We start from the raw sequence: 46,149 nt of genomic DNA, 5'->3' as shown, positions 1-46,149 counted from the left end.
TGGTGGGCAGCGTCAGGTGTGTAAAAGAGACGGCCCCCACCCACGGCGCCCGCAACCGCGCCAGCGCCAAGGCGGGCGGCGGCCGCGCCGCCGACCAGCGCGCCGCCGGCCGCGAGCACGGTTCCGGCCGCCGCGCCCGCCCCGAGCGCGGGACCGCCAGAAACGATGCCGTTGGCGATGCCGGGACCGAAAATCGAAAGGCCGAGCAGCGACAGTGCGGCCAGCGCGATCGCCATGACCTGGTTGATGTCGGGCGCGACGCCGAGGCTGGCGTTGGTGAACTGGCTGAAGAGCGTCGTGCCGATGCCGGTGATGACGGCCAGGACCAGCACCTTGATGCCGGTCGAGACGACATGGCCCAAGACCTTCTCGGCCATGAACGCGGTCTTGTTGAAGAAGGCGAAGGGCAGCAGCACGAAGCCGGCGAGCGTCACCAGCTTGAACTCGATCAGCGTGATGAAGACCTGCACCGCGATGATGAAGAAGGCGAGCACGACGATGACCCAGGCGAGCAGCAACACGAGGATCAGCGCGAGGTTCGAGAAGACCGCCCAGAGGTTGGAAAATTGACCTGCGGCGTCGAGTAGCGGCCTGCCGGCTTCGAGGCCCTTCGCGGCGATCATGCCGGGTTTCATGAAATCGGAGATCGACATCGCCCCGCCGCTCGCCTTGAGGCCGAGCCCGGCGAACGACTGGAACACGATATTGGCGAGCGAGGAGAAGTTGCCGATGATGAAGGCGAAGGTGCCGATATAGAGCGTCTTCTTGATGAGGCGCTGAAGCACGTCCTCGTCCGCGCCCCAGGCCCAGAACAGCCCGGCGAGCGTCACGTCGATGGCGATCAAGGTCGTCGAGAGGAAGCTGACCTCGCCGCCGAGCAGGCCGAACCCGCTATCTATGTAGCCGGTGAAGACGCTGAGGAAGGTGTCGATGACCGATGTGTCGTTCATGGCGCGTCGCCTTTGGCGGGCGACGACGGGCCGCCGTCGCGCTCGGTGTCGGGGGCAGGCTCATCCTGTCGGAAGAAGCGGCGGCGGTTCTCGGCCCAGGCCGCCTCGCAGCCCGCGTCCGGCATGGTGAGCGTCGCGCATCGATCCAGCTCACGCGCGAGCCGGGCGCGGCCTTCGTCCGCCGCTACGGCGGCGCGCGGTGATGGAGGTGGTGCGCTCGGCCGGGTGGCGGCGACGATCGCCACCGTCATCATCAGCCCGGCCAGCGCCGACACCCCCGCGATCTTCGCCGTGCGCGACATGGGCGATCAGTTGCCCATGAAGCGGCGGAACCGCTCGCGGCCCTCCGCCTCCTCGGCGGCCTGGCGCGCGGATTGCAGCGCCTGTGCGCGGCCCTGCGCGGCGACCGCAGCGGTAAGGTCCGCGAGCTGCTGCGATTGCAGGGCGAGAAGCTGGTTGCCCGCCTGCGTCGCCTGAAGCGCGCCGGTCGCCGACTGGCTGGCCGAGACCAGACCGTCCATCGCCGTGCGCGCGCCGTCGATATTGCCGACGACGCCTGCCTGCACCTTCAGCGAGTCCTCGAACGCGCCGACGCTATCCTCCCACCGCGCATTCGCATTGGCGACCATCTGCGCCTGCGTGCCCGTCAGCGTCGCACCCTTGTAGCGGCTGCCGAACACCTGCTGGACGTTCTGCACGTCATAGGCGATGCGTTGCGCTTGCCCAAGAAGCTGCTGGGTGCGCTGCACCTGCTGCTGCAACTGCTGGAGCGAGCTGAACGGCAGCGAGGTCAGGTTGCGCGCCTCGTTGATGAGCGAGGTCGCCTGGTTCTGGATTTGCTGGATCTGGTTGTTGATCTGCTGGAGCGACCGGGCCGCCGTCAGCACGTTCTGCGCATAGTTGGTCGGGTCATAGACGATCCCGCCGAACTGCGCGTGCGCCGGTGTCGCGGCAGTGATGCCGATGGCGCTCGACGTCGCGATGGCGCCGGCCAGGATGGCACGGCGCAGGATAGTCGTCTTCATAGTGGTAACTCCTGCTGAGGTTGATGCGAGGGATCGGGAGGAAGAAGCTCGACGGCCCAGGCGCAGCCGCGATGGCGCAGCCATTCGGCCGCGAAGGCGGATTGCCCGTGGGCGTCGATCAATTCGGCGATGCGGAGCTGGTCGGTCTTTGACGACGCGGCGGCAAACGCCAGCGCCACCTCGCCCAGCCCCAGCTCGAAGAGCCGATTGCCGCGGCGTGACTGGCAGTAATAGTCGCGCTTGGGCGTCGCCCGGCTGAGGATTTCGATCTGCCGCGCGTTGAGCCCGAACCGCTCATAGATCGCCGCGATCTGCGGCTCGGCCGCGCGCTCGTTCGGCAGGAAGATGCGTGTCGGGCAGCTCTCGATGATGGCCGGCGCGATGCTCGACGTCTCGATGTCGGCGAGGCTCTGCGTGGCGAACACCACGCTGGCGTTCTTCTTCCGCAAGGTCTTGAGCCATTCGCGGAGCTGCGCGGCGAAATCCGGGCTGTCGAGGACCAGCCAACCCTCGTCGATGATGATGAGCGTCGGCGAGCCGTCCAAGCGGCCTTCGATCCGGTGGAACAGGTAGGACAGGACCGCCGCGGCCGAGCCGGCGCCGACCAGGCCCTCGGTCTCGAACGCCTGAACCGACGCCTCGCCGAGCCGTTCGGTCTCGGCGTCGAGCAGCCGGCCCCACGGCCCGCCGATACAATAGGAAGCGAGCGCCTGCTTGAGCTGCTGGCTCTGGAGCAGCACGGCCAACCCGGTCAGCGTGCGCTCGGGCGCCGGGGCGGACGCCAGCGATCCGAGCGCGGACCAGAGATGCTCCTTGGCCTGCGGATCGACCGCGACGCCTTCGGAGGCGAGGATCGCCGCCAGCCATTCAGCCGCCCAGGCGCGCTCGGCGGGATCGTCGATCGCTCCAAGCGGCTGAAGCTGGACGCCTGTCTCCGCTTCGTCGGCGAGCATCCCGCCGAGATCCTGCCAGTCGCCGCCCATGCCGAGCGCGGCGGCGCGGATGCTGCCGCCGAAATCGAAGGCGAAGACCTGAGCACTCTCGTAGCGGCGGAACTGCATCGCCATGAGCGCGAGCAGCACCGACTTACCGGCGCCGGTCGGGCCGACGATCAGCGTATGGCCGACATCGCCGACGTGAAGGGAAAACCGGAACGGGGTCGAGCCTTCGGTCCTGCCATAAAGCAAGGGGGGTTGTCCGAAGTGCTCGTCCCGTTCCGGCCCCGCCCATACCGCTGACAGGGGGATCAGGTGGGCGAGATTGAGCGTGGAAACCGGGGGCTGACGAACATTTGCGTAGGTGTGGCCGGGAAGGCTCCCCAACCATGCCTCGATCGCGTTCATGCCCTCGGGGATGACCGTGAAGTCGCGGCCCTGGATGACCTTCTCGACCAGCCGCAGCTTCTCGGCGGCTATGGCCGGATCGCGGTCCCACACCGTCACGGTCGCGGTGACATAGGCCATGCCTGCATAGTCGGCGCCCAGCTCCTGCAGGGCGGTGTCGGCGTCGGCGGCCTTGTTCGAGGCGTCGCTGTCGAGCAGCGTTGATGCCTCGTTGGTCATCACCTCTTTCAGGATCGCGGCGACGCTCTTGCGCTTGGCGAACCACTGGCGACGGATCCGGGTGAGCAGCTTGGTCGCGTCGGTCTTGTCGAGCATGATCGCGCGGGTGGACCAGCGATACTCGAAGGCGAGCCGGTTCAGCTCGTCGAGCAGTCCGGGGAACGTGACGGACGGGAAGCCGACGATGGTCAGCGTGCGGAGATGATGGTCGCCCAGCTTCGGTTCGAGACCGCCGGTCAGCGGCTCGTCAGCCAGCAGCGCGTCGAGATGCATGGGCGTCTCAGGAACGCGGACGCGCTGACGGCGGGTCGAGATCGTGCTGTGCAGATAGGTCAGCGTCTCTTGCGTCTGGAGCCAGCGGACTTCGGGCACGAAACCTTCGACCAGGTTCAGCACGCGGTCGCTGCGATCGGTGAAACCCTTGAGCAGCTCCCAAGGGTCGACACCGGATGTTGAACGGCCCTCGTAGAGCCAGCCTTCGGCGCGCGCGGCTTCCTCGGCCGGCGGCATCCACAGCAGCGTCAGATAATAGGCACTCTCGAAGTGTGCCCCTTCCTCGCGGAACTGTTCGCGGCGCTCCATATCGACCAGCGCCGAGACCGGATCGGGGAACGTGGATTCGGGATAGTCGAGCGCGGGCGTGCGCTGCGCCTCGACGAAGATCGCCCAGCCCGAACCGAGCCGGCGCAGCGAATTGTTGAGCCGCGCCGTCGTCGCGACCAGCTCGGCCGGCGTGGCGCTATCGAGATCGGGGCCGCGGAAACGCGCCGTGCGTTGAAAGCTGCCGTCCTTGTTGAGCACGACGCCTTCGCCGACCAGCGCGGCCCAGGGCAGGAAGTCGGCAAGGTGCGCCGCGTGCCCGCGGTATTCGCGAAGGCTCATCATGACCGCATCCAGCTCGGGTAACGGAGGTGGCGGCGGGCCACGTCCACGAATTGCGGGTCACGGCGCGCGGCCCAGACGGAGAGCGCATGGCCGATGGCCCAGATGACGAGGCCGGCGATCCAGAGGCGCAGGCCAAGGCCGATCGCGCCCGCCAACGTCCCGTTGACGATGGCGAGCGACCGGGGGGCGCCGCCGAGCAGGATCGGCTCAGTCAGCGCCCGGTGGACGGGGGCGTAGAAGCCCGCGATCGGTTCGCCATATTCGGCTGCGCCCGTCATGCGATCAGCGCCCCGCCGCCGAAGCTGAAGAAGGACAGGAAGAAGCTCGACGCAGCGAATGCGATGCTCAGCCCGAACACGATCTGGATCAGCCGGCGGAAGCCGCCCGACGTGTCGCCGAAGGCCAGCGTCAGGCCGGTCACGATGATGATGATGACCGCGACGATCTTGGCCACCGGCCCCTCGATGCTTTCGAGGATCGACTGGAGCGGCGCTTCCCATGGCATCGACGATCCACCCGCATGGGCCGGGACGGCGAAGGTCAGCGCGATCACGCTGGCGGTGGCGGCAAGCATGGCGCGACGTGCGCCATGCCGGATGGCATGGATCATGGCAGGTCTCCCGGTTGGGTGTTGGAAAGCGGTGTGAGCCGGTAATCGCCGGTCGCAGGGTCGAGCCCTTCGACACGGGCCAGCTCGGCGAGGCGGCGGCCGTGCCCGTCGCGGACCAGCACGGCGATCAGGTCGATGGTCTCGGCGAGCAGCGCGCGCGGGACCGTGATGACGGCCTCCTGGATGAGCTGCTCCATGCGGCGCAGCGCGCCGAGCGCCGTCCCGGCGTGGATCGTGCCGATGCCGCCGGGATGGCCGGTGCCCCAGGCTTTGAGGAGGTCGAGCGCTTCGGCGCCGCGCACCTCGCCGATCGGGATACGGTCGGGGCGCAGGCGCAGCGAGGACCGCACAAGATCGGACAGCGAGATGACGCCATCCTTGGTCCGCATGGCGACCAGATTGGGCGCGGCGCATTGCAGCTCGCGCGTGTCTTCTATGAGGACGATGCGGTCGGTGGTCTTGGCGACTTCGGCCAGGAGCGCGTTGACCAGCGTGGTCTTGCCGCTGCCGGTGCCGCCTGCGACGAGGATGTTGGCGCGGGTCTCGACGCCGTGCCGTAGCGCCTCGGCCTGGCGCCCTGACATGATCCCCGCCGCCGCATAGTCGTCGAGCGTGAACACAGCGACGGCGGGCTTGCGGATCGCAAAGGCCGGCGCGGCGACCACGGGCGGCAACAGCCCCTCGAACCGCTCGCCGCCTTCGGGCAGCTCCGCCGAGACGCGCGGAGACTTCGCGTGAACCTCGACGCCGACATGGTGTGCGACGAGACGAACGATGCGCTCGCCGTCCGCTGCCACCAGCGTCATGCCGGTGTCGCTGATGCCCTCACCGAGCCGATCGACCCACAGCCGGCCGTCCGGGTTCAGCATAACCTCGATGACGGCGGGGTCTTCGAGCCAGGCCGCGATCGAGGCCCCGAGCGCGGTGCGCAGCATCCGCGCGCCGCGGGATTTCGCTTCGGATCGGATCGGGTGGACGGTCAAGACTTGGCCCCTGCAATGGACCGGGCGAACCGCCGCCCGGCGTCAGGAGCACATCAAGAGAGCCAGAAATTTATCCGCCGCAACAGCTAGTTGAAGGCGTAGTAGAGGCGGCGGCATATACTTGCAGGATGCGGATCGGCCGACCGGCATCCCGCCCGCCGAGACCATGATTATTCCGAATCGGGCGACTGCTTCGGCCAGACGTCCTCGGGGATCTCATCCATCAGGCTCTTGCCGCTCGCGTAGCGGCGGCCGAGTGTTTCTACGAACCCCTCATAGCGCTTGCGCCCCTTGACCTGGGCCGCGGCCTGCTCGTCGTCGGGAAGCGGCGGCGTTACGGCCAGCCAGAAGCGGACGAATAGCGTCAGCGCCTCGGTCGTCAGGCCCGTATTGCGCTCAAGCCGTTGAACCTGTCGCGACAGGCGGTCAAGCCGCCGCGCGAACGCGGCCTCCATCCGATCGGCGCCGTCCGGCGACAGATAGGAGGCGACCGCCGCCTCCACGATCGCCGAACGAGAGATGCGCCGACGGATGGCCAGCTCGTCGACCTGTTTGGCGAGCGCCGGCGGGAAATAGACATTGAGGCGGGTGCGCATCACGGACTCCTACAGATCGATCCCGTCGCCGGGGTCGAGCGACGCCTGCCGCGCGAGCCCCTGCATCCGGCGCCTCACGGCGGCCTGCCGCGCCGCGTCCTCGGGTTCGTCGTCGACGATCGCGAACTCCTGTGCGGGCGGCGCCGTCGTCTCCGGCGCGATGGCGACATGCTCGGGCAGCTCGGGCTCCCGGCGCAGCCCGCCATTGGCGGCGTCCTCCTGCGCACGAACGATCCGCGCCACATCGGCGGGATCGGCGGCGGCCGCGCGGCCGGTCCAGTCGTCAGGCCGGGCCGCGACCGCGGCCGGCTCGGGCGCGGCCATGATCCGCTCGGCGAAACGCGGATCGCGGAAGTAGCGCGCCTTCTTCGCGCGGATCGGATGAACGCCCGCCACCATCACGATCTCGTCGTCGGGCGGGAGCTGCATCACCTCGCCCGGCGTGAGGAGCTGCCGGGCGGTCTCGGACCGCGACACCATCAAATGTCCGAGCCAAGGCGAGAGACGGTGCCCGGCATAGTTCTTCATCGCGCGCATCTCGGTCGCGGTGCCGAGCGCGTCCGACACGCGCTTGGCGGTCCGCTCGTCGTTGGTGGCGAAGCTCACGCGCACATGGCAGTTGTCGAGGATCGCGTTGTTGGGGCCGTAAGCCTTTTCGATCTGATTGAGCGACTGTGCGATGAGGAACGCCTTCAGCCCGTAGCCCGCCATGAACGCCAGCGCGGACTCGAAGAAGTCGAGCCGGCCGAGCGCCGGAAACTCGTCGAGCATCAGCAGCACGCGATGCCGGTCGCCCTTCGGCGTCAGCTCCTCGGTCAGCCTCCGTCCGATCTGGTTGAGGATGAGGCGGATCAGCGGCTTGGTCCGCGAGATGTCGCTGGGCGGCACGACGAGGTAGAGCGTCGCCGGCCGGTCGCCCTCGACCAGATCCGATATGCGCCACTGACAGGCCCGCGTGACCTGCGCGACGACCGGATCGCGGTAAAGGCCGAGGAACGACATGGCGGTGCTGAGCACGCCCGATCGCTCGTTATCGGATTTGTTCAGCAGCTCGCGCGCGGCCGAGGCGACCACGGGATGCACGCCGGCCTTGCCCAGGTGCGGCGTCGCCATCATCGCGGCCAGTGTCTGCTCGATCGTGCGCGACGGATCGGACAGGAATCCCGCAACGCCGGCCAGCGTCTTGTCGGGCTCGGCGTAGAGGACGTGGAGGATCGCGCCGACCAGCAGCGAGTGAGAGGTTTTCTCCCAATGATTGCGACGCTCGAGACTGCCTTCGGGATCGACCAGCACGTCGGCGACATTCTGCACGTCGCGCACTTCCCACTGGCCGCGCCGCACCTCCAGCAGCGGGTTGTAGGCGGCCGACGCGGCGTTGGTCGGATCGAACAGCAGCACCCGGCCATGCCGCGCGCGGAAGCCCGCGGTGAGCTGCCAGTTCTCGCCCTTGATGTCGTGGACGATCGCCGATGCCGGCCAGGCCAGCAGCGACGGCACGACCAGGCCCACGCCCTTGCCGCTCCTCGTCGGCGCGAAGCACAGCACATGCTCGGGGCCGTCGTGGCGAAGATAGTCGCGCGCGAGCTTGCCGAGCACCACGCCGTTTGGTCCGAGCAGGCCGGCGGCGCGAACCTCCCGCTCGGTCGCCCAACGCGCCGACCCGTAGGTCTCGGCGTTCTTCAGCTCGCGGGCACGCCATACCGACATGCCGATGGCGACGGCGATCGACACGAACCCGCCCGACGCCGCGATATAGGCGCCCGTCAGGAAGATGCCGGGCGCATAGGCGTCGAACGAAAACCACCACCAGAAGAAGGCAGGCGGCGGATAGATGCGCCACTCGCCAAGCATGAACCACGGCGGACCAAGCTCGGGCTGATAGGCGAGCGCGGCGGCGGTCCACTGCGTCGCGCCCCAGACCGCGGAAAGCACGATCAGGAACACGATGATGATCTGGCCCCACAAAATCTTGGTCGCGGACATGAGTTCACTCCTGAATTAGAGGCCGAGGCCGCGCTTGCGGCCCAGCGCCCAGTCGATGCCGCCGCCTGCGCGGACGACGCCGGACACCTGCCGGCCGAGTTGCTGTTCGAGGGTGCTGGCCCAAGGCACGAGCTGGAAACCGAGGCCGTCGTCGATCATGGCGAAGCGGCCGGACGTGAGCGCGAGGCGCTGGCGCACGACGCCTGCGATCTTCTCGCCGGTGGCAGCCGGGCGATAGGCAAGCCCGGTCTCGCCCGCGATCTTCGCGCCGACGGAATCCAGCTCGCGCTTGCGGAGCCTGTCGAGCATCCCGCGCTCGAACACCGTGCGTTCGCCGAAGCGGCGCGCCAGCCCCTCGCGAACGAGATGATCAGTGCGCGCGTCCATCGCCCGGCGCACCTCGGCGCCGAACCCGCCGTCCGCGACGCCGGCGCCGCGCTCGATCAGGCGATGGTCGAGCCAGGTCGCGCCGGGCGCCTTGATCTGCGCGGGCAAGTCGAGATCTGATCGCGTGGCGAGGATGAGCGCCGGCTTCTCGTCGCCGGGCCTGCCGACGCCGCGCAGCTCGACGATGCCGCCGAGCGCCGGGCTATGCTCCAGCGCTTCGAGACCCGGCAGGCGGACGTGATGGGTGCGGCCGTCCGTGCCGTCGATGACGGCATAGGCCGTCCCGGTCAGTTCGTCGTGCAGTCCTTTGTCGATCAGCCGGCCAGCGATCGGCTTCTCGGGAGCGCCGCTGACGACGGCATAGCTGTCGAGCGGCCGATCCTGTCCGCGCTCTTTGAGCGCCGCGCCGATCGTGCGGATGATGTCGCCGCGTGACCCCAACTCGCGCAGCTTCGCCTGCGCGCCTGTCGCAACCGCCCATTGACCCGGCTCACCCTCGGCCGCCAGCCCCATCGTCTCCAGATGCTGCAACCGCCCGATCATCAGCCGGCGGAGTCGCGGATCGTCCGGGCCGGGCCGCTCGGGGCGCAGGTCGATCACGCCCAGCTCGTCGGCGGCGCGCCCGATCTCCCCGTCGAGCCGGGTCCAGCGCTCGGCCGTCACCTCGCGGTCGAGCGCGCGCTGGACTTCGTGCTCGGGTTTCGGCCCTAGCTCCGCGAACGCCAACTCCTCGGCGCGCGAGCGCAGGCCGTGGCCGATATAGTCGCGCGCCATCACGAGATCGGCGCCGGTGTCGGTGACACCGCGCACGAGCAGATGGACGTGCGGATTGTCGGTGTTCCAGTGATCGACCGCGATCCATTCCAGGCGTGTGCCGAGGTCGGCTTCCATCTGGCGGACGAGATCGCGGGTGTATTCGCGCAGGTCGGAAAGATCGGCGGCATCCTCGGGCGAAACGATGATGCGGAAATGATGCCGGTCGTCCTTGCATCGCTCCGCGAAACCGCGATCGTCGGCACGATCCCCGTCGGCGTCGAACATGCGCGCGGGCGAGCCGTCGCGGGTGACGCCCTCGCGCTTCAGATAGGCGATGTGCGCGGACAGCGGCGCCATGCGCCGGCCGCCGACGCGGTGGCGGACGGGCAGCGCCTTGACCAGCACGCGCCGGCCCGATCCGAACAGGCGGCTCCGCGCGAACGATGTGCGCCCGCGCCCGAAGCTCGATTGCCCCCGCGAGCGCGATCCGCCCCACCCGGCGCGCTTGCCGCCGCCGCTGCGGGCGGCGACGCGCAGCACCTCGGCCACCAGGCCGCGCGCATTGCGGCCCTGCGCCTTGCTGCGCTTGGCCTTGCCTGGCCGGATGCGGAAATCGCTGTCCTCGCTCATGGCCGGGCCGTTTTCCGCCGAAAACGGCCTGTGGTGCCGTTCGAGGCGCTGTTTTTGCTCGCTTTTTTCTTCCGCGCGGCACGCGCGCCGACCGACGCCCCCACGTTAGCCATAAGAAAAGCCTCGGCTTTTCGGCAAAACGGGGTGCGGCTTGTATCTTGCCCTCGTCTGTCCCGGCCGTTTTCTCCCTCCCCAGCCTCACTTCTGCTTCGGATGGTCGAGGGTTGCGCGATGCCGATCATTGCGATCGGCCCGCGCGAGCGCGGGAGACGAACAGCGTGTCGGCCTGCCTCTCCGTTGGCGATGCAATGGCGTTATCCTCGCCGGGTGCTGGTCGGCCCGGCGGTGCTGGCGCTGCACCAGTCGCGCTCCCCGGTTGCACAGGAACCGCATCCGAATCCGCGCTCGCCGTGCGCACGAACAGCGCGGCGCGGCGCCAGGCGAATGGATCGGGCGAAGCGCTCACCGCCGTTTCAACTGCGTCCGACGTGCCGACAATCGACGTCAGTTTTGCGAGATAGGCGCGCGTCTCGGCGGGCAGCGGACGGCCGCGCGACAGGTAATCTTCGTAGCGTCCCGGCCCCGCGTTGTATGCCGCCAGCATCGCCGTCGCGCTGCCATAGCGGTCGAACATCGCGCGCAGATAGGCCGCGCCCGCCATGATGTTGTCGCGCACGTCATAGGGATCGCTCCCGAGACCGTGGCGGGCGCGAAGATTGGCCCAGGTCGCGGGCATGATCTGCATCAGGCCCATCGCCCCGGCCGACGAAACGGCGCGGGCATCGCCGTTGCTCTCGACGCGCATCACCGCCCAAATCCACGCCTCGGGGATGCCGAACCGGCGCGCCGCGTCGGCGACATGCTCGGCATAGGGATGACGCGCCACGGCTCGATCCGTCGCCGCGTCCTGCGCCGACGCCGCCATTGGGACAGCCCCGGCCGAAAGCAGACCGAGGGCGAGCGCCACCGCCGATCCGGCTCCGCACCGCCGCCAGCCTGCCAGCGTGCTCGCTGCGGTAAAGGGTACGCGCGGCGCGCCGGCCTTCGGCCGCCCTTGACCTTCGCTGCGCGCCCCGGCCGGCCTACGCCCGAGCGGGACGAAGGGATGAGACGGCTTTCCCGCGAACAAAGGGATGATGGAGAAGCGCACGATCTCAGTCCTGCTCGCGCGGCTTCTGGGGCCGGTTCCAGCGCAGCGACCATGCCGATTTGTCATTGGTGTTCTGGAACAGCGCGGCGCGGATCGGCTGCGCGAAGGTGGGATCGTCGATGCGCAGCGAGACGTAATCCCCGGCGCGTTCGCCGCTCTCGTTCCAGCCCGCGCCGATCTCCGGTCCGTCGCCGTCATCGCCGCGATGGACGCGCCAGTCCGGCGCCTTCTCGGCATCGCTCGGCTCGGCCGGAACGATGGAGATGCGGATGTCGAGCATCGCGCTTTCGAGGATGCCTTCAAAGCCATTGGCGGTGCGGATGAAGCTGCCGATCTGCATGGGAATCTCCTTTGGGTTGGCAGGGAAAAATCGGGTCAGCGCCAGGTGAGCGGCGCGTCGGGGGTCTGGCGGGTGAGGATCGGGATCGCGCGGCCGAGCACGGCGGACGCGCGGAGCGGCCCGAAATAGCGGCCGTCCAGGCTGTCGGGATGATCGGGATTGAGCAGCAGCAGCTCGCCCGCCGCGAGCGTGCGGCAGCCCTGCCAGACCGGCAGCGGACGGCCGATCCGGTCGCGCATCAGCGCGACAGCGACGGGCCGTCCCTCGACGCTCACCGCGACACCGATCCGGCACACATGCTGCCCGGCCTTGGCGGCGACGTGCTTCAACAGCGGCACGTTCCTGCCGAGATAGCCGCGCTCGGCCATCCAGCGGCCAAGCCGCTCGGGCGGCTCGACCGCGACCAACGCGCCGCGCGGCGGATCGCGGTCCGGCTCGATCCGATAGAGGCCGAGCGGCGCGCTCGCGCTGGCGTTCCAGACGACGCGCGGCAGCGGATCGGTGATCGCGATGACCGCGAACGCGCCAGCGAAAGCCGACGCGGTGATCGCTGTCGCGCGGACGTAGAAGCGGCGGGTCATCCTTCGATCTCCCGGCGCTTGAGCCAGGCGCGATGTCGCTCCAACGTGTAGAGTCGCGGCTGATGTCCGGCGGCGATGCGGTTGTGGACGTGGCGCCAATGATCGGGTGCGGCGTCGCACGGATCGACACCGGCCGCTTCGGTCGCGTCGATCGCGGCCAGCACCTGTTGGACCTTGGGCCAGCCCTCGATCTTGAGCAGGATGTCGCCGCCCGGCCGCACGAACGGCAGCGTCGTGAACGGCTCACCGGCTGCGACCGCGCGCACCACGTCGATGCGCGAGATGATCGTGCCGTAGTCGTTCGACGCCCAGCGGACGAACGCGAACACGGCGCCCGGCCGGAAGCTGACGATGCGGCGGCGGCGATCGACGATCTCGTCCTTGGCGATGCGGCCGAACCTGATCCAGTGCTCGACCCGCTTCTCGATCCAGGTCAGTTCGACGCGGGTTAGGCCGTCGCCGGTGGCGGTCGGCAGGCGCATAGGTGACGGCGGCATGATCATCGCCGGCTCCGGGCGATGGCCGAGTCGGCGCGCGGCATGAGGTCGTCCTGCCCCGGATCGGAGGTCGAATGCTTGATGCCGATGTCGGCCCAGGCGCGCAGGTCATCGACCGAATAGACGACGCGGCCGCCGATCCGGCGGTAGGCCGGGCCGGTCCCGAAATAGCGGTGCTTCTCCAGCGTTCGGCCCGAGAGGCCGAGAAAGCGCGCGGCTTCCGGCGTGCGCAGGAAGCGGGGCGGCAGGTTGGTGGGCGTATCGGACAAGTGACGGCTCCTGCGGGCAGTGGCGGCAGGAGGCGTAAATGACAGGCCGGACGCGGCCGGGTGGGGTATGAAGATGTGCGGCTGCACGGATCTGACCACCCCCTGCGAGGGCGCCACCGGGGCGGACGGATCAGCGAATGCGGAGCAGTTTGCGGTAGTCGCCGTTCATCATCGCGATGCCGTCGCGGACCAGGCGCACGACGAACGACCGCGAAGCGGACATCTTCCAATCGCTGGCGGACAATCTGGTCGCGTCATCACGTCCGAGCTCGACCGCGATCTGGCGATAGGTCGCCCCGCCATCGCGCAGGTCGAGCGCGCGGAGCATCAGGTCGAGCCGCGCCAGCCGGTAGGCGGTGAGCGGCCAGCCGCGCGGCAACGGCCCCGCCGCACGCCCGAACAGGCGGCGGTGGAAGCGCAGCAGGCTCGCGATGCGCGTGATGAAATCCTTGTCGAGCGGGATGACGGCGGCGAGCGGGCGACCGGGCTCCGGATCGCGCAGCCAAAGCCGATGCTCGCCGGCAGCGTCAGAGACGATGACATGGCGCCCTTCGATACCGGCCACGTCGGCGAACAGCGCGCCGAGCGCGCGCGGATCGACCGGCGCGGCACGCTCGAATCCATCCGGGGCGGCGTCGAGAATGACCGTGACGGCGGTCAGTTCCGGCCGCCAGACGACCGGCTCTGAAAGATCATCCGGCGCCGTGGCGAAAGGACAACCCCCAGCGCCGCGCGAATGCCGCCTCGGCGGCATCCTTCGCGACGGCGCCGCTGGCGATGCGCTTCTGCATCTGCGCATGTTCGGCGCGATAAGTGGGGTTTCGCCGTAGAAACTCGGCGGCGATTTCAGCGCGCCCGCTTGCATCGGACAAGCCGCCGATGCGTTGCTGGCGCCGTCCCGGCGGCATCGGCATTGCATCCTCCCAGCCGCGCATTGCGCGAATTTCGGGAGGGACAACATTGCCGCGCAGGAAGCGTCGCAATAGCGCGAAGGTTGCGCTCAACCATGCTCGGAAGGCTGCGGCGCGAACCACGAGGAAGCGCCAAAATGGATGAAATCTTAACGCTTTAGGGACGCTCGCAACCGAGCAGATGGGCGTAGCCAACTTCGGTCATCCACCGCGCTCGCGCGAGATGGCTGGCGTGCATGGTCTTCGCCCTATGCGGTTCGGCGGCGGCGTCGATGCCGAGAATAAGGGCGGCGACCTCGCGCCAGTCGGCGCCCTCCTCGGCCGCGTCGAGCAAGCGCAGATAGTCCGCCAAATGGCTTTCGTCATAGGCGGTGAGCTGCGATACATCCGGCGCGCGATCTGCGAAATGGCTGGTGCTCATGGCGCCCCCGACATGATCCTCATTAACGAACCTAGACCAAATACATGCGCCGGCTATGTGCAAGTCTCGCATCGTTCGTTGCACCTGTTGCAGCGACAAGCGCCGCCAGACCGGCGATACACCTTATAGGAGATAAACCGGATAGTGTGTATCGTCCAGTTTGCCGCGCATGGATATGCGCCGCCTCGTGGGATTGAACTTCGCCAGATTGAGGAAGGAGAAGGGCTTTACCCAGGAGCGCTTTGCCGAGACATCGGGCTTTACTCAACAATATGTAAGCGATCTGGAGCGCGGGCGACGCAATCCCACGGTCGTCACCCTGTTTCATCTGGCATCGGCGCTTGGCGTTACACCGGCCGAACTTGTCGCCGAAACCGACTTGCCTGGGGGCGACTAACCTCTCCTGAGAAGCGAGCTGGGCGCCAGCCCGGCGAGCGCGCCATTGCGGCCGCGCGGACCTTGGGACGCGCGGCCGCCGCCGATCCGGTGCAGCGGATCGGCGCGAAACGGGAAAGGCCGCAGGGCCGGAAACTCGGCCCTGCGGTGGCGAATGCTCAAGCGGCTTTGAGGCGCTGCATCCCCTCGGCCAGCGTCCACAGCGCACGGTTGAGCGTCACATTCTGGTCGATGCCGTTGATCGCGCGGGTCTGACTGCGCCGGATGCGGCCCTCGGCATTGCGCTTGCGGCCATGCAGCCCGCCGCGAACGACATTCTCCTGAATGACGTTGAACGTGGTCCAGAGACTCCGGTCCACATCCTCGCGGCGGCGCGGCTCGATGATCTGGTCGGGCCGCACCGGACTTTCATCGTCGCCGTAGCGGGCGACAAGGCTCACCTCGCCAAGCAAGCGCTGTTCGTCGGGGGAAAGCTGAATCCCCTTCATGGTTTCGCTGGCGTCGATCAGCCGGGGAAAGTCCTCGGCGACGGTGTAAACGCCCTCGATAATGTCATGCTCGATATTCCCCTTGTGCGGAACGCGGACCTCCTCGAACCGCTCGCCTGCAATCATGCTGTTGGTGCAGACGAACCGCAGCATCCCGGCGAACATCTGGTAAGCGCTGGTCCCGTCATGGCTGTTGACGATGATGACTTCGGCGGCCTCGGGCTTACCGATCCCGTCATCGCGGCGCAGGCGCAGCATGTGCTTGGCGTGGCCGTGGCGGCTGCCGTCGCGAGGAACGGACTGCACGGCGAAGAACGGAAACCATCCTTCCCGGCGCAACCCCTCCACGATGTCGATGGTGGGAACATAGACGTAGCGATCAGAACGGCTGTCGTGCGCCTCGCGGGCAAAGATGGACGGGACATGGCGATAGAGCGCCTCGTTATCGAGCGCCTCATGGCCGCTGATCTGGTGGGCGTTGCGGCCGAACCGGGTGGCGAGTTGATGGTACATGGCTGAACTCCTTGGGCTTGGGTTTCCGCGCAGCGGAGCGCCGCGCTGAAACCCTGCCCGTCGGCGAGACCGGGGGTGCAACCGGAGTGGGCGGCTTCGCGGGGAACCGGCTGCACGGAATGGCGAAGCCGTGGAGGAAGCTGGGCGGAAGCCGCTCCGAAGGGCGCTGGGGGCAGCGCCCCAAGCACTGCGGCGCCAAGTGGCGCCGCACGACAAATGCGCCTAAGCGGGATCAGTCCGCGTAGAAGCTGCTGAGCGACACGAACGAACAGGGCTACACCTGCTCACCTCGAGCCACCGGGCAGATCGGGCGGAAGGCGTTCACATAGCCCGTCTAGATGAACGCGCTCAAGCAGAGCGGCAGCGCGCGCCTGTCGATGCACATGCGTGGCCGAGGAAAAGGAATAGTCGTGGGGAATGGTGAACGGGAGTGCGAGGACGAGTTGCTCGCGCTGGAGCGAGCACGCGATGAAAGACGCTGACGCGGCAGTCCGCAACCCTATCCCGGCCTTCTCTGCTGGCGGCGTGATTGGCACGCTCGGCGGGCTCATCGGTCTCGGTGGGGCTGAGTTCCGGCTGCCCCTGCTGGTGGGGCTGTTCGGCTTTCCGGCGCTCGAAGCGGTCATCCTGAACAAGGCGATGAGCCTGATAGTTGTGGCGACGGCGCTTCCGTTCCGCACCGGCACCGTGCCGTTCGCCGAAATCGCCACGCACTGGCCGGTCATCGTCAACCTGCTCGCTGGCAGCATCGCAGGCGCCTGGTTCGGGGCGGGTTGGGCGATCGGGCTCAAGCCCGAAACGCTGCACCGGATCATCGGTGTTCTGCTGGTCCTGATCGCGTTGGCGCTGGCATTCGGTCACGGCCTCACCGGCGGCCATGCGCTGGTGGCGAACGACTTAGTGCGGATCGCAGCCGGCATCCTGGCCGGGTTCGCGATCGGCATCGTCGCTGCTTTGCTCGGGGTCGCTGGCGGCGAGTTGCTGATTCCGACTCTGATCCTGTTGTTCGGGCTCGATGTGAAGCTCGCCGGCAGCCTGTCGCTCGCGATCAGCCTGCCCACGATGATCGCCGGGTTCGCGCGCTATAGCCGCGACCGTAGCTTCGCCGTGATCGGCCGGTATCGCATGTTCGTCATCGTCATGGCGCTCGGCTCGATTCTCGGCGCTTTCATCGGGGGGCGGCTTCTCGGGATCGTGCCTGAAGCCGTGCTGATGCCACTGCTGGCGACGATCCTCATCTTGTCCGCCGCCAAGATGCTTCTCCACCGTCGGCACTGATCCGTCCCTCTCTGGCGGCGAGCCGCCGAGAGGGAAACGCCCCGCCGGAGGGCGGGGCGTCGCGTCGCTCAGCGCGACCAGATGAGTGCATATTCGCCGGCGGTGTCGGTCTCGCTCAGGGTGGCGTAGATCGGCGCCGGGAAGCTCGGATCGTCCAGCTTGATCGAGATGTAATCGCGGTTCTCGCGGCTGGTCTTCTTCCATCCCGCGCCGCATTCGACCGAGCCGACCGCGAGGCGGTAATCGGGCGCCTTGTCGCTTTCCTTGTCGATCGGCCGGAGGGTCGCCTTGGCGTTGAGGGTCAAGGTCTTGACGGTTCCGGTGAAGGAGCCGTTGCTTGCCTGGGTGAAGGTGCCGATGGTGGCCATGTCGTAGTTCCTTTCGCTTTCGGGCCACGACCGCCGCGGCCTCGATGGCGATCGGTGAAGCGGGGATGATCGGACGCGCACCGCTTGCGGCCAGAGCGCAGCGGAGGATGGCGACGCGCGGCTTTTTTGCTTCGCGATGCAAAGCCGAAGGCGGCGGAAAAAAGTCGCGCGTCGCCGTTGCGCCAGGCCGAGCAAGGCGAAGCCGGCCCCGATTAGATCAAGCCAATCGAGAGGCCGCGTGGTCTTGCCGATGAGGGACCCGGACATGCGCGCGCATATCGGCGCAGAGCGACAGCGGGCTACGGATCACGGCACTGTAGGCACGAAAGACTGGCCGCGCATCGACTTGGACCACCCGATCGAAAGTGACACGGCCTAGACCAGAGCAGGAACTGTATGCGGGGATCGGCATCGATCGGATGCAAGGGGGTGGCTTTTGCCAGAATATCCATTATTCTCGATATATGGATTCCGAATCAACCATTCTCGCCATGAGCGCCCTAGCGCAACCGACGCGGCTCGACACGTTCCGCCTGTTGGTGCGCCACGAACCTGACGGCTTACCGGCCGGCGAGATCGCCCGCCTGCTCGACGTTCCGCAGAACACCATGTCGTCGCATCTGGCGATCCTGACGCGGGCGAAGCTGGTGACATCGGAGCGGCACAGCCGTTCCATCATCTATCGCGCGGACCTCGGCACGCTCCGCGCGCTCACCCTCTATCTCGTCAAGGATTGCTGTGCGGGTCGGCCCGAACTTTGTGCGCCGCTTGTCGAGGAACTGATGCCTTGCTGCGAAGGACCGCGCCCATGACTGACATCATCATCTACCACAATCCCGACTGCGGGACGTCGCGCAACACGCTGGGTCTGATCCGCAATGCGGGGATCGAGCCGCATGTCATCGAATATCTCAAGACGCCGCCCGCCCGCGCGCTGCTCGTCCAGCTTATCGAACGGGCGGATATGACGCCGCGCGATCTGCTCCGCGAAAAGGGCACGCCTTATGCGGAATCGGGTTTGGGCGACGAACGCCTGAGCGATGACGCTCTGCTCGACGCGATGATGGCGCATCCGATTCTCATCAATCGGCCGCTGGTCGTCTCGCCGCTCGGCGTAAAGCTCTGCCGGCCATCGGAGGCCGTACTAGATCTCCTGCCGTCGCCCCAGCGCGGCGCGTTCACGAAGGAGGACGGCGAGCGTGTCGTGGATGAGCATGGCGCCCGGATCGTCTGAGGTTTCCATGTCCACGCCCCCCCTTGCGGCGACCGCGCCGCCACGCCCCGGTATCAGCTTTTTCGAGCGCTATCTGACCCTGTGGGTGGCGCTCTGCATCGTGGCGGGCATCGCGCTCGGTCATCTGCTACCGGGCCTGTTCACCGCTATCGCCGCGGCCGAGATCGCCCGCGTCAACCTCGTCGTGGCGGTGCTGATCTGGCTGATGATCGTCCCGATGCTGCTCAAGATCGACTTCGGCGCGCTGGGTTCAGTGCGGCGGCACTGGCGCGGCGTCGGCGTCACCCTGTTCATCAATTGGGCCGTCAAACCCTTCTCAATGGCGCTGCTCGGCACATTGTTCATCGGCTGGCTGTTCGCGCCGCTGCTGCCAGCCGGACAGGGATCGTCCTACATCGCCGGGCTCATCCTGCTCGCCGCCGCACCTTGCACGGCGATGGTGTTCGTGTGGTCGAACCTGTGCGACGGCGATCCGACGTACACCTTGAGCCAGGTCGCGTTGAACGACGTCCTCATGGTGTTCCTGTTCGCGCCGCTGGTCGGACTGCTGCTCGGCGTCGCCTCGGTGACGGTGCCCTGGGATACGCTAGTGATCTCGGTCGGTCTCTACATCGTCGTGCCGGTGATCGTGGCGCAGCTTGTGCGGAGCCGTGTGCTGGCGACGGGCGGACAGGCCGCGCTCGATCGACTGCTGGCCCGGCTCGGCCCCGTATCGCTGGTTGCGCTGCTGGCGACGCTGGTGCTGCTGTTCGGCTTTCAGGGCGAGGCCATTGTGGCGCAGCCGCTGGTGATCGCACTGTTGGCCGTCCCCATTCTAATCCAGGTCTATTTCAACGCGGGGCTGGCCTATTGGCTGAGCCGCCGCCTCGGCGTCGCGTGGTGCGTGGCGGCGCCGGCCGCGCTGATCGGCGCGTCGAATTTCTTCGAGCTGGCCGTGGCTGCGGCCATCAGCCTGTTCGGTCTCAAGTCGGGCGCGGCGCTCGCCACCGTGGTCGGTGTGCTGGTCGAGGTGCCGGTGATGTTGTCTGTCGTGACGATCGTGAAGCGCTCGCGCGGTTGGTATGAGAAGGGAGTGAGTGCGTGAGGCGCCTGCGAGACGTTTCCGAGCTGGACCATATGCCGGCGCTCGACCACCGCTATGTTCATGAGCGGCCTGCGCTCGGGCTTGGCGCGGTTAGCCCGCCGCCGCGTATTCTGTTGCTCTACGGCTCGCTGCGCGACCGTTCCTTCTCGCGCCTCGCGGTCGAAGAAGCGGCGCGGCTGCTCCAGTTCTTCGGAGCCGAGACGCGCATTTTCGATCCGTCCGATCTGCCGCTACCCGATCAGGTCGAGGGTGATGACCATCCCGCGATTCACGAATTGCGCGAACACGCTCTGTGGTCCGAAGGGATGGTCTGGTGCAGCCCGGAACGTCACGGCCAGATCACCGGCATCATGAAGGCGCAGATCGACCATCTGCCTCTGGAGATGAAGGGGATGCGTCCGACCCAGGGCCGCACGCTCGCGGTGATGCAGGTATCGGGGGGATCGCAATCGTTTAACGCAGTCAACTCGCTGCGCCTGCTTGGTCGCTGGATGCGCATGTTCACCATCCCCAATCAGTCGAGCGTGGCGATGGCCTACAAGGAGTTCGACGATGCCGGTCGTATGAAGCCGTCCAGCTATTATGACCGCATCGTCGATGTCATGGAGGAGCTGGTGCGGTTCACGGTGCTGCTACGCCCGCACGCTGCGCAGCTTGTCGACCGCTATTCCGAGCGAAAGGCCGCCGGCGTGGCGGTCGACCCGGCCAACGACCTGTCGGCGATCGCCATCGCGTCGCAAACATCACAATGAATCCTATTCGCGAGCCGGGCCATGCCCGGCGAGCGACGACTATCTCTGCATGACCATAGCGGCCGCGCCCCAACCGGGCGCGGCCGCTATTTTTTGGGATAGCTACAAAAGGAAAGCCGGGACCGCTTGCGCGGCCCCGGCCCAATGCCGCTATTCGGCGGCGACAGCATAGGACGCTTCATCGTCCTGCGCTTGTGCTTCGGAGGTCTCCGCTTCGGACGGCTGCTCCACGGCTTCGGCTTCCTCGGCCTCTACGGGCGCGAACTGCTCCGTCTCCGGCTCGGGGGTCCGCAGGGTAACGGGCAACCATCCCGTCCCGGCCAGAAGCTGCTCGGCGGCGTGCGCCATGTCGGGCTTCTTCATGTCCGCGATGCGGCGGGCAGCATCCTCGGACACGCCTTCGGACACGGCCTCCACGATATGCGCCTTGGTGACGCGGCCAAGGTAACTGTCCACCGTTGGCGTCCAGTCCTTCGCCACGTCCAGCGCCAGCGCGGTCGCCAGCCTGTCCGCCGTTTGCAGCGAGCGGGGCTTGCGATCCCACGGCAGACGCAGGGCGTTGACCGTGCGAGCCGCGCAATGCGCCAGCAGCAGGGTCCGCTTCTCGTCGTCCAGCGCGACGATGAAGCCCCACAGGTCCGCCACGTCGCGCGGCATCCGCTCGGCCCATGCCTCGTGCTGCTCGTTCGCCCGTGCCGCCAAGGGGGTGTCCTCGATCCCGTCCGCATGGCTCCCCAACGGGGTCACGGTCGGACGAACTTCAAGGCAACCGGCCTCCGCATAGCTGTAGAACAGTTGCGCGGTCAGCGTGTGGGTCAGCGCGATCAAGGCCGTATCGGGCCGCTCGGCCAGCGCCACGCGCAGCGCCAGCGTCCGATGCGCGGACAGGTCTCGGGTGAGGCTGTCGGAAATGGGCTTGCCCGGTTCCTCGTCCTCCTCGATCTCCTGCGCTTCCTCGTCGCCGTCCTCGGGCTGCCCGTCGTCCCCATTCTCCGGGACCGCCGCGTCGCCTTCTTCCGGCTCGGGCTGCGGATCGGCCAGCGCCTCATCCTCGAGCCGCACGAAACCGCGCTCGACCCGAACGCTGCCGTCATGGTGCAACACGACGAACGCCCCGCCATGCGCGACCACATTGCCGTCGTAGGCGGAACGCTTGGCCGAAATCACGTCGATCTCGTCGGACACGGCCTCCAGCTTCGCCGCCACATCCTCGGGCATCTCGTCATAGGACGAATAGCCCTCGGCAAGCGCGTCATGCTCGGTGGACAGCGCCTCCAGCCGGGCCTCGTCCTCGTCGGATAGCGGAACCGACTGTGCATAAAAACGCCGCATCCCGTGAGCGTGGGGATAGTCGATATGCGCCTCGGTCCATTTCCAGCCCTCGGCCTGAACCCCGCCCGCGATCTCGCGCAACTTCTCGGCGGCAAGCATGTCGAGCAAGCCCGCGTCCTCGAAGAACCCGCCCCGATCCTCGCTGAACAGGTCGCGGATGATGGTGCCGCCCGCCTCGATATAGGCGTCGGCCCCGACGAACACCGCGCGGCGATCATCGGCAGGCACGTTGGCGGCGGTCATGTCGCGGCGGATGATCCACGGTTCGCGGTTGTGATGCAGCCCCTCGAAAACCTGCTCCTGCCGGGCATGGTCCTCGGTGATGGCGAAGGCCATAAGCTGGTCCAGCGTAAGCCCGTCTTCCCGATAGACCTGCAACAACTTGGGAGACACAGCGCCAAGGCGAAGCCGCTGCTTCACCACGCCCGCCGACACGCCGAACCGCGCGCCGATCTCTTCCGCGCCCCAGCCCTTGCCGTCCGAAAGCTCACGGAACCGTTCGAACTGATCGGCGGGGTGCATCGGGGTCCGGGTCACGTTCTCGTCCAGACTGATCTCGGACGGATCGTTGGCCGTATCCAGCCAGCACCGGACGGGTTCGGACTTCTTGATCTGCTTGCGCTTGGCGCGCAGCAGCATCGCCAGCCTGCGGCCTTCGCCAGCGGTGACGAGATAGTTGCCGGTCGGCGTCCCGTCCTCCTTGGTTTCCGGCTCGACGACAAGGTTCTGGATCAGCCCCTTGTGCTGGATCGACGCGGCCAGCGCCGCGATGGCGGCCTCCCCATGCGGCACCTTGCGGGCGTTCTTCGGGGACTTCTTGAGCTTGGCCAGCGGCACGAAGATTTCGACGCCCGACACAGGCTCGGCGGCTACGGTTTCGGTAGCAGCGTTCATCACACTTCTCCTTCAAACCACACGCACCCCGGAATGGGGTGGGCGGCGAAAGAGCGACCGGCAGGCCCGCCGGCGGAGCCGGGCAGCATCCGTGAGGACCGGAACGCAGAGGAGGTAAGCGCGGGCGAGCCCGCGCGTTGCGGCCCGGCGCGGCGGGCCTATAGGGAAGCGACGCCCACCCCATCGCGGGAGTGCAACGACACAGCGACGCGATCGGGACGGCGCAGCCCTGGCCCGATCTCCGCAGTCGGAAACAGCTACAATCCGCGGCGCGGATTGGCCCATCGGCGCGCCAGCGCCAACCCGCCATGCTGATCGTCACCGGCACGGACGAGACCTGTCAGGGGCTCGGTCGGAGCGCAGCGGAGATAGAGCGGCGGTCCCGCAGGGAGGCGCCAAACCGCCTTTCAAATGCTGAACGCCATCAGTGAAGCAACGATGATGAATCGGCATCGCTTCATGCAGCCCTTGCTCTTTCCGGAGTAAATGAGGCTGCTATTTTGGGCCGATGTCTTTCAAGCGATTCACCGCCGAACTGCCGACCCAACTTGCTGCGAGGGTCGATGCAATCGCCGCCTGCAACGGCATGACACGCGATGAAGCCGTGCAGCAGGCATTGCAAACATGGCTGCTGCACGATGAAGAGGAGAGGCACCGCATGACATGGGAAGGACTGGACGACGTCGATGCGGGCCGCGTGGTCTCCCACGACGCCATCCAAGAGCATGTCGGCGCTTTGCTACATGGACGATCCTCGGGCCGAGGGCCGGTGTAATGAAGCGCCGGGCCAAGCGCCGGTTGCCGCGCGGGTGGGCGAAGGGGCTGACGTTCCCGCCGGATGAGCCGAAAAATCCGCCGCTGCGTCGCCGGAAGGATGATGGTCCGATCGTCGTGACCGACGACTGGCCCGAAGAGATTCCGATCGGTGACGACGAACTGCGGGTCATCGAACGCTACATGCGAAGCGAGCTGGACGATCTGTTCGGGCCGCTGCCCTAAGGTGCACAACCTTGCAGTTTTGCGCGTCATCGACTGACATGCAGTCATTGACTTATGGAGGTCAGCATGGCGGTGATAACGATCCGAAACATCGACGACGCGATCGAGAAGCGGCTGCGCGTGCGCGCCGCGATCAACGGCCACTCTATGGAGGACGAAGCGCGCGACATCTTGCGCTCAGCGCTTTCGACCGATGATCCGCGCCCCCGCAATCTCGCGCAAGCGATCCATCGGCGCTTCGGTCCGCTCGGCGGTGTCGAGCTTCCCGAGACGCCCCGCGAGGCCATCCAGCGGCCGGTGAACTTTGGCGAATGATCGTCCCCGGCATCAACGTCATCTCCGAGCTGATGCGGCGCGAGCCCGACGCAGCGGTGATCGCGTGGATCGGGCAGCGACCGACGGAGGGCGCTTCACCACGACATTGACGCAGGCGGAAATCTTCTATGGCTTGGCGCTGCCGCCCGAAGACCGCCGTCGGGACGCGCCGATGGTGGCCGCGCTGCCGATGTTCGAGGTCGATCTGGCCGGGGGGCTATCGTTCGATAGCGGTGCCACCTTGGCCTATCCTGACATCGCGGCGCCAGCGCGGCGCACGGTTAGCGATTCGCAATGTCATCGACTTGACCGATTGCGGCATCGCGGTGGTAAACCCTTGGACAGAGACATGGACTGCGCCGCCGTCCGTTCTTATCTGCGCTGCCCGGCACTAGGCGAATCCGCCGAGACCGCCCCGTTCAATTTGGCCTATTGTGCCATTCGCCGTCCTACACGCCGCCGACGGCGGATGCGCTCATCCCCGTCGTCGGCGAGTATATCGACTTTCAGGCCATGCCTCCGGTTAAGCCAGTAGTTCAAGCTCTTCATCGCCTGGCCATTCTGGATCAAAGAATTTCTGGTCGTCTCCATGTTCGACGAAAATGCCGTTAAACCCGCTCGTTGCGGTGCGGAAACTGTCGCAGATGGCATCGGCGAGTCCGCGTCGATCCATGCCGAGCGTAACCGTGACGCTGTAGATGGCGGAGGCTTTGGAATCGCACCAGATTGTGGAGACACGTAGCCGCACGTCATCAGGCATTGCGTCCACGACGGCCTTCATCGTCTGCAATTCATGTGCGACCGAGTAGCGGCTCTGGAGGAGAACCCCTCGATGCTCCAGTTCATCGTAGGGGACCTTGGGGCCAGCATCGCGCCATTCGATCCCCTCTTGATGGGCGAGCGCGGCGGCCAGATCGTCGTCCATCTGCTCATAGTCGACCGGCGGTGTCTGCGGCGCTCCCCATTGCGACGCCCGGCGCAGAATCTCTGTGTGCAGTTCCGAGTCATCCGCGATCTGGACCGTCGTCATGTTCTTCTCGACCACCAAGATGCCGGCATCGACCAGCGAGTGCAGGGCGACATCGAAATTCGGATCGCGCGCGAGGTTGGGCAGTATCGATACAGGCGTTCCCTCGAAGGTCAGCCATAGCCGTTTGGGATCAAGCTTAGGCGTGAAGCCGGAACCGCCTTCGACATTCAGCAGCATTCCCGAGATGATCGCAAGGCGCAGACGCTGCCCCGGACCCGAACCAGGCCGCAGCAACGATGCGTTCGCCCGAAGGACGATCTCAAGACTGAGCGCATAGGGAAGGACATCGCGCACCCACAGGTCTGAGGGTGTCAGCGCTCCCTTACTCTTCTGATCGAGAGAAGCCGATACCGGACGATGGCAAGCCTGCGGCAGCGCCTTGATCAGATTCCCCCAATAATCATACGGACTGGCCGCGCCCTGCCGCTGACCGATCCGGGCGTTGAGATCGTGCCAACTGCGATAGCCACCCGCCACAGCGACGGCATTCTGGCATTCGGACAGCGGAAAAATCATCGCGCTGGCCTGGAGGAGGCGCTTGAGCTGCTTGGCGCACTTCTTGGCGCCATCGAGAGTGGAGTACATCGTCGCATCCTTCATTCCGGCCTTGAAGATGCGCTGCTCATCTCTCTAGCGGCCGAATAAAGTTGCGGTCACAACAGAGCAAAATTCGTTGGATCAACGATCCTTCGCCAAGGCAGCGGCCGCGCCGACGATAGCGGCGCACGCCAGAAACTACGCCGGTCCATTCAAATTGCAATACCGGACCCGCGACGATGAGCGCGGTGCGGGCTGAGGATCGTCGAATAGGACCAAGTTCGGCACGACCGGGCCATCCTCCATCGATCAGGGGGCTGCCGAGCGCGCGCCTACTTCAATCGCTTTGAGCTCACTTCGGGCCGCATCGACGAACGCGCATTTCGCCGCGAAGTGATCGCCGTCCTCCCCGCTGCTTTCTCTGCCGTTGGCTGAAAGCGCCAAATCGCAAACTCGCTTCGCGCACTGCTGCACGGCATCGGTGGAGAGAAGGGATATCTCCGCGTAGAGCGCAAGCAACGGCGTGACGTTGTCGATCGACTTCGAACCGGCCCCTGCGACGAGCAGCACATTGCGGTCCGCTTCCGCGATGAACTTCGCGTAGAGCCGTTGCCGTTCCAACAGGCGCTCGCGGACAAGCCCAAGCTTCCACTCATGCGAGCGCATCCCGCGCCCTGCGACATAGCTCGCGATACCGGCGATCAGGGCGGCGCCGAGCGACGCGATGATAGGGATAAGAAACTGTGCGGAAGACGCTGTCATAATGCGGCCCCCATCAGTCGCGAACCCCGGATTGTGGTAACGCCTTCTCTATGAGCTCAACCTTTGCGATCTTCTTCCGCGATCTAGCGGACCGCTGGCTGGAGACGGAATAGCCGAATTCCAGAAAGAAATGTGCGACCCTGATCGTCCCATGGATCGGTGCGAGATGCGCGTCCCGGTCATGTTCGGTGTCGAAATCAGCGGCGGGAAACATCGTCGAAGGGGCCTCAAAAGCGCCGCCCGTCGGTGACGGTCTCAGCCGAAGAGTTGTCGATCGGGCCGCGTTGGACAACTCTTCGCACAGCGGCGTCAGCACATCGTGCTTGGGATCGGTCAGCATAGCGACCATCGCGGCGACAGCTTCCCCGCGCGCGTAGATGCCGGTCACGAAGCGGCCCAGACCCTTGTCGCCAAGATAATGATCCCGGTCGGCCTTGAAGCGGCTCATCTTCTTGAACTCGAATACCAACGCAACGGATTGAGTGGTGGTGTTGAAGCTGTAGACGATATCAGTCCGTCGCTCCTCTTGAACCTCCGCCGTTTCGAGATCCATTTCCAGAATGACATTCTCGGCGGACCAGTGGCCGAGCAGACCACGGCGCCGGCCCGTCACCAACTCAGCATGGGTCTTCAGCGCCTTTGTGAGCACGGGTTCATGAAGTTTCGGATGGAAGCCTGGCTTTTGGTGAGCGGCAAGCGTGGACCAACTCTCCATTAGCGCGTCAACCGCCTCGGTCGCGCTTTGGAGAGGAAATGCCGTTAGCCAGTCGGATGTGCCAGTCACGCAGGCACTCGCTTCGATGGAGAAGGGTCGGCCGCCACGCGCTGCACTGTGCGGACCATCTGCTCGGCGTCGCGTAGCGCATGGCGAACGGTCCAACTTCGGCGGGCGAGCGGGCGTACGAGATAGAGATCGCCGCCGTTCCATATCTGCGTGTCAGGAACTAGTTGCATAGCATCGCCCGACGGGATGACCGTCAGCCCAGCCTCACGAAGCTGCGCAACGGTGGCAAGCACCAGCGCGTCATCTATCTGGCTGCGGTCCAGAACAGGTTTATCAGTCACGTCCGGGCGATACCGCACGCGCACGATGCCGAGCGGTCCCGCCCGGCTTGGTTCGCTCGCCATCACGCCGACCTCGAACTGCCCCTGACCCCCCATCCGTTCTCGCCACTCGGTCAATGCGCGACCGAGCGTGCGGGCGTAGGCATCGAGGTCGCCATGAGCGAGCCGAAGTTGCGCCAGCTCGCGCATCCGCTTGAAGCCGCGCGGACGGATCGCCGGCATCAGCTTGTCGACCGTCTCGCGCACCAATTCCTTCTCGGTCGCGCCGAGATCGAAGAAATTGAAGACATGCTCGTCGAGCGTCGCCTGGTCGGCTTCGTAGCGTGCCGCTTGCTGCAATTCGGGTACGCTCTCCAGCGCGATCAACCAGTCGCTGATGGCCTGCATCGCGACGAGCGCCTTGGAGGGATCAGGAGCCATCTCGGGGCGGAAGAAGGGGAAGGTCTCGACATCCTTGAGATGGACGCCGTTCCGTTCCGCGAGCATCTTCCATGCGCGCATCATCAGGAAATAGCGGGCGAGGCTTGAGCGCAGATAGATGGTTGCAAAGCGGAGCAAGGGGGCATCGACAGACGCCCCGGAGATCACGCCGACGCTGTGGGTGAAGCTCGCAGGTTTATCGAAGAAAACGGCGCGAATCGATAACTCCGCGCGCGAGAAGCCGTCCGGGAACAGCACACGGGGCCCGTCGAACACCGACATCAGGCTGTCGTTCAGCCCGACGACGGTCGTGCGCGAAGGGGGCCAGGCACTAAGGCGATCGGGATGGAGCACTGGTGCGCCGGTGCGCAGCGCCTCAATCGGAACATGCTTCATGTTCTTGAGCCGGTCAGCGCTTTCCGGTGTGCGGCTCTTGTCTTCGAGATGCACGCCTTTCCGGTTGACCCATTGCCGGAATTCCTGCGGGCCTTTCCAGAGGTCGCCAAACGAGCCAAGCGCACTGAGCCGCGACCAAAGAGACAGATCGTTTGCGTCGCCCCACATATAGGTGATGAGACGTTGAGGGTCCTGCGCGATCGACCTCGTATCGAGGAAATGGCGATCAGCGGTCTGCATGGTGAGACGACCGAACGCCAGGCTGAGATCGGCTTTGGGCACGCAATAGTCGAAGCTTTCGCCGTGCGGGATGCGTGTTGCCCGGATTCGTTCTACGCCGTCGTCGCGGGATTCGGCTGCGGGCCGCGCTGTCCCGACAAACAAATGGCATGTGTTCGCCGCGGTCGGGAACAGGAGCTGCTGAAGATCGCCGAAATTGATCAACCGGAGCGGCTTAACACGTTCGAGAAATTCGCTGACAAAGACCGCGCTGGACGCGCCGAGGAATTGCCCGATCGGGAGGATGAGGCAGATCTTGCCGCCGCCCTCGACGAAGTCGAGCGCACGCATGGCGAACGCCCCGGCGATCTGCCGTCGCACGAAGGGAATATCGGTCGATTCGGCCCAGACGTCCGCACTGGTCTTCACATCGCCGGGGGGCTCAGTCCAAGGCGGGTTCGACAGGATCAGCGTGAAGCGCTTCCCCGTGAAACCGTGCTTCGGACTGAACAGGTCGCCAGTTGCGCCATAGAAGAGATTGGTCTGCTTGAGCGACGGAAGCTTGACCTGCTCGCGCTCCTGGGCGGTGAGGATGTCCGCGGGATCGAGACCTTCAAGCACCGAGAGATAGAGGCTGAACGCCGTCACTCGGCATGCCATCTCGTTGATGTCGGCACCGAAGATCTGGCGCTGCAGCAGTTCGCCGCGTTCCTTGAAACCGAGCTGGCGGCCGGAAATCGCCTCCGCATGGGCGAGCAGCCGGCGAAAAGCGGTGGTGAGCAGAATACCCGACCCGCACGCGCCATCGAAAATCCGTTCTGCCAGCGGGTTGTCCGAAAGCGCCAGGACCTGTTCGACCGCCAGCATCGCAAGGTGCCGGGGCGTATAATATGCGCCGTCACGCTCCTGCTGCTCGTCGGAGAGCAACTCCTCGTAGAGGCCCGACAGCAACTCGACCGGAATGTAGCTAAAGTCGTAATTCCAGAATGATCCCTGGCCGGTGCGCATGTTGGTGCGTCGCAGGAACGAATCGAGCGTTAGGAAACCTTTGCTGTCGAGTTCCGACCAGGGATCGTGGCGATCGTCCCCCAGGAAGTCGCCGTTGAAGTCCTGTCGCAGGCAATCGATCAGCTTGATGATGCCGTCCCGGTCGCTGGCCGTGACAAGTTCATGGAGGGAGGTCACGCCGCGCCGCTTCCGATAGTGTGCGCCGACGATCTGACGATGTTCGAGATAGGAGATGAAAAGTATTTGCCCCATCAGCAGTTCGGCGAGACGGCGCCAGAGCCGCTCGCGTTGTTCGGGGTCTAGATCGTCCCGCTGCTTGAAGCCTTCTTCCGCCAGGATTTCCACGGCAGCCGAGAGATTTTCCAAGAGTTTGCGATCGACGCGGGCGCGCAACTCGAACCATTTGGGTAGGCGCTCAGAGAGATTCGCCGATGCGACCTCCAGTGCCGAAAAGGGGCCATCGGGGGCCGCCTCGGCGAGCGTCAGACGCTCCTGTGCATTCTTGAGGCGCCGGACCGGTAAGGCGACGGCGGTGTCGCCGCGCACATCGATCACGACGGTGGCGAGGTTCTGGTTCCAGATGCGCTGGCGGATAGTGTCGAGCTGGTCGCGCGACAGCGGCTGATCCTCGCGGGAGACGAACACGACCGCAGGCACGCCTTCGACATCGAAGACTGCGCGCGCGCCGATCGCCCCGTCGTCGCTCAGCATCGCGCGTAGTTCGAGCGCGTAAGGGTGCGTGTCCGGGACGTCGTCGGTCCGCAGATGCAGTTGCGCCGGCTCGGCCGAATAGCCGAGGCGGTCGAGCCAACCCTGCAGCATCTCGCTCATCGCCCGGCTGCCTTAGCTCTTGCAGGCATGGCCGGCGAAGCGGCCGTGTCACGCACCGCGCGGACCGGAAACAATTCAAGCTGGCCTTCGCGGCGCACAGGTGATGGCAGGGCAAAGCCCTCGCGGAGGATATCGAGATGTTGATCGAGACCGAGGATGAGGGCGTCTTCGCCAGACGCCGGGGTATCGCCGGCGCCCAGCAACTCCCAACGATCATTGCCATAAAAGGCGATACGTCGCCCCCACAGCGCAATGAACGAAGTGCCCTTCAGTGTCTGGCGCAGGCTGTCGAACAGGTCCTTGTGCCCCTGCAGCTCAATGCGGAACTGGCGATGCAGCGTCGTTGCCAAGCGGAGGACAAGGATCGTCTGCCAGCTATATTGCGCCGGCGCACCCTTGCGACCAGGCCGTTCGTCTGCCGGAATGAGCGCGCGCCGAACCGTCCATTCCCGTAGCAGGTCAATGGAAAGGCCGGTCAGGCGGCTGGCAACTGGCGTAGCGACATAATTCATCAAACGGCCTAAATCGGGTATCGTGCCCGATCTCCCCCGAGAACGGGTACTCTACCCGATGTCCCGGGTAAAGCGGCTTCGTGCGGCCTCGGCCGATGAACCTCTCCGAACGCCGCCAATTTGAGGACATACTCGGCCATTCTCGCAAGCCGACACGGGTTGATCCATACGGTGTTCCGCTCCATTGACGAAGCGGTGCTTGGCTCGGCGACTGCCTAGCGGAGCTACCTTCGATGGGGCTTTTGTGAAGCGTCTCCGGCAACGCTAGGATGAAGGGCTGCCTAGGGCCCGCTACCACGCAGTTGCGATGGAAATGGTGATTACCGGGTGATTGCAACGATGAAAATCCCCACGGGATTCTCCGGAAATTCCGTTTTGATATCAATGCAATGTTACGATTTTGTCTCTGAGGTCTGGTACTTCCGGTATAGGCGGAAGTAGACCGACGCGCGCATGATTGCGGCGGGTAACTAAGAACGGAACCCTCAACCATCGTTTGACTGCACCTTGGGTTTGGACACCTCCCATCAGCAGCATATTGGCCCGCGTAAGAGCCTGAGCATACTACGAAAATGGGAAAAATGGCTTTCCCATTACACCGTATGATGACAGGAGACTGTTAAGCCGGATGCGATTTAATAGACGCATCCGGCTCTCAAATATCTACAAAAAATATTTTCATATGGTCTGTGTGAACTAGACGCGCAGTGAGTTGGTCGTATCACTCAAGCCAATCAGAAGGTCTTTTCGATGGAAAGACCAACTGTGCGAGGCTGGGTATAGTTAAGCCAGTATCTGTTAAAGTTGGTCTGGTTATTATACCCGCCCCCGGTTACCCCCGCTTTATTGGTTAGGTTCTGAACATATACATTCAGCTTCCAGCCCTCTGTCATGACAGAGGCGTTTAAATTGACCTGCACGTAAGAGGGGTATTTCTCGCGGAGGGCGGCTTCGGCCTGCGTTGGGACAAATTCGCCCTCACGGTTTCCAACATAGGTGGCTGCGGCACCGATCAATCCGGTTACATCGTCCGTGATGGGCGCCTCATAACTCGCCGAAAAACGACCGGAATAACGGCTTGAAAAGGGTAGCCTGTCGCCCGCGGCGGCATAGACGGCCGTCACCGGAAAACTATCACGCAGTTGCGCGTCATTATAAGCGCCCCAGAGTGCAAGGGTCAGTCCGCTGGTGGGTCTCGATTCCAGCGCAAACTCTACGCCGCGGCTTCTGGCTTTGCCGACATTGGAATTGAAGGTGAACGTTCCACTGCTGGAAACTTGGGTCTGCTGAAGGTCCTTCTAATCGATACTATATATTGACACGTCGTAGGAGAGCGCAGGGCCAAGCAGATCCCCCTTTGCGCCAAGCTCATAGTTGACGACCTTATCCGGGCGGAACTGGCATGGAACGAACTCGGTGCCATTATCACAGTTGGGATTAGGACCGCCGGGTCGATAGCCTGTCGCTAGCCGTCCATAGATCATATGATCGGGCGACGGCTTGAACCGAGGCGTGACCTGATAGGTGAAGGAGTGCCCCTTCGCCTTGCCGCTGACATACCGATCGGGGGCTATGCCAAAAGTGGCGGGATCCAACTGAATCCGCGAAACCTGATTCATGTTCTGGCGGTTTTCGCTGTATCGCGCGCCAAATTGCACGTCGAACTGCTCGGAAACGCGCGCTGTTATATTACCAAAGGCTGCATATTCTTCAAAGGTCAGATTGTTTCGCCATCTTCCAACAACGCCATAGATATCGCCATTCGTGGGATCCGTCGCAGTGCCAATGCTTCGATAATTGTTCTGCTCATGCGTATAAAATCCCCCTGCAATCCAGTCGATTGCTTGACCAACGGAGCCCGAGAGCCGGAGCTCTTGAGACAGCTTTTTCGACGTATGGGTGTTGTAAAAGACATTCCCGAAATCTGTGTATGCGGGAAACGCGAGGTTATACACAAAGGGGGTAATAGGCGAAGCCGTGAAGTCGGCATAATGGAAGTTGTCGGAAACGGAATATCCGCTTACCGAAGTTAATGTCATCCCTCCGAGATCGGCGGTCAGCGTTGCGTCATAGAACTGTATTTTGTAGTTCCCGCGACCGGTCCCGAATTGATCGTTCTGCAGATATGGCGAGCCAAGCCTGGTATCTGCGGTGTTCCGTCCGAAAACATCGGTATTCTGATACAGCGCTCCGAGCTTTACCGAGAAGGTTTCGGAAGGCTTCCACAAGGCCGACAAACGCCCGCTCGTCACTCTGCTCGAGTTAACGTTTTTCTTTCCGGTGAGGACATTGTTAATATAACCGGGGTCCTTCCGCGTAAGCGCGCTCGCGCGAACGGCAAATGTGTCGCCAAGGGGCACGTTGATGGCACCGTGGATGTTATAGCCAAGTTCGTGCCCCCCGCTGTAGACCGTGTTGGCGCCTGCGCCGATGGAGCCGCTGATCCCATCGGTATTAGGCGATTTGGTGATGTATTTTACCAGACCACCGATGCTGCTGGCGCCGTAGAGTGTGCCTTGTGGGCCGCGCAGGACCTCGATCCGCTCCAGTTCGGCAGGGTCAAGATCAGGCGCCGCACCAAAGAGACCTCCTTGACCGATGGAGGAGCCGTAAGGAACATCGTCAATCGTGAAACCGACAACCGGGTTGCCGCTGGCCGGACTTGTCGTGATACCGCGAATAGCCAACTGCGCGCGATTGTTCTGAAATTGGAGATTTACGCCTGGAACATTCGAGAAAAAGTCCTGCGCTCTGGTCTGGTTTTGATCGGTCAGGGTGCTGGCACTGACAGCAGTAACGGGCACTGGTACATCCCGTAAACGCTCTTCGCGTTTCTGGGCGGTAACGATGATATCCCCGCTCTCTAAAGCACCGCGGGCAGACTGGCCTGCCGTCTGCTGAGCGGACGCATATGCTGGCACAAGCGCCAGTCCAAGCGCGCACAATCCGCTGGTGTGCGTGCGCGCAATGGTGGCGAGCCGTGCACTCTTGGTCTGCGTAGCCGCCTTTCCCCGCATGTAAGCGTTCATGATGTATCTCCCCAATATGACCACCCCTGGCCGGCTTGGTGATGAGGCAGCTTCGGTTGCGCCGTATCGTGCGGCTTCAGGATTTTTTTAGCTGTCCGAAGGCGTGCGACCACCAATATTGAGAATAAATCACATTAATTGCGTGTCATCAACCAGTAATATTCCACTATAACCACATATATGAGAATTAATGACACTATTTTAGCATATTTTGGTGTTTGTAAATGCACTTACCCCTCAATCCAGCGGTGCGATTGCCCGGCAGCCAGATGACGATCGGGGCTTGGAAGCAGGCGCTTCCAACTAGACAGGGGTAGCGACGTTGCGTGCACGTGCAGGCACGCGAGGACTGCGCGCCTTGCGCTTGCGCCACCATATGAGAACACCGGTGATCGTGATGGTGCAGACCATCATACCGAAAACACTCACGGCTATTTGCCACACAACACCAAACACCGACGTCGTATGAAGGGCGATCATCCAGTTCGTAATGGTATTGCTGGCATGCTGCCCTGTGGGAAGTTGCATGCCCACAACACGTCCATCTCGTCCATCGATTGCCACCATGGCGGCGGTTAACGGCCACTCATTTTCGGTGGGCGTGTATCCATCGCGAAGATCCAGAGACGTATGCGACAGATAGGTATAGAGTCCGTGCTCGCGACTATAGATCAGACCGGCTGGAGCTCCCAGCTCAAACCCCTGTGCATGCGCTTGTTTGGCTAGGTAGCTCTGCCCAAGTTGTGCCGCCTTATACCAGTCGACTGGCGGCTTCACCAAAGGCCGGTCGAGAGGCAATTGGGGCGGTTTTTCATGATAGGACAAGTAGTCCGTAAAGCTGTTCAAAACGCTAGAGTAGGTACTGCCTTGATTGAGCGCAAATCCGCTTATCCCGAATATGAAAATCAGCGGCCACAACCATAAGCCCGAAGCACGGTGCATGTCGTAGATGACGCGGTTGGTTGCTGCCCCGCGCTTGATCTGCCATGCAGGCTTCCAGCGATGGAAGAAACTCTTGCCTTTTCCATTCGCAGCCTTTCGCTTCTCTCCCATAGGCAGAGTAAGATAAATGCCGACGCAACTGTCTACGGCAAATATCAGTCCCAAGATGCCAATGAAAAACACCCCAGCCGATTCAGGGAGCACAAAGGCATAATGCAGGAAGCGGATTTGCGAGATCAGATCCTGACGTTCCAGCGAAAATTTCCCTACAAAACGCTCGCCAAGCCTTTGGCCCGTGTAAGGGTTTGCGAATATCTCGTTGTATTGGAGTTGATAGGACTGGCCAGTCACGGGATCCAGGGAGCCCCTTACGCGCAATAGCATGGAGTCATCGGCGCGTTGCGGGAATTTCAAGTACATCACATGCACCCGCGGATCTTCGGCTTCGATCTTCTCGCGAATGCCGACCAAGTCAGGCACTGTCCAGCGACGCTCCCGCGGCTCCACAACGCGAAGGCGCGGGTTCACCACCCTATCGAGTTCATCATAAAAGGCGATGATGCAGCCGGTCCCAGCAATGATCACGAGAAACAAGGCAAGCGTCAGGCCAACATAACGATGCACCTTGACCATGGCCTTCCGCACGGCGGTCGGACTACTCATAATCGCCCCTTAATGTAGAGTGATAAGCCGACTATTCATTATCTTCCGCTGTTTTCATCGATATAGTACCATCTTTGTTTACTTTAGTTAAAGGATCTACTCCTTCACAATAATATTCAGAGATTCTATATTCATCGCTTCTTTTATACCCGAAGCTAAACTTGTATGGCTCTAGCAACATTTTGGGATCTTCAATAGTGATCTGGTCCTCAAGCAAGTCGGGTCCAGTAAGCTTGATGCGCTCGGTGATCGTCATTTCGTCGCTGTGCGGGATGTCGAAGAAGGTAACGTCCTCACGTACGCCCTTGGTAGTGACCACTAGCGTATCGCCTTCCCAGCGTCCGGCCGAAAAGCCGTAATAGGAAGGCGCATTGTCATCCGGGGCCAGCATTGGCACGTCGAGGAAGATGCGCCGCGTCTGCGTCACAAATTCGGCCAGCACGGTGACCTGCCCGGGCGTCTGAAGAATTTGCAACGGATAGATCGCCCACATAACCGTAGGCATTCCTTCCGGAAGGCACAATGTGCTTGCGTCCACGAGGGGCGTACCCGCCTGAAGTTTCGCTTCGCGCTCCGCTCGGAATGCCTTCCACTGGGTCGCATATGGCTCCCTGAGGTTGGGCCCACCATTGGGCACCCGCGACCGTCTGGGTGGCGGCGGATCGGGGAAAATTTCCCACACCCCGGTAATATTGGGCGCCTGCGCTTTGGTTTCGTCCATGGCGAAAGACATGGACGACACACCGAAGCTTAGCGCTCCCAGAAGAGCAAATTTCGCGATCTTCATCTTCATACTCTCTCTTTGTCTCTCACCGCGCTCCAAGCGCTTCCCAATTACGCATGACCATCGTCTAGCTCCGACACGGCAGTGGCGCGTTGCAGAGCAATGCAGGCATACCGAACACAGGGGCCGTCTATTTTCGGGACTGGACCATCCGTGCTTCGTTTAAAGAGTTCGTAGAGTGCCCCTAGAAACCAGACCATCCGCCTTTAGAGATGGACCTCCTCTGCGAATAAAACATCTACAACCCTTATTTGCAAGTCAAACATATGACGTATAATCGATATAAGAGACTCATGTCTATTTTTGCCCAGGGGATATGATCCATTAACGATGCGCAGCTTTGCAATCATTGGACCGGTGCGTTCCAATCGTTGATTGACGTAATTTCGAAAGCTCCGATCTTATCGTTTGCGGCATAGCCCACGCTCAATTCCACCATGCCCTGCGCGTAGCGTGCGCGATATCGATATACGCGGTCGTCCCCGAGATCTTGGCGCGCAAACAGAGCGACTTCGCGCAACTGCCCCAAAGAGGTAAGCTGCTTCCGATACCGGCCCATCATTGCGGTGAAATCGCGCTTTGCGAAATAGGCGAAGTCCTCGGGAGAGACCTGGTCCTGAGCAATCTGCTGCAGCAGACTTTTCACCTCGTCGGTGACGGCCGCCTCCCTATCCTTGATCGGAACGCCTTGCAGTTGTGCATATTTCGGGTCCAGCATGGCGGCAACATGCCCCGTTATCCTGGCGGGATCGCCACCCTCGCTATTCGCGACGGCGACGAGTGTCAGATCGTCGCGGAGATAGTGGATGATGAAGGATTGAAAGCCTTGCCAACTGCCTGAATGCCACCAGACCTCCTGATCGGCACTCCGCCCCTGGAACCAGCCAAATCCATAGGGATAGATGCGGCCGCTCGCGAGGCGGGCAGGCTGGCTAATTGCCGCCCAGGACTCCGCCTTTACAGCCTTTCGGCCAAGCAAAGCGGCACCCCAGGCTGCATAATCGAGCGCTGACAGATATAGCGAACCATCAGCTGTGGAATTGGCAGTGACTGATATCCACTGCGCATTGCGTGGCTTGCCTTCACGGATGTCGTAGCCTGCAGCGCGATTGGGAATTATCGCCATATCATCAATCGGTTGGGCGGTTTGCATACCTAGCGGCCTGAAGAGCCGTTCAGTGACAAAATCGGCATAATATTCGCCGGTAATTTTTTCGATTAGAAAGCCCAGGACGATGTAATTGCAATAGCTGAACCTCCATCGAGACCCGGCATCGAAATTCAGATCCAGCTTGTAGATGATGCCGAGTAGTTCATCGTCAGTATATTCCGTGCGGAAGTTCCCATTAGGCGTAGTCGGCAGGCCCGAGGTGTGATTGAGCAAATTTCTGATGGTGATCGGCCCCCAACTCACTGGCGAATCAGGAAAATATTTGCGTATGGGATCATCAAGGCCGATCTTTCCGTCCTCGACAAGCTGCATCACTGCAACAGCGGTGAACTGCATTCCCACAGCGCCAGTCTTGAAGAGCGTGTCCGGGTGCACCGGCACATGGTGCTCCAGATTGGCAAGCCCATACCCGTTAGCGCGCATGAGCTGGCCGTTGCGTATGACTGCCAGCGAGAGCCCTGGCACATTCTGGCGCGTGATTTCAGCATTTACATAGTCGTCGATCGGATCCGCGCGCACGGCTTGTGGAACACCTAGGCACAGAAGGACTGCCACAAAAGTCAGTCCACCTGATTTTATCTTTCGCATATTGCCTCCAGGATGTTGCTACGAGGCGGCAGGCCGCCAGGCGGACAGAGCCCGCTCGATCGAATGAAACGGACAGGCGCCGTATGCATCAGAACTGTTTCTCGATCGAAAGCCCGACTGTGCGAGGCTGGATGTAGTAGAACCAGTTCGGATTCTGCGAGGTCTGGTTGAGATATCCGCCACCGGCAACGCCCCGCCTATTCGTCAAATTCTGGACAAAGAAATTAACTTTCCAATCGTCCCACTTCACGCCAGCCGTCATGCCCACCTCCATGTACGACGGGTAGGTTTGCCGCAGCGGCGCCGTCTGCTCGGTATCGACGAATTCCCCTTTGCGATTGCCGATATAAGCAACTGAGGCTCCAATCGACCCCGTCGCCTCACCCGTCAGTGGCGCTTCGTAATTAAAGGAAAAGCGTCCCGAATACCGGCTAGAAAAGGGCAGCCTGTCGCCCTTGGCGGTGTAGAGGAGCGATGTGACGAAGCTCTCTCTGAGTATCGCGTCATTATATGCTCCCCAAACGGCGAGAGTCAGTCCATCCACGGGCCGTGATTCAAGTGCAATCTCGACCCCACGACTTCGGGCCTTGCCACCATTCGTGCCGAAGCTGAACGCACCGATCCGCTGGGTTATCTGAATATCTTTCCAGTCGATATTGTATAACGACAAGTCGTAGGAAAGCGCTTGCCCCAGCAGTTCGCCTTTCGCACCGAGTTCATAGTTGATCACTTTGTCCGGGTCGAACTGGCAGGGCAAGACACCGGGGTCACATACGGCATTGGGGCCGCCTGGCCGATAGCCAGTCGCCAGCCGTGCATAGATCATGTGATCGACCGAAAGCTTAAGCCGAGGCGTCACCTGAAAGGTAAAGGAGTTTCCTTTGGATCGTGGGCTTACGATACTGTAGGCGTATTCGCTGTCCGGCGCGAACGTTATCCACTCACGATGCGTCAGAATCTGGCGATTTTTGCTGTATCTCGCGCCGAACTGCACATCGAAGATATCCGAAAGCCGCGCCGTCATGTTGCCGAAGACGGCGTATTCCTTAAAGGTCAGATCATCCACCCATATCAAAGGAATGCCATAGACTGCTCCCGTGTTGGGGTTGGTCGCATTCGGGTGCAGCGTATAGTCAATTTTCTCGTGTGTGTAGAACCCGCCCACGATCCAATCGAATGCTCCGCCGACGGAACCGGCCAGTCGCATTTCCTGCGAGAACTTCTTCAGTCCATAACCTTTACGTAGAACGTTGCCGAATTCGCCGTTCGCCTGCGGATACACCAAAGGAAACAGAAAACCCGTCAGACCCGAAGCGGTGTTGTCGACCAAATCGTAATTCGTACTGCGAGAATAAGCGGTAACAGAGGTCAAATCCACACCGCCAAAGCCAGCGTTGATAACTGCGCTATACTGTTGCTGCTTCCCGTTGCCATGCCCGGCACCGATCTCGTCAGCCTGCAAAAAGCCGGAGCCAAATCCGAGGCGCGGATCCACGTTCGATGAACCGAACACATCCCGGTTTTGATATAATGCGCCAAGCTTCACCGAGAAGGTTTCAGAAGGCTTCCACAAGGCCGACAGTCGCCCGCCCGTTGCCGTACCCGAATTGACGTTCTTTTCCCCGGAAACGACGTTGTCTATGTAACCAGGATCGTGCCGCGTAAACGCACTGGCACGAATTGCGAAAGTTTCTCCGAGAGGGAGGTTGATCGCTCCGCGGACATTATATCCCAGCGCCTGACCGGCACCACGAATTGTATTTGTCCCGACCGCCACCGTGCCTCTGACTTCCTTTAGATCAGGATCGGTGGTGATGTATTTTACGAGACCGCCGATGCTGCTCGCGCCATAGAGTGTACCTTGCGGACCGCGCAGGACCTCGATCCGCTCCAAGTCGCTTGGGTCCAGATCTGGTGCTGAGCCGAAAAGACCACTCTGCCCTGTGGATGAACCGTAAGGAGCATCATCAACCGTGTAGCCGATGACGGGATTTCCGGTGACAGGACTTGTTGTTATGCCACGGATTGTCAATCGTGCCCGATTGTTCTGAAATTGAACGTTTACGCCAGGAACATTCGAGAAAAAGTCCTGCGCTCTGGTCTGGTTCTGATCGGTCAGGGTGCTGGCACTGACGGCAGTAACGGGCACTGGTACATCCCGTAAACGCTCTTCGCGTTTCTGGGCGGTAACGATGATATCCCCACTCTCTAAAGCACCGCGGGCAGACTGGCCTGCCGTCTGCTGAGCGGACGCATATGCTGGCACAAGCGCCAGTCCAAGCGCGCACAATCCGCTGGTGTGCGTGCGCGCAATGGTGGCGAGCCGTGCACTCTTGGTCTGCGTAGCCGTCTTTCCCCGCATGTAAGCGTTCATGATGTATCTCCCCAATATGACCACCCCTGGCCGGCTTGGTGATGAGGCAGCTTCGGTTGCGCCGTATTGTGCGGCTTCAGGATTTTTTAGCTGTCCGAAGGCGTGCGACCACCAATATTGAGAATAAATCACATTAATTGCGTGTCATCAACCAGTAATATTCCGCTATAACCACATATATGAGAATTAATGACATTTTCTTCTGCGTGGCAGGTCTAGTAAACGCACTCGTGAAACAGACGGTTGCGCCCAAGCAGCGCTAGCTTGCGTTCCTGATAGTCTGTTTCGGGTCGATGCCTCGCAGCTCGTAGGCACGCCGGACCGCCCATTGATATCAGCCACTTAGAGCGAATAAAAAGGCGTATAAATTCGAAATTATTCACATTATACGAGAATATGGCGGGAGCAGATTGCTTACATCAGAAGGATTTCTCTTAACGCCAGGGTCGATGACAAGCGTTTGTCTGGGCCAAAACCGAATTTTGAATATTCGTCGGTACGTTTAAATTTTTGCCGCTGCACACAACCGAATAAATCAACAGAATCTGAAACTTATCGGAGAACCATGCCCCCGTTTTAAAAAATAAGACAAGTTAGAAACCGAAAATCGGCGCCCATCTCAGGAGACGTCATAAAGGTCTGCAGGAAAATGAGTACACTAAGCAAGATATTGGAAATCCTGGATTTCTTCGGCCCGGATTCTCTTCAGGTAAGCGCTGAAACTATTTTAGAACGGACAGGTCTGTCGAAAGCTACGGTCTACCGGCACGTGAGAGATCTTTGCGACGCTGGCCTCATAACCCGGGTGGGCAGTGGCAATTATAGCCTTGGGCCACGTATCATCGAACTGGACTGGATGATGCGGCAATACGACCCTATTCTCATCGCAGGACGGGAGGCGATGCACCAACTCGCTGAGGAAACGCGTCTCGCAGTGGTTTCCAGTGTGTTTTACGACGACCGGATCATCAACACTTACATCGTTGAACCGACGGAGAGCTTTGCATTCCATTTCGGACGAGGCCAGCCCATACCTCTATTCTCCGGCGCGCAATCAAAAGTCCTCCTTTCCTATCAAAAAGGTCGGCGACTCCATAAACTGTTCGAGGAGAAAATTGTCGGCAACGCCAATCATCCATATCATGACTGGTCATGGCAGGAATTTTCCCGGGCCACCAAGAAGATACGCAAGGACGGATATTGTGTTACCAGTAACGAACTGACAGGCGGCCTGAAGGGCATTGCCGCCCCCATCCTTCGGCCTGGAACCAAGGAAGCGGTAGGGAGCATCTGCGCGGTGGGGACTGAAGAAATGTTTGCCCTGTTGCGCGATGAGTCTGTCATCGGAAGAGTCACCGAAACGGCTGATCGCATTGCCATAAATCTGGCGACTACAGCGTTCTAAGTCCTGACCGCTGACTGCTCCGTTAGATAAGCACCCCGACCTGTCCTTGGGCGCACATAGATTCGAGACCGCATAAATAACCTGAATTTTGAACATAATCTCATAAAATGCACATAGGTCATTTTATATGCTTTATCGTAGGATTTTTTTGTGATTAAATCGCATTATACAAGATTACTCGAAGCCCGCCAGCGATTGGCGGGCTAGCGTGGTGCGCGGGATTTGAAGTGGGGGTGACATAGTGCGCTCTCGGGGAGCAGAGCATGACGAACACCCTGACGGAACCATCGACGACCACGAACGCCTATCGGTGGTACGTCGTCCTGCTCCTTACTCTAGCCTATGTTTTTTCGTTCATCGACCGCCAGATATTATCGCTGCTTATCGAAGAAATCAAAGCAGACCTCGCCATTTCGGACACACAATTCAGCCTGCTCAGCGGGCTGGCATTTTCTCTATTCTATGCGATCATGGGTTTGCCGATCGCCTACTTCGCCGATCGCTTCTCGCGCGTACGTATCATTGCCGCTGGCATTGCTTTCTGGAGCTTGGCCACTGTCGCATGCGGGTTAGCCAGAAACTTCGCGCACATGTTTGTCGCTCGTGTTGGAGTCGGAGTCGGTGAGGCCGCACTGACACCTGCAACCTATTCGATGCTCAGTGACATGTTCCCACGAGAGAAGTTGGGTCGTGCACTGGGGACATACTCGATGGGCGCTTTTTTGGGCGGAGGGCTGGCCTTTCTCGTCGGCGGCTATGTCATCGCCCTCCTCAAGAGCACGCCTCTGGTGGACGTCGGCCTGCTTGGCACTATTCGCTCCTGGCAGTTCACGTTTTTTATCGTCGGCATCCCTGGCCTCCTGATCGCGCTCGCTGTGCTGATGACCATTCGCGATCCGCGGAGCCAAGCAGTGGTATCGACGGCACACTCCCCTGCGATCGGAGACGGGCTTCGGTTCGTCCGGGCACATGCCGGAACTTTCTTTTTCTTGTTCATCGGCTTTTCGTTCTTTGCGATGTGCCAATATGCGCTGATGAACTGGACGCCAGCGCTGTACATCCGCAAATTTGGGCTTAGCGCAACCCAAACCGGCTATCTTCTCGGCAGCATTCTGCTGGTATGTAGCACTTCAGGCGCATTCTGCGGCGGCTGGCTGATAGATTTCCTGCAAAAGCGTGGTCGCACCGATGCAGCGATGCTCAGCGGAATTATTGGAGCGGCGTTCATGCTACCGTCGGCGGTCGGTGCGGCTCTGGCGAACAATTTGCAACTATCTGTCGCGCTCCTCGTGCCGGCGATGTTTTTCTCATCGTTCCCGCTATCCACCTCAGCCGCGTCGATTCAAGTGTTAGCCCCGAAGCACCTCCGCGCGCAGATCGCCTCCTTCTTCCTCTTGGTCTCCAACATCATCGGCATGGGTATCGGAACGACACTGGTCGCACTGGTCACCGATCGCTATTTTCAGGACGATCGCGCTGTCGATTCTTCGCTGGCGATCGTGATCGGCTTAGCGGCAACCGCCTGCCTGCTGTTGCTCGGATTTGGCCGCAGATATTATCGCGCCAGCTTGGCAGCGTCGGTAAGCCGTGGGAGCTAGGAAACGCGCCTTTACTGGCTTCACTCAGCGCCATCCAGAAACGGGCGCGGAAGAACCTGTTCCCCGTCCCATGATGTCCCCAAAAGATCCGTACCACGCTGAATTTTGAATGAGATACCATCAGCCATCTGTGAGGATAAAGTCCATGCACTCTACATCGGATCGCACATGCAAAGTCGATTTTGAGTCGGATCGACGCAATATTCTAAAGCAGATTTTATCCTTGGGCGTAGGCGCAGGCTATGCGGCACACGCGTCGGGCAGCCTTGCAGGCACCCTTGCCTCTGGCTTCCACGCTTCAGACGTCAAGGCTGCTATTCGGCGCGATGAAACCACTGCCCGGCTAGGCGGCATGGGCCATGGGTATCAGATGTCCTGGGGTGCCCAAGATCGCCAGTATGTAGCGGTGAATGGTGGCACCGGCTGGGCCGAAAAGCCGAAGAGTTTATATTACTCGCGACTTTGGACCATTGACGGCAACGTGCAGAACGCCACGTTTTCCGATGTAAGCAACTATCCGGATTTGAACGAAATTTCACGTTCGGGGCAACTTCCCCGTTATGTCGGTGGCGGGCTGCTTGCGGTGCGTGGGCGCATCTACCATTTTTTAAGCACGCTCGACCGCGCCAAAGATCGCCCTCGGCATTGGACCGGATGCAAGCTCATTTACTCTGATGATGGGGGACGCACTTGGCACAACCAGGATGGTACCTCCCCCGTTCACTGGGAAGACTGGGAGGAGCAGTCACGCGATCGCTTGGCATTCTTTAATGAACCGGACGGCTGCTTTTCGCTGCTCTCGATCTTGCAGATGGGCCGGGATTACAGTGCCAACCGCGATGGCTACATATACGCCTATGGGGTCAACGGGAATATTGACGGGCGGATGAACGAGCTCGTGATGTTCAGAGTGAAAGTCGAGAAAATCCTCGATCGACACGCCTATGAATTTTTCGCCGGCTCTGCAGGCGATGGCACGCCGCGTTGGATCAAGGACATCGCTGCACGGGCAGTCGTTCACAGTTTCCCTCGCGGCTGGATCAACCGCACGAACCTCATGCCGGGCGATCTCGTCGTGGAAGCGTGGCTTCCAAGCTTTGTCTTCAATGAGCCACTTGGTCTTTATATGATGGCCAGCGCAGGCATCGGTTGCGCACCGGACGGCACCGAGTTCGGCAAACCCAGCTATCTGGGGTTCTGGGTCTCGACAACGCCTTGGGGGCCTTGGCGCCAGATACATGAGGACACGGCATGGATGCCCGGCGGCGATCGGGAAGCGCGCGCTTACCTGCCAAGAATTTCCCCCAAATGGATTTCTGCGGATGGGAAGTCGTTCGCATTCGTCTGGTCTGACATCAAGGGCATCAGGGAGTTTGCCCGCGATGAATCCCTGTTCACCGCTGCACTCGAGAAAGCCGCTACTGCAGAAGAACGCAATATGGTGTCGTTGGATTTTCTCCGGCGATATATGCCGGGGCTTTCCTTCAATGTTCAGCGTGTCGATTTAGTTGTAAGCTGACTGCGAACCTGCATATATTGCCGTTGCGGTGCGGCCTTCCTCGATAGCGCAGAGATCGTGGAAATGCCCGCACCCCATCGGTTCACTCTTCGCCCTGATCCAATTTCATGGTTACAGTGCCATCCTTGTTCACCGTGGTGAGCGAATTTTCACGATCGCAAAAATACTCGGTCATCCGATAGTCATCGTTTCGTTTATATCCAAAAGCAAACTGGTACGGCTCCAACAACCTCTTGGGATCGTCAATGGTGATCTGATCCTCGAGCAAGTCGGGTCCGTTAAGCTTGATGCGTTCGGTAATCGTCATTTCATCGCTGTGTGGGATGTCAAAGAAGGTAACGTCCTCACGCACACCCTTGGTGGTAACCACAAGCGTATCCCCTTCCCAATGTCCGGTAGAAAAACCATAATAGGAAGGCGCATTGTCATCCGGGGCCGGCATCGGCACGTCGAGGTAGATTCGCCGCGTCTGAGTCAGGAATTCGGCGAGCACAGTGACCTGACCCGGTGTCTGCAGAATTTGCAGCGGAAATGGAGCATACATGACCGCAGGCATCCCTTCCGGGAGGCATAATGTGCTTGAGTCCACGAGAGGTGTACCCGCCTTGAGTTTCGCCTCACGTTCGGCTCGAAATGCCTTCCACTGAGTTGAATATGGCTCCTTCAACTTGGGGCCACCGTTCGGCACTACGTACTCACCAAAAAAGTCATCGTTTGTGAATTTCTTCGTGTAGTTACGCCACACCCCGTTGATATTTGGGGTTTGTGCGTTGCTTTCAGCCATGGCGGGAGAGATAGACGGTGCACCGAAGCTCAAGGCAGCCAGAAGAGCAAATTTCGCGATCTTCATCTTCATACTCTCTCTCCGTGCTTTACCATGTAGCTCACGCTCCCACCATTTCTTTGCAGAGCTTCGTTCTGGTCGAACATTGCAAAATGGGAGACTGCCGATGGCCCTGCTACACCTGCCATGCGGAGCACGGCCGCCAACTCAACCTTCTTGCGCATTACTATCTTCCACCTTCGACACGGCATTGGCACCTCGCAGAACAAAGCGCCCATTCGCCAAACTCAAGTGACCCTCTATTTCCTGGATTGAGCCATCCG

General features: G+C 62.2%; 45 protein-coding genes and 1 pseudogene. 14 read left to right on the top strand and 32 right to left on the bottom strand.

Annotated elements, in window-relative coordinates:
- The 18 genes from trbL to LQ220_RS13570 form a co-directional block, all read right to left on the bottom strand.
- On the bottom strand, positions 1-950 hold a 950-nt coding region (gene trbL, locus LQ220_RS13655; RefSeq protein WP_230188846.1), incomplete at its 3' end, for a P-type conjugative transfer protein TrbL.
- Positions 947-1,252 carry a putative entry exclusion protein TrbK-alt gene (trbK-alt, locus tag LQ220_RS13650; RefSeq protein ID WP_230188845.1) on the bottom strand — a complete coding sequence of 102 codons (306 nt, stop codon included), beginning with the start codon at positions 1,250-1,252 and terminating at the stop codon, positions 947-949. The genes trbK-alt and trbL, both read right to left, overlap by 4 nt.
- A 6-nt stretch (positions 1,253-1,258) precedes the next feature.
- Complete coding sequence (gene trbJ / locus LQ220_RS13645) at positions 1,259-1,975, bottom strand: P-type conjugative transfer protein TrbJ (protein ID WP_230188844.1); 717 nt, start codon at positions 1,973-1,975, stop codon at positions 1,259-1,261.
- Positions 1,972-4,422, bottom strand: coding sequence for a conjugal transfer protein TrbE (trbE, locus tag LQ220_RS13640; RefSeq protein ID WP_230188843.1), 2,451 nt, complete (start codon positions 4,420-4,422; stop codon positions 1,972-1,974). Before trbE ends, trbJ begins: the two co-directional genes overlap by 4 nt.
- Positions 4,419-4,700, bottom strand: a complete 282-nt coding sequence (locus LQ220_RS13635; protein WP_230188842.1) for a VirB3 family type IV secretion system protein — start codon at positions 4,698-4,700, stop codon at positions 4,419-4,421. Before LQ220_RS13635 ends, trbE begins: the two co-directional genes overlap by 4 nt.
- On the bottom strand, positions 4,697-4,996 hold the full coding sequence (locus tag LQ220_RS13630) for a TrbC/VirB2 family protein (protein WP_230188857.1): 300 nt from the start codon (positions 4,994-4,996) through the stop codon (positions 4,697-4,699). Before LQ220_RS13630 ends, LQ220_RS13635 begins: the two co-directional genes overlap by 4 nt.
- Positions 4,997-5,028: 32 nt before the next feature.
- Positions 5,029-6,015 carry a P-type conjugative transfer ATPase TrbB gene (trbB, locus tag LQ220_RS13625; protein ID WP_230188841.1) on the bottom strand — a complete coding sequence of 329 codons (987 nt, stop codon included), beginning with the start codon at positions 6,013-6,015 and terminating at the stop codon, positions 5,029-5,031.
- Positions 6,016-6,185: 170 nt separating this feature from the next.
- Positions 6,186-6,611 carry a CopG family transcriptional regulator gene (locus tag LQ220_RS13620; RefSeq protein WP_230188840.1) on the bottom strand — a complete coding sequence of 142 codons (426 nt, stop codon included), beginning with the start codon at positions 6,609-6,611 and terminating at the stop codon, positions 6,186-6,188.
- A 9-nt stretch (positions 6,612-6,620) separates the two neighbouring features.
- The gene (locus LQ220_RS13615) at positions 6,621-8,594 is read right to left on the bottom strand and encodes a conjugal transfer protein TraG (RefSeq protein WP_230188839.1); all 1,974 of its coding nucleotides are present in this window, start codon (positions 8,592-8,594) and stop codon (positions 6,621-6,623) included.
- 15 nt (positions 8,595-8,609) lie between these two features.
- Positions 8,610-10,367 (bottom strand): DUF3363 domain-containing protein, encoded by a 1,758-nt coding sequence (locus tag LQ220_RS13610; RefSeq protein WP_230188838.1) that lies wholly within the window; start codon positions 10,365-10,367, stop codon positions 8,610-8,612.
- A 238-nt stretch (positions 10,368-10,605) separates the two neighbouring features.
- On the bottom strand, positions 10,606-11,517 hold the full coding sequence (locus tag LQ220_RS13605) for a lytic transglycosylase domain-containing protein (RefSeq protein WP_230188837.1): 912 nt from the start codon (positions 11,515-11,517) through the stop codon (positions 10,606-10,608).
- Positions 11,518-11,521: 4 nt separating this feature from the next.
- Complete coding sequence (locus LQ220_RS13600) at positions 11,522-11,857, bottom strand: DUF736 domain-containing protein (RefSeq protein WP_230188836.1); 336 nt, start codon at positions 11,855-11,857, stop codon at positions 11,522-11,524.
- A gap of 35 nt (positions 11,858-11,892) precedes the next feature.
- Positions 11,893-12,438 carry a S26 family signal peptidase gene (locus LQ220_RS13595; protein ID WP_230188835.1) on the bottom strand — a complete coding sequence of 182 codons (546 nt, stop codon included), beginning with the start codon at positions 12,436-12,438 and terminating at the stop codon, positions 11,893-11,895.
- Complete coding sequence (locus tag LQ220_RS13590) at positions 12,435-12,941, bottom strand: DUF2840 domain-containing protein (protein WP_230188834.1); 507 nt, start codon at positions 12,939-12,941, stop codon at positions 12,435-12,437. Before LQ220_RS13590 ends, LQ220_RS13595 begins: the two co-directional genes overlap by 4 nt.
- Positions 12,938-13,204 (bottom strand): helix-turn-helix domain-containing protein, encoded by a 267-nt coding sequence (locus tag LQ220_RS13585; protein WP_015459426.1) that lies wholly within the window; start codon positions 13,202-13,204, stop codon positions 12,938-12,940. The genes LQ220_RS13590 and LQ220_RS13585 overlap by 4 nt, the downstream gene beginning before the upstream one ends.
- A gap of 130 nt (positions 13,205-13,334) precedes the next feature.
- The gene (locus LQ220_RS13580; RefSeq protein ID WP_230188833.1) at positions 13,335-13,958 is read right to left on the bottom strand and encodes a DUF2285 domain-containing protein; all 624 of its coding nucleotides are present in this window, start codon (positions 13,956-13,958) and stop codon (positions 13,335-13,337) included.
- Positions 13,897-14,238 (bottom strand): DUF6499 domain-containing protein, encoded by a 342-nt coding sequence (locus LQ220_RS13575; protein WP_230188832.1) that lies wholly within the window; start codon positions 14,236-14,238, stop codon positions 13,897-13,899. The genes LQ220_RS13580 and LQ220_RS13575 overlap by 62 nt, the downstream gene beginning before the upstream one ends.
- 34 nt (positions 14,239-14,272) lie before the next feature.
- Complete coding sequence (locus LQ220_RS13570) at positions 14,273-14,536, bottom strand: DUF2285 domain-containing protein (RefSeq protein WP_230188831.1); 264 nt, start codon at positions 14,534-14,536, stop codon at positions 14,273-14,275.
- Positions 14,537-14,705: 169 nt separating this feature from the next.
- On the opposite strand from LQ220_RS13570, the gene LQ220_RS13565 reads away from it, so the two are divergent.
- Positions 14,706-14,933 carry a helix-turn-helix transcriptional regulator gene (locus LQ220_RS13565; protein ID WP_230188830.1) on the top strand — a complete coding sequence of 76 codons (228 nt, stop codon included), beginning with the start codon at positions 14,706-14,708 and terminating at the stop codon, positions 14,931-14,933.
- A gap of 157 nt (positions 14,934-15,090) precedes the next feature.
- On the opposite strand, the gene LQ220_RS13560 is transcribed toward LQ220_RS13565, so the two are convergent.
- The gene (locus tag LQ220_RS13560) at positions 15,091-15,933 is read right to left on the bottom strand and encodes a DUF932 domain-containing protein (protein ID WP_230188829.1); all 843 of its coding nucleotides are present in this window, start codon (positions 15,931-15,933) and stop codon (positions 15,091-15,093) included.
- 11 nt (positions 15,934-15,944) lie between these two features.
- On the opposite strand from LQ220_RS13560, the gene LQ220_RS13555 reads away from it, so the two are divergent.
- Together LQ220_RS13555 and LQ220_RS13550 are read left to right on the top strand one after the other, a co-directional pair.
- Positions 15,945-16,178 carry a hypothetical protein gene (locus LQ220_RS13555; RefSeq protein ID WP_230188828.1) on the top strand — a complete coding sequence of 78 codons (234 nt, stop codon included), beginning with the start codon at positions 15,945-15,947 and terminating at the stop codon, positions 16,176-16,178.
- Between the two features lie 223 nt (positions 16,179-16,401).
- Complete coding sequence (locus tag LQ220_RS13550; RefSeq protein WP_230188827.1) at positions 16,402-17,211, top strand: sulfite exporter TauE/SafE family protein; 810 nt, start codon at positions 16,402-16,404, stop codon at positions 17,209-17,211.
- 68 nt (positions 17,212-17,279) lie between these two features.
- Here the strand turns inward: LQ220_RS13550 and LQ220_RS13545 are convergent, their stop codons facing one another.
- The gene (locus LQ220_RS13545; protein ID WP_230188826.1) at positions 17,280-17,579 is read right to left on the bottom strand and encodes a DUF736 domain-containing protein; all 300 of its coding nucleotides are present in this window, start codon (positions 17,577-17,579) and stop codon (positions 17,280-17,282) included.
- Between the two features lie 464 nt (positions 17,580-18,043).
- Between LQ220_RS13545 and LQ220_RS13540 the strand changes: the two genes are divergently transcribed.
- Genes LQ220_RS13540 through arsH form a run of 4 tightly spaced genes read left to right on the top strand, consistent with a single transcriptional unit; the run spans position 18,044 to position 20,649 of the window.
- Positions 18,044-18,391, top strand: a complete 348-nt coding sequence (locus tag LQ220_RS13540; RefSeq protein WP_230188825.1) for a metalloregulator ArsR/SmtB family transcription factor — start codon at positions 18,044-18,046, stop codon at positions 18,389-18,391.
- Positions 18,388-18,813 carry an arsenate reductase (glutaredoxin) gene (arsC, locus tag LQ220_RS13535; protein WP_230188824.1) on the top strand — a complete coding sequence of 142 codons (426 nt, stop codon included), beginning with the start codon at positions 18,388-18,390 and terminating at the stop codon, positions 18,811-18,813. Before LQ220_RS13540 ends, arsC begins: the two co-directional genes overlap by 4 nt.
- A gap of 7 nt (positions 18,814-18,820) precedes the next feature.
- Positions 18,821-19,897, top strand: a complete 1,077-nt coding sequence (arsB, locus tag LQ220_RS13530; RefSeq protein WP_230188823.1) for an ACR3 family arsenite efflux transporter — start codon at positions 18,821-18,823, stop codon at positions 19,895-19,897.
- Positions 19,898-19,929: 32 nt separating this feature from the next.
- Complete coding sequence (gene arsH / locus LQ220_RS13525; RefSeq protein WP_230188856.1) at positions 19,930-20,649, top strand: arsenical resistance protein ArsH; 720 nt, start codon at positions 19,930-19,932, stop codon at positions 20,647-20,649.
- 150 nt (positions 20,650-20,799) lie between these two features.
- Here the strand turns inward: arsH and LQ220_RS13520 are convergent, their stop codons facing one another.
- Positions 20,800-22,875, bottom strand: a complete 2,076-nt coding sequence (locus tag LQ220_RS13520; protein ID WP_230188822.1) for a ParB/RepB/Spo0J family partition protein — start codon at positions 22,873-22,875, stop codon at positions 20,800-20,802.
- A gap of 508 nt (positions 22,876-23,383) precedes the next feature.
- On the opposite strand from LQ220_RS13520, the gene LQ220_RS13515 reads away from it, so the two are divergent.
- The 4 genes from LQ220_RS13515 to LQ220_RS13500 all read left to right on the top strand — a co-directional run bounded on the left by LQ220_RS13515 (position 23,384) and on the right by LQ220_RS13500 (position 24,724).
- Complete coding sequence (locus tag LQ220_RS13515; RefSeq protein ID WP_230188821.1) at positions 23,384-23,650, top strand: ribbon-helix-helix domain-containing protein; 267 nt, start codon at positions 23,384-23,386, stop codon at positions 23,648-23,650.
- Positions 23,650-23,874 carry a hypothetical protein gene (locus LQ220_RS13510; protein ID WP_230188820.1) on the top strand — a complete coding sequence of 75 codons (225 nt, stop codon included), beginning with the start codon at positions 23,650-23,652 and terminating at the stop codon, positions 23,872-23,874. The genes LQ220_RS13515 and LQ220_RS13510 overlap by 1 nt, the downstream gene beginning before the upstream one ends.
- A 66-nt stretch (positions 23,875-23,940) precedes the next feature.
- The gene (locus tag LQ220_RS13505; protein ID WP_230188819.1) at positions 23,941-24,189 is read left to right on the top strand and encodes a hypothetical protein; all 249 of its coding nucleotides are present in this window, start codon (positions 23,941-23,943) and stop codon (positions 24,187-24,189) included.
- A 64-nt stretch (positions 24,190-24,253) separates the two neighbouring features.
- Positions 24,254-24,724: a hypothetical protein gene (locus LQ220_RS13500; protein ID WP_230188818.1), complete on the top strand. Its 471-nt coding sequence runs from the start codon at positions 24,254-24,256 to the stop codon at positions 24,722-24,724.
- Here the strand turns inward: LQ220_RS13500 and LQ220_RS13495 are convergent.
- From LQ220_RS13495 to LQ220_RS13445, 10 genes and pseudogenes are all read right to left on the bottom strand, one after another.
- Complete coding sequence (locus LQ220_RS13495; RefSeq protein WP_230188817.1) at positions 24,713-25,804, bottom strand: hypothetical protein; 1,092 nt, start codon at positions 25,802-25,804, stop codon at positions 24,713-24,715. The two genes, LQ220_RS13500 and LQ220_RS13495, sit on opposite strands and share 12 nt — an antisense overlap.
- Positions 25,805-26,065: 261 nt before the next feature.
- Positions 26,066-26,518: a hypothetical protein gene (locus tag LQ220_RS13490; protein WP_230188816.1), complete on the bottom strand. Its 453-nt coding sequence runs from the start codon at positions 26,516-26,518 to the stop codon at positions 26,066-26,068.
- 13 nt (positions 26,519-26,531) lie between these two features.
- Positions 26,532-27,302, bottom strand: a complete 771-nt coding sequence (locus LQ220_RS13485) for a hypothetical protein (protein ID WP_230188815.1) — start codon at positions 27,300-27,302, stop codon at positions 26,532-26,534.
- The gene (locus LQ220_RS13480; RefSeq protein ID WP_230188814.1) at positions 27,299-30,457 is read right to left on the bottom strand and encodes an N-6 DNA methylase; all 3,159 of its coding nucleotides are present in this window, start codon (positions 30,455-30,457) and stop codon (positions 27,299-27,301) included. Before LQ220_RS13480 ends, LQ220_RS13485 begins: the two co-directional genes overlap by 4 nt.
- Positions 30,454-30,969, bottom strand: coding sequence for a hypothetical protein (locus LQ220_RS13475; RefSeq protein WP_230188813.1), 516 nt, complete (start codon positions 30,967-30,969; stop codon positions 30,454-30,456). Before LQ220_RS13475 ends, LQ220_RS13480 begins: the two co-directional genes overlap by 4 nt.
- A gap of 734 nt (positions 30,970-31,703) precedes the next feature.
- A pseudogene (locus tag LQ220_RS13465) lies at positions 31,704-33,890 on the bottom strand (TonB-dependent receptor).
- Positions 33,891-34,301: 411 nt separating this feature from the next.
- Complete coding sequence (locus tag LQ220_RS13460; protein WP_230188811.1) at positions 34,302-35,603, bottom strand: PepSY-associated TM helix domain-containing protein; 1,302 nt, start codon at positions 35,601-35,603, stop codon at positions 34,302-34,304.
- A gap of 31 nt (positions 35,604-35,634) precedes the next feature.
- Positions 35,635-36,396 carry a hypothetical protein gene (locus LQ220_RS13455; protein WP_230188810.1) on the bottom strand — a complete coding sequence of 254 codons (762 nt, stop codon included), beginning with the start codon at positions 36,394-36,396 and terminating at the stop codon, positions 35,635-35,637.
- A gap of 337 nt (positions 36,397-36,733) precedes the next feature.
- Positions 36,734-38,077 carry a serine hydrolase domain-containing protein gene (locus LQ220_RS13450; protein WP_230188809.1) on the bottom strand — a complete coding sequence of 448 codons (1,344 nt, stop codon included), beginning with the start codon at positions 38,075-38,077 and terminating at the stop codon, positions 36,734-36,736.
- A gap of 157 nt (positions 38,078-38,234) precedes the next feature.
- The gene (locus LQ220_RS13445) at positions 38,235-40,520 is read right to left on the bottom strand and encodes a TonB-dependent receptor (RefSeq protein ID WP_230188808.1); all 2,286 of its coding nucleotides are present in this window, start codon (positions 40,518-40,520) and stop codon (positions 38,235-38,237) included.
- 649 nt (positions 40,521-41,169) lie between these two features.
- Between LQ220_RS13445 and LQ220_RS13440 the strand changes: the two genes are divergently transcribed.
- The 3 genes from LQ220_RS13440 to LQ220_RS13430 all read left to right on the top strand — a co-directional run bounded on the left by LQ220_RS13440 (position 41,170) and on the right by LQ220_RS13430 (position 45,042).
- On the top strand, positions 41,170-41,925 hold the full coding sequence (locus tag LQ220_RS13440; RefSeq protein ID WP_230188807.1) for an IclR family transcriptional regulator: 756 nt from the start codon (positions 41,170-41,172) through the stop codon (positions 41,923-41,925).
- A gap of 263 nt (positions 41,926-42,188) precedes the next feature.
- Entirely contained in the window at positions 42,189-43,523 is a 1,335-nt protein-coding gene (locus LQ220_RS13435) for an MFS transporter (protein ID WP_230188806.1), read from the top strand.
- 223 nt (positions 43,524-43,746) lie between these two features.
- Positions 43,747-45,042 carry a DUF4185 domain-containing protein gene (locus tag LQ220_RS13430; RefSeq protein WP_230188805.1) on the top strand — a complete coding sequence of 432 codons (1,296 nt, stop codon included), beginning with the start codon at positions 43,747-43,749 and terminating at the stop codon, positions 45,040-45,042.
- 82 nt (positions 45,043-45,124) lie between these two features.
- Here the strand turns inward: LQ220_RS13430 and LQ220_RS13425 are convergent, their stop codons facing one another.
- Positions 45,125-45,898: a hypothetical protein gene (locus tag LQ220_RS13425; RefSeq protein ID WP_230188804.1), complete on the bottom strand. Its 774-nt coding sequence runs from the start codon at positions 45,896-45,898 to the stop codon at positions 45,125-45,127.
- Between the last annotated feature and the right edge of the window lie 251 nt (positions 45,899-46,149).

The sequence above is a fragment of the Sphingobium sp. CECT 9361 genome (genome assembly GCF_918741285.1).
GTDB lineage: Bacteria > Pseudomonadota > Alphaproteobacteria > Sphingomonadales > Sphingomonadaceae > Sphingobium.
Note: the sequence above shows the minus strand (reverse complement) of the source record. Positions and strands in the feature narration are given on the sequence as shown.

Coding starts and splice junctions, on each gene's coding strand:
- trbK-alt (WP_230188845.1), bottom strand. CDS start 1,252: ATGTCGCGCACGGCGAAGATCGCGGGGGTGTCGGCGCTGGCCGGGCTG.
- trbJ (WP_230188844.1), bottom strand. CDS start 1,975: ATGAAGACGACTATCCTGCGCCGTGCCATCCTGGCCGGCGCCATCGCG.
- trbE (WP_230188843.1), bottom strand. CDS start 4,422: ATGATGAGCCTTCGCGAATACCGCGGGCACGCGGCGCACCTTGCCGAC.
- LQ220_RS13635 (WP_230188842.1), bottom strand. CDS start 4,700: ATGACGGGCGCAGCCGAATATGGCGAACCGATCGCGGGCTTCTACGCC.
- LQ220_RS13630 (WP_230188857.1), bottom strand. CDS start 4,996: ATGCTTGCCGCCACCGCCAGCGTGATCGCGCTGACCTTCGCCGTCCCG.
- LQ220_RS13620 (WP_230188840.1), bottom strand. CDS start 6,611: ATGCGCACCCGCCTCAATGTCTATTTCCCGCCGGCGCTCGCCAAACAG.
- LQ220_RS13615 (WP_230188839.1), bottom strand. CDS start 8,594: ATGTCCGCGACCAAGATTTTGTGGGGCCAGATCATCATCGTGTTCCTG.
- LQ220_RS13610 (WP_230188838.1), bottom strand. CDS start 10,367: ATGAGCGAGGACAGCGATTTCCGCATCCGGCCAGGCAAGGCCAAGCGC.
- LQ220_RS13600 (WP_230188836.1), bottom strand. CDS start 11,857: ATGCAGATCGGCAGCTTCATCCGCACCGCCAATGGCTTTGAAGGCATC.
- LQ220_RS13595 (WP_230188835.1), bottom strand. CDS start 12,438: ATGACCCGCCGCTTCTACGTCCGCGCGACAGCGATCACCGCGTCGGCT.
- LQ220_RS13590 (WP_230188834.1), bottom strand. CDS start 12,941: ATGATCATGCCGCCGTCACCTATGCGCCTGCCGACCGCCACCGGCGAC.
- LQ220_RS13580 (WP_230188833.1), bottom strand. CDS start 13,958: ATGCCGCCGAGGCGGCATTCGCGCGGCGCTGGGGGTTGTCCTTTCGCC.
- LQ220_RS13570 (WP_230188831.1), bottom strand. CDS start 14,536: ATGAGCACCAGCCATTTCGCAGATCGCGCGCCGGATGTATCGCAGCTC.
- LQ220_RS13565 (WP_230188830.1), top strand. CDS start 14,706: ATGGATATGCGCCGCCTCGTGGGATTGAACTTCGCCAGATTGAGGAAG.
- LQ220_RS13560 (WP_230188829.1), bottom strand. CDS start 15,933: ATGTACCATCAACTCGCCACCCGGTTCGGCCGCAACGCCCACCAGATC.
- LQ220_RS13550 (WP_230188827.1), top strand. CDS start 16,402: ATGAAAGACGCTGACGCGGCAGTCCGCAACCCTATCCCGGCCTTCTCT.
- LQ220_RS13545 (WP_230188826.1), bottom strand. CDS start 17,579: ATGGCCACCATCGGCACCTTCACCCAGGCAAGCAACGGCTCCTTCACC.
- LQ220_RS13540 (WP_230188825.1), top strand. CDS start 18,044: ATGGATTCCGAATCAACCATTCTCGCCATGAGCGCCCTAGCGCAACCG.
- arsC (WP_230188824.1), top strand. CDS start 18,388: ATGACTGACATCATCATCTACCACAATCCCGACTGCGGGACGTCGCGC.
- arsB (WP_230188823.1), top strand. CDS start 18,821: ATGTCCACGCCCCCCCTTGCGGCGACCGCGCCGCCACGCCCCGGTATC.
- arsH (WP_230188856.1), top strand. CDS start 19,930: ATGCCGGCGCTCGACCACCGCTATGTTCATGAGCGGCCTGCGCTCGGG.
- LQ220_RS13520 (WP_230188822.1), bottom strand. CDS start 22,875: ATGAACGCTGCTACCGAAACCGTAGCCGCCGAGCCTGTGTCGGGCGTC.
- LQ220_RS13515 (WP_230188821.1), top strand. CDS start 23,384: ATGTCTTTCAAGCGATTCACCGCCGAACTGCCGACCCAACTTGCTGCG.
- LQ220_RS13510 (WP_230188820.1), top strand. CDS start 23,650: ATGAAGCGCCGGGCCAAGCGCCGGTTGCCGCGCGGGTGGGCGAAGGGG.
- LQ220_RS13505 (WP_230188819.1), top strand. CDS start 23,941: ATGGCGGTGATAACGATCCGAAACATCGACGACGCGATCGAGAAGCGG.
- LQ220_RS13495 (WP_230188817.1), bottom strand. CDS start 25,804: ATGTACTCCACTCTCGATGGCGCCAAGAAGTGCGCCAAGCAGCTCAAG.
- LQ220_RS13490 (WP_230188816.1), bottom strand. CDS start 26,518: ATGACAGCGTCTTCCGCACAGTTTCTTATCCCTATCATCGCGTCGCTC.
- LQ220_RS13480 (WP_230188814.1), bottom strand. CDS start 30,457: ATGAGCGAGATGCTGCAGGGTTGGCTCGACCGCCTCGGCTATTCGGCC.
- LQ220_RS13475 (WP_230188813.1), bottom strand. CDS start 30,969: ATGAATTATGTCGCTACGCCAGTTGCCAGCCGCCTGACCGGCCTTTCC.
- LQ220_RS13460 (WP_230188811.1), bottom strand. CDS start 35,603: ATGAGTAGTCCGACCGCCGTGCGGAAGGCCATGGTCAAGGTGCATCGT.
- LQ220_RS13455 (WP_230188810.1), bottom strand. CDS start 36,396: ATGAAGATGAAGATCGCGAAATTTGCTCTTCTGGGAGCGCTAAGCTTC.
- LQ220_RS13445 (WP_230188808.1), bottom strand. CDS start 40,520: ATGAACGCTTACATGCGGGGAAAGACGGCTACGCAGACCAAGAGTGCA.
- LQ220_RS13440 (WP_230188807.1), top strand. CDS start 41,170: ATGAGTACACTAAGCAAGATATTGGAAATCCTGGATTTCTTCGGCCCG.
- LQ220_RS13435 (WP_230188806.1), top strand. CDS start 42,189: ATGACGAACACCCTGACGGAACCATCGACGACCACGAACGCCTATCGG.
- LQ220_RS13425 (WP_230188804.1), bottom strand. CDS start 45,898: ATGAAGATGAAGATCGCGAAATTTGCTCTTCTGGCTGCCTTGAGCTTC.